Here is a 57,227-nt window from a genome sequence, read left to right as displayed (position 1 = left end):
AAGAGGAGGTCATTGGATCCTTACGTCGATGGGATGCCGTTACGGCGGTGGGCGGCCGTGGGACCGCTCCTGTGTCGTCAACGTACGAGTGGCCCGGGAGATTCCCGCGTCCCGTCGCGCCCCGACCCGAAGATGGTCGCACGAGGCGGCTCGTCCCGTCACCGTGTTATCGCGCGCCCGGGGCACCTGGCACCTCGCGCCGCCGGACACGCCCGGGCCCGGCGTCCGCGGCGCCGGCGCGCCGTCAGCCGCGCGGCACGGAGACCGCACGGCACGCAGCCCGCGCTGCATCCGCTATCAGCCCGGTGTCCCGCGCGCCACGCACAGCCCGTGGCCCCGGAACGCGCGCACCTCGCAGCCCCGGCCTCACGCGCGCAGTCTCACCGTGTGCTCCCCCGCTTGTCCGCACCGCCTGCGTGAGCCGCGGCGTGGCCGCGCGCCGAGCGGCCCCTGGGGCCGGCGGCCCTGGCCGGGGCCAGCGGCTTCCAGTCGGGGTGGCCGGGCATCGGCGGGGTCTTCTCGCCGTACAGCCAGGCCGTGAAGAAGCCGCTCAGGTCGCGGCCGGAGACGGCCGAGGCCAGCCGGACGAAGTCGGCGGTACCGGCGGTGGAGTCGCGGTGCTCGCGCACCCAGACGCGCTCCAGCCGCTCGAAGGCCGGCGTGCCGATCTCCTGCCGCAGCGCGTAGAGGACCAGCGCGGCGCCGTCGTACACGCTGGGCCGGAAGATGCCGATCTTCTGGCCGGGAGCGGGCACCTTGGGCCGGGCCGGCGGGCCGCCCGCCTCACGCCAGCGGTCCGAGGCGCCGTAGGCGGCCTTCATCCGCTCCTCCATGGGCCGGTGCGCGGTCTCCTGGGCGTACAGCTCCTCGTACCAGGTGGCGTGTCCCTCGTTCAGCCAGACGTCGGACCAGGTGCGGGGGGTGACGCTGTCGCCGAACCACTGGTGGGACAGCTCGTGCACCATGACCGACTCGACGTACCACTTGGGGTAGGCGGGCTCGGTGAAGAGGTTCTTCTCGAAGAGCGAGAGGGTCTGTGTCTCCAGTTCGAACCCGGTGGAGGCCTGCGCCATGAGCAGGCCGTACGTCTCGAAGGGGAACGTCCCGACCTTGCTCTCCATCCAGGCGATCTGGGCGGGTGTCTTGGCGAGCCACGGTTCCAGGGCCTTGGCGTCGGAGCTGGGCACGACGTCACGCAGCGGCAGCCCGTGCGGTCCCTCGCGGTGCAGCACGGTGGAACGGCCGATGGACACCTGGGCGAGTTCGGTGGCCATGGGGTGCTGGGTGCGATAGGTCCAGGTGGTCGTACGGCCGACCCGGTCCACCCCCGCGGGCAGACCGTTGGCGACGACGGTGTAGCCGTTCGGGGCGGTGACGTGGAAGGTGAACATCGCCTTGTCGGACGGGTGGTCGTTGCACGGGAAGACCAGATGGGCGGCGTCGGCCTGGTTCGCCATGGCGAGGCCGTCGGAGGTGCGCACCCAGCCGCCGTCCTGACCCTTGGCGGCGACGGGATCACTGGTGTGCCGCACCGTGATCCGAGTCCGGCTGCCCTCCGTGAGGGGGCGTTCCGGGGTGACGACCAGATCCTCGCCGGCGCTGGTGAAGGACGCCGGACGCCCGTCGACCTCGACGGACCGGACGGTGCCGTGGGCGAAGTCGAGGTTGATCCGGTCCAGGTCGGCGGTGGTCCGGGCGTCGATGGTGGTGACGGCCTGGAGGGGCTTGCCGTTGCTGCCGGAATAGGTGAGGGAGACGTCGTACGACGCCACGTCGTAGCCGGGGTTGCCGAGGTACGGGTAGAGCCGGTCACCGACGCCGAGAGGCTCGGCCTGGCCCGCGGCGGCCAGGAGGCAGACGGAGACGGCGGAGGCGAGCAGGGCCGCCTTCTGGTGCCGGGAGATCCGGGGCCGCGTGCGGAGCCGAGTGGTCCTGGAGCGGGCTGTACGGGACTCGGCGGTAGGGGACGGGACGGGGCGGGCGTGGGAGCGGGCCTGGGTGTCGACGCGGAGGTTGAGCGGCATGGACCACCGCTACCAGTGCGCTTCTGCGCCACGACGGCGACGCGCGCCCGGCCCACCCGAACGGGTTCCGCCCGGAGTCCTTCTGATCCAAGCCCTGCGACCCCGGCCAACCGCCCTGCAGTCCCCGGCCGAGCGGCCTGCGGCTCCCGACCGCGCAAGCATCGTGGGAGAGGCGCAGGGCAAGCCCCGGCCTCCGACGCCGCTCAGTCCCCCGGCGCCTGATGCTGTGCGCGGGCCACGTCGTAGACGCCCGGGACGTCCCGCATGGCGCGCATCACGGACGGGAGGTGGGCCGCGTCGGGGAGCTGGAGGGTGTACGTGTGCCGGACCCGCTGCTGGCTGGGCGGTTCCACGGTCGCCGAGACGATGTCGGCGCCCGCGGAGGAGATCGCCTCGGTGAGGTCGGCGAGCAGATGGGGGCGGCCGAACGATTCAGCGACCAGCGTGACCCGGCACTCGGTGGTGTCCCCCCAGCGCACGTCGATCTCCGCGCGCCCTCTGCCCTTCATGTGCGCCACTGCGGCGCACTCCCCCCGGTGCACGGTCACCACTCCCCCGCGTACCGCGAAGCCGGTGATCTCGTCCGGCGGCACGGGCGTACAGCACCCCGCGAGCCGTACGGAGGCTCCCGGCTGGTCCACGAGGACGTCGGGGCGCCGGGGGCGGGCGGGCCCGGCGCCCTGCGCCGGAGCGGCGTCGGTGCGCGTGCCGGTCACGCGGCGCGGCACTGCGGCGCCCTCGCCCGGTTCGGGACGCGGACCGCCCGCGTCCTCCGTCCCGGGGTCGTCACCGGGGTGCGTGGCCAGCCAGCGCTGGATGGCGATGCGGGCGGCCGGGGTGTGGGTGTGCTCCAGCCATTCGCGGGAGGGCTCGGAGGCGGGGTCCTGTCCCATGAGGAGCTGGACGGTGTCGCCGTCCTTCAGAACGGTGCTGAGGGTGGCCAGGCGGCCGTTCACACGGGCGCCGATGCAGGCGTGCGCGTCCTCCCCGTACTGGGCGTAGGCGGCGTCCACACAGGTGGCGCCCTCGGGCAGGCCGAGGGCGCCACCGTCGGGGCGGAAGACGGTGATCTCGCGGTCCTGGGCGAGGTCCTCGCGCAGGGTGGACCAGAAGGTGTCGGGGTCGGGTGCGGCCTGCTGCCAGTCGAGGAGGCGGGAGAGCCAACCCGGGCGGGTGGGGTCGGCGCGCTCGCCGTCGGTGGGGGCGTCGGCGGCGGGGGCGTCGGCGGCCGCGGCGTACGGGTTGCCGAGGGCGACGACACCGGCCTCGGCCACCTTGTGCATCTGATGGGTGCGGATGAGGACTTCGACGACCTGGCCGTCAAGGCGGGCGACGGCGGTGTGCAGCGACTGGTACAGGTTGAACTTCGGTACGGCGATGAAGTCCTTGAACTCCGAGACGACCGGGGTCATACAGGTGTGCAGTTCGCCGAGGACGCCGTAGCAGTCGGCGTCCTCGTTCACCAGCACGAGCAGGCGGCCGAAGTCGGTGCCGCGCAGCTGTCCGCGTTTGCGGGCGACGCGGTGGACGGAGACGAAGTGGCGTGGGCGGATGAGGACTTCGGCCTGGATGCCGGCCTCGCGCAACACGCCGCGCATCTCGTCGGCCACCTCTGCGAGCGGGTCGCCGGAGCGTGCGGCGTTCTCGGCGATCAGCTCGCGGGTGTGCTCGTACTCCTCGGGGTGGAGGATGGCGAAGACGAGGTCCTCCATCTCGGTCTTCAGGGCCTGCACGCCGAGGCGTTCGGCGAGGGGGATGAGGACGTCGCGGGTGACCTTGGCGATCCGCGCCTGTTTCTCGGGGCGCATCACGCCGAGGGTGCGCATGTTGTGCAGACGGTCGGCGAGTTTGATCGACATCACGCGCACGTCGCTGCCGGTGGCGACGAGCATCTTGCGGAAGGTCTCCGGCTCGGCGGCGGCGCCGTAGTCGACCTTCTCCAGTTTCGTGACCCCGTCGACGAGATAACGAACCTCCTCGCCGAACTGTTCCCGCACCTGATCGAGCGTCACGTCGGTGTCCTCGACGGTGTCGTGCAGCAGAGAGGCCGTCAACGTCGTGGTCTCGGCGCCGAGTTCGGCGAGGATCAGGGTCACCGCGAGCGGGTGGGTGATGTACGGCTCACCGCTCTTGCGCATCTGGCCGCGGTGCGAGGACTCCGCGAGGACGTAGGCGCGGCGCAACGGGTCGAGGTCGGCGTCGGGGTGGTGGGCGCGGTGTGCCTCGACGACGTGGCCGATCGCGTCGGGCAGTTTGCCCCGGACGGCTGGGCCGAGCAGCGCGGCCCGGCCCAGCCTGCGCAGATCGATCCGGGGCCGGGACTTCCTGCGGTCCGCCCTGGGCACCGCGGGGGCGGTGGCCGCCGCGGACGCCGTGGGCGCTACCGGGCCAGGACTCGCAGGGTTCGTGGCCTCCGCACTCATGGGCACCTCCGGCTCGTGGACCGGCGGACGGGGCCCCCAGGGCGTACGCGGCTCAGGGATGGCGACGTTCCCCCGTCCGTGCCGGTGCTTGATGCTATCGAGCCCACCACGTGCGACCGACCGCCTCTCGCCGAGCGTGAAACGGATCACCCATTCGAGCGAAGGGATCGAGGTTTAGGGTTTACGCCAACCGCCTTGGGTTCAGCAGCGGTTCCCCACGCTCCCGGTCACCGGAAACCGCTGATCCGGGAGCCGGGGACGTCTTCCGATCCCGTCGCGCCGGATCAGCGAAGAACGCTTTCCAGCCATTCGCCGTCGATCTCGCCCTCGGCGACGATCACGGCCGGTCCGGTCATCTCGATCTCGCCGTCGGGCCGTTCGGTGACGACCAGACGGCCGCCGGGCAGATCGACGGTGTACGTGACCGGGGTGCCGGTCACGGCCGGGTCGGCGCCGTCACGGCGGGCGGTGGCCACGGCGACCGCGCACGCGCCCGTGCCGCACGAGCGGGTCTCACCGGAGCCGCGCTCGTGCACACGCATGGCGACGTGCCGGGGGCCGCGGTCGACCACGAACTCGACGTTGACCCCGTCCGGGTAGGCGGCCGCCGGACTCACCGGCGGCGGGCCGTGGAGGTTGCCGGCCTGGGCCAGGTCGTCCACGAAGGCGACCGCGTGCGGGTTGCCCATGTTCACGTTCCGCGCGGGCCAACTGTGCTCGCCGACGCTCACCGTGACCTCGCCCTCCTGCAGCCGGGCGGGGCCCATGCCGACGGTGATGTCACCGTCCTTGGCGATGTGGACGGTCTTCACGCCCGCGCGCGTGGCGATCGTGAGGTCGCCTTCGCCCACATGTCCTGCGTGCTGGAGGTAGCGCGCGAACACCCGGACGCCGTTGCCGCACATCTCGGCGACCGAGCCGTCGGCGTTGCGGTAGTCCATGAACCACTCGGCCTCGGCCGCCATCGACCGGGCCTGCGGGTGCGCGGCGGAGCGCACCACGTGCAGCACCCCGTCCCCGCCGATGCCGGCGCGGCGGTCGCACAGGGCGGCGACGGCGGCCGGGCTCAGGTCGAGGGCGTTCTCCGGGTCCGGGACGATCACGAAGTCGTTCTCGGTGCCGTGACCCTTGAGGAAGGGGATCGGTGTGCTCATTCCTCGATCGTACGGGAGCGTGTCGCGGGACCGGCCGCAGGAGACGGGGGGTGGTGCGGGCCGGCGGGAGGTTGCCGGCGCAGGTCCCCGCGTCTTTCGGGGTGCGGCGTGTTCAGCGGAGTCTTGCCACGCGCCACACCGCGAGGACGACCACCACGGCCACCAGCAGCATGTATCCGAGAACGACCCGCCAGTCGGCGCGGCGGCCGGAGCCACGGGCCGGCAGGCCGGGCCAGGTGTAACCCACGCGGCGGGCGGCCATCATGCCCCAGCCGGCGGCACAGGAGCAGATCAGCAGGCCGAGCATGGCGATGACGGCACCGCTGTCGCCGAAGTCGAAGGCGAGCGGGAAGGCGAACATCAGGGAGCCGACGGCGGACAGTCCCACGATGGGGGCGAGTTGCCAGAGGCGGAGCCTGCGCTGAGGACGCAGCTCGACCTCGACCTCCGGACCCCCCGGGTACATCTCCTCCGGCTCCGGCCCGTCGTCGGTCACTCCGTCCGGTGTCTCGTCGGGACCGTCGTCGGTCAGCCGGGCTTCGCCCAGCGGGCCCTCGCTCAGCCGGCTCTCGGCGGGCCGCTGCTGGATCACACGGGTCTCCGAGAGGCGGCCCTCCGCCGCACGGCCTTCGGACAGGCGCCGCTCCGTGCCCCGGCGGCCCTCCGGCGGCCGGTTGCCGCCGAGGCGCTCTGCGTTCCGGCGCTCTTCCGCCGGACGGTCCCCCGCCAGGCAGTCGCCGCTCGGACGGCTGCCGCCCGGGTCCGGTTCGTCACCGGTGGTGATGTGCTCGGTACTGTGTGCGGTGTCGCGAGGGCCGGCCTCCATCGCCACGCGCCCTCCCAACTAGGCTCCACTTGGTCGATCGAAGCTCGATGATGGCACGGCGCCGAAGGCCGCGATGACCGGCGGCGCATCCCGATGCCATGACGTGATCAGGCTGTAATCGGTCGTTCGACCAACGACAAGGCCTGGTGCGGAAGTTCCCCGCGGTCCGCCACGGCCCCGCTCAACCAGTGCACCCGGGGATCGCGCCTGAACCACGAATCCTGACGGCGCGCGAAGCGCTTGGTCGCGCGCACGGTCTCGGCCCGTGCCTCCGCTTCCGTGCACTCCCCGGCAAGCGCCGCGAGCACCTGCTGGTAACCCAGCGCACGAGACGCGGTGCGCCCCTCGCGCAACCCCTCCGTCTCCAGTGCGCGCACCTCGTCCACGAGACCGGCCTCCCACATCCGGTCGACGCGGCGGGCGATGCGCTCGTCCAGTTCCGGACGGGCCACGTCGACCCCGATCTGGACGGTGTCGTACACGGAGTCGTGGCCCGGCAGGTTCGCGGTGAAGGGACGGCCGGTGATCTCGATCACTTCCAGCGCCCGGACGATACGGCGGCCGTTGCTCGGCAGGATGGCGCGGGCGGCCTCCGGGTCGGCGGCGGCCAGCCGGGCGTGCAGCGCACCCGAGCCGCGCAGCGCCAGCTCCTCCTCCAGGCGGGACCGGACCGCGGGGTCGGTGCCGGGGAACTCCAGGTTGTCGACGGCCCCACGGACGTACAGGCCGGAGCCGCCGACCAGGATCGGCCAGCGCCTCTCGGCGAGCAGCGCTTCGATCGTGGCGCGGGCCATCTTCTGGTACTCGGCGACGGAGGCGGTGACGGTGACGTCCCAGATGTCCAGCAGATGGTGCGGGACGCCGCCGCGCTCCTCGGGAGTCAGCTTGGCGGTGCCGATGTCCATCCCTCGGTACAGCTGCATGGAGTCCGCGTTGACGACCTCCCCGCCGAGCTGTTGGGCCAGGAAGACGCCGAGATCGGACTTTCCGGCCGCGGTGGGTCCGACAACGGCGATGACGCGGGGGGTGGAGGGTGCACTGCTCACCGCACCAGTCTCGCAAACCTCCAGGCGGTGCCTCGAACGAGTTACGTGACAGGTCGGATCCCTGGTCGTTGCCCGTGCGGACACCGCCGTCCGGATCACCGGAGGCAGTGACCCGGGCGGCGCAACCGTACGCACCGGGTGACGCGGGAATTCGCCCGCACGAGTACCGTATGGAGTGGATATGGGCGTTATTGCACGACTCCTTGGAAGGTCGAAGACGACTACGGAGGCGCCGGCCGCCGCGGAGCCGACCGGCGCGGAGCCGACCGGCGCGGAGCCGGACGGGGCCGAGGTGGAGTCGGCGGAGGCCGAGGCGGCCGGCACGGCGAAGGCGAAGGGTTCGGCCGGGGACGGGAGCAGGGACGCGGCGGCGGGCTCCGGCACCGCCGCGGACGACGCCTCCGACGGCTCCGGCATCCCCAAGCAGCAGTGCGCCGAGGAGGCCGCCGACAACGAGTCCGGCGAGGGCGCCCGCAGGTAACCGCCCGGCGAGGGAAGGTGGACCATGGGTCTGATGGACAACATGAAGGCCAAGCTCGGCCCGGCCAGGGACAAGGTGTCGGACCTCGCGCGACAGCACGGCGAGAAGGTTCAGCACGGCATCGACAAGGCCGCGAAGGCCGTGGACGAGCGGACCAAGGGCAAGTACAGCGACAGGATCCACGCGGGCACCGGGAAGGCCAAGGAGGCGGTCGACCGCCTCGCGCACAAGGAAGGTCCCGGCCCGGTGAAGGCCACCGGCCACGGCCGGCCGACGACCCCCACCCCGCCGGAGGGCCCGCCACCGGCTTCCTGAGTTCTTCGCAACGGCATGTGCACGAAGGGCATGCACAACGGCGGACGGCCGCGGAGCACACCGGCTCCCGGCCGTCCGCCGTTTCGCGGGCGCGGCCGTGTGCCCGGCCCGGCACGGCGCGCGTGCCGGCACCGCACAGGCCCCGTCGTGCCCCGCAGCCGACGGCCGTCAGCCTCCGGCCCCGGCCGGGGCCTGTCTGACAATTTGTGTCGTTGCCCGTAGGGCGGCCGGTGCGGCGTCAGGTGCGTGCTCTCGGCGTGCCGGCCCCAGGCCCTCGTACCGGACGTACTCGGGTTTGGGGCCGGTGAGGCAGCTGGGGGCACCTCCCACGCCCTTGAGGCAGTGGGGAAGCGTGCGGGGCGTCGCGCGACAGACGGGAACCGTCAGACAGGCTAGTGCCGCGGCAGGGAACGTTCGCCCCGTCGAGGAGCGGTGTCCGGTGCGTGCTCTCGGCGTGCCGGGGGCAAGCCCTCGTACTGGATGTACTTGGATTTGTGCCCGGTGCGGCGAGAGTGTAATGCCGGGCGTCGCGACGGGGCGAACGTTGCCTGTTGCGGCACTAGGACCAGGCAGCCACCACGTACCCCACGCCGTACGGCGCGTCCTCGTACAGCAGGGCGCCGGTGAGGTGCGTGCCCTGCGCGGCGCCGGCCAGGATCTGCCAGGGAGCCCGTCCGGAGGCCTTCAGCTCGTGCGCCAGCTCGGCGTCCAGCGCCTGGAGGGCCGGGACGTCCGCCGCGCCCAGTGCCCGCGCGGCCTGCGCGTCGAAGGGTGCCGCCCGCTCGTCCAGGTAGCCCGGCGCCTTGACCGTACGGCACGCGCTTGCGTCTCCCATCGCCAGCAGCGCCACTCGCCCGGCCCGGGCGCCGATCTCCCTCCCGGTTTCGGCACACCGTGCGGGTGCCAAGGATTCCTCGACCCCGAGACCCTCGATGGGGGCATCCGCCCATCCGGTCCGCTCCAGCAGCCATGCGCCGACGGCCAGCGACGGCGGCAGCTCGCGCCCGGGAGCGGCGTCGTGGGCGGTGCCCAGCCGTACCCGCACGTCGACCCCGAACCCGCCAAAGGACCCCGCAGTGCCCTGCGGAAACGTTCCGGGCCCGCTCTCCGCGGCAGGCCCGACGACCACCAGGAGATCCGGGCGGGACGCCGCGAGCACACCGAGCGCGTCCACGCAGGCCGAGCGCGCGGCGTCCATCTCGGGAGCGGCGCCCACGGCCACCGCGGGCACGAGCAGCGGAGGGCAGGGACAGACGGCGGCGGCGACAAGCATGATCGGCAGGGTACGCCGTACGACGGCCGCCGGCCGAGTCGGTCCACGACGAGCACGCCGGTCAGGTCGATGACGTGAGCACGCGAAACCCTCAGTCGCAGCCGCAGCCGCTTCCCGTGGCGACCGGGAGCGGCTCCGGCGCCCCGACCCTCGGCAGGCCGAGCATGACGCCGGCCGGCTTGGCGGCCTCGGCGGCGTTGCGCTTGTCCCAGGCGTCGCCCGCGCGCGTGCGGCGCACGGAGAGGACGGGGCCCTCGGCGAGAAGGTGGTGCGGGGCGGCGTACGTCACCTCGACCGTGACCACGTCACCGGGGCGTACCTCCTGCTCCGGCTTGGTGAAGTGGACCAGACGGTTGTCGGGGGCGCGGCCGGAGAGCCGGTGCGTGGCGCCGTCCTTGCGGCCCTCGCCCTCGGCGACCATCAGCTCCAGCGTGCGGCCGACCTGCTTCTTGTTCTCCCCCCAGGAGATCTCCTCCTGGAGGGCGACGAGCCGCTCGTAGCGTGCCTGGACGACCTCTTTGGGGATCTGGTTATCCATGGTCGCGGCCGGGGTGCCGGGCCGCTTGGAGTACTGGAAGGTGAAGGCCTGCGCGAACCGGGCCTCGCGGACCACGTGCAGGGTCTGCTCGAAGTCCTCCTCGGTCTCGCCGGGGAAGCCCACGATGATGTCGGTGGTGATCGCGGCGTGCGGGATCGCGGCCCGGACCTTCTCGATGATCCCGAGGTAGCGCTCCTGCCGGTAGGAGCGGCGCATCGCCTTCAGCACCGTGTCCGAGCCGGACTGCAGCGGCATGTGCAGCTGCGGCATGACGTTCGGGGTCTCGGCCATGGCGGCGATCACGTCGTCGGTGAAGTCACGGGGATGCGGGGAGGTGAAACGGACCCGCTCCAGGCCCTCGACGGTGCCGCACGCGCGCAGCAGTTTGCTGAAGGCCTCGCGGTCGCCGATGTCGGAGCCGTAGGCGTTGACGTTCTGGCCGAGCAGCGTGATCTCCGAGACGCCCTCGGCGACCAGCGCCTCGACCTCGGCGAGGATGTCGCCGGGCCGACGGTCCTTCTCCTTGCCGCGCAGGGCCGGGACGATACAGAAGGTGCAGGTGTTGTTGCAGCCGACGGAGATCGACACCCAGGCCGCGTACGCGCTCTCGCGCCGCGTCGGCAGGGTGGAGGGGAACGCCTCCAGCGACTCGGCGATCTCGACCTGCGCCTCCTCCTGCACCCGGGCGCGCTCCAGCAGGACCGGCAGCCTGCCGATGTTGTGCGTGCCGAAGACGACATCCACCCAGGGCGCCTTCTTCACGATGGTGTCGCGGTCCTTCTGCGCGAGGCACCCGCCGACCGCGATCTGCATGCCGGGCCGCGAGGCCTTCTTCGGCGCGAGCCGGCCGAGGTTGCCGTACAGCCGGTTGTCGGCGTTCTCCCGCACCGCGCAGGTGTTGAACACGACCACGTCCGCGTCCCCGTCCGACCCCTCGGGGGCCCGCACGTACCCGGCCTCTTCGAGCAGGCCGGACAATCGCTCGGAATCGTGGACGTTCATCTGGCACCCGTAGGTGCGGATCTCATACGTCATGGATGAACGAAGGTCCACTGCCTGGCTCCGGTCGCTGCTGCTGGTCATGGTTCAAGGGTAGGTGGTCCCTGGGAGCTCATTTCCCGCGCTTGCCGGAGTGGGTGCCCCGCAACGGCACTCCCGGGCCGCGCGGACGCGCGACTGATGGTGAGGTGACTCGCCCGTGAACTCCGTGGCAGGAACGCCCGAGGACCTCGTGCGGGCCCTGACAGCCGCCGGGATCGGGGACGAGCGGCTGCTCGAGGCCGTGCGCACGACGCCCCGGGCGGGATTCGTCCCGGCCGGTCAGGTGGCCGCCGCCTACCAGGACGTGCCCGTCGCGATCGGTGAGGGGCAGGTCACCACGCAGCCCTCGCTGTCCGCCCTCATGATCGAGTCCCTCGGGCTGACCGGGTCCGAGCACCTCCTGGAGGTCGGTACGGGCCTCGGCTTCCAGACGGCACTCCTCTCCGGGCTGGCCGCCGACGTGGTCAGCGTCGAGATGCGGCCGGATCTGGCCCGCCAGGCGCGCGAGAACCTCGCCCGTCAGGGCGTGCGGAACGTGGAGCTGAGGGTCGGCGACGGCAGCGGCGGGGTGCCGGACCGGGCGCCGTACGACGCGATCCTCGTGTCGGCCGCGTTCCCGGAGGTGCCCGCGCCGCTGGTCGCACAGGTGCGGCCGGGTGGCCGCCTGGTGCAGCCGATCGGGCCGGGCGGGCACGAGCAGGTGGTGTGCTTCGAGCGCACCGCATCCGGGCTGCAGCGGTTGCGGGTGCTGACGGCGGCCTACTTCGTCCGGTTGCAGGGACGGTACGGCTTTCCCCCGGACGAGGACGAGGCGGGGTGACACGGAGGAGTTCGCGGTCCGACGGCGTCCCCGGTGCAGCTCACGCGTCCGAGACGCGTACGACCGCCAGCGTGATGTTGTCCGGACCGCCCGCCTCGATGGCTGCCTTCCACAGCTCGAAGGCCGCCCGGCCGTCGTCGCGCTCGCGCATCACCTCGTCGAGGACGTCCGCCGGCACCGGGTCGGTCAGCCCGTCGGTGCAGATGAGATAGCGGGCGCCCGGCGACGCGGACGCGGTGGTCACGTGGGGGCGGACGGGACGGTACGAAGGGCTGCCGCCGAGGCACTGGGTGACGATGGACGTGCTGCGCCGGCCGGGTTCGAGCGGAGGGCTGTCGTCGACACTGACCTGGCGCAGACCGTCGTCGGTCGCCGCGAAGACGCGGCTGTCGCCCACGTTGAACGCCAGCAACGAGTCCGGCTGTACGACGATGCCGGCGACCGTCGTCCCCATGGCGGCGAGATCGGTCGCCTCGTCGCCGCCGGCGGCCTCGTACACGGCGCGGTTGCAGGCGCTCAAGGCGTCGCGGAGGGTGTCCTCGCTGTTCAGTGCGGGACCGAGGGACGCGATCCGGCGGGCGACCAGGGCGCTGGCCACGTCGCCGCCGGGATGCCCGCCGAGCCCGTCGGCGACGGCGACGACCAGGGGCGTGCCTAGCGGGAACACCAGGGTCTGCGGGCTCTCCGTCACCGTGGCGCACAGCGTCCACGGCCCGGCCACCAGGCTGTCCTCGTTCCGTTCGCGGATCAGCCCGGGATGGCTCAGCGCACTCACCGCCACGTACCGCATGGAACGCACCGCCCTGTGAGAGCCGGCGGTCGGGCTCCGGTCGCCGCCGGTATGGATCCAGGGTAGGCACGGTCCGCCTCCGGAAACCCGGTGGATGCGGGGGCCCGCTGTGTCTAGGGTCGCGGGATGACCACTCGCACCTTCCGGATCACCGTCCGCGGCACTTTCGACGACCTCACCGACGCACAGCGGACGGCGCTGCTGGCCGACGCGGCGGAGCACGACGTGCTGCGCGCCGCGTTCACGCCCGAGGGCACCCTGACCTACGACGTCGCCGCCCGGCCGGCGTTCGTCTTCCGCTTCTCCGACACAGGGGACGAAGAAGAGGACATCCTGGAGGCGACCGAGCGGGCCGAGGCGGCGGCGAAGGCCTGGCTGACCGAGCGCGGCTACGGCTTCAAGAACCTCCGCTGCACCGCCGAGGACCTCTCCCAGGCACCGATGGGCAAGCGACAGCGGCGCGCGGCTCGTTCGAACGGCGCATGAACTTGAGCACTCAAGGATATGGCAAGGATGCGCGCATGAGGTCGGTGAGCTGCGACGATGAGTGACACTCTGGACGCGGCGCTGCGGCTGGTACGGGCCCAGGCGGCGCTCGTCCGGCGCTTCGACTCCCGGCTGGGCGGGCTGCACGGCGTCAGCCTCGCCGACTTCACCCTGCTGCTACAGCTGTCTCGGGCGCCCGGCGGGCGGATGCGCCGCGTCGATCTCGCCGAGGCCCTGGGCATGACCGCTTCGGGGGTCACCCGCGGGCTGGCGCCGCTGGAGCGGATCGGACTGGTGACCCGCGAGGCGGATGCACGGGACGCGCGCGTGGCCTACGCGTCGCTGACCGCGACGGGCCGCCGGCGACTGCCGGAGATGGTCGCCACGGCCGAGGAGACCGCCGCCGAGATCTTCACCGCCCCCGGGTGGAGCCGCGAGGACATCACCCACCTGTCGTCCCTGCTCGTCCGCTTCGGCGGCACCGGCCTGACCGGCGCCTGATCCCTGGCCCGGGACCGGCACCGGCCGGACCGGGCCGGGGATCAGCGTGGAGTCACGTCACGGCCTAGGCTCCGGCACACCGGGCCGAGGTCACGGCCGAGGACCCCGGCCCCGCCAGGCCGCGGCCTTGGGCTCCAGTACACCGGGACACGCCGGGGCCATGGCACGCTCTCGGGCTCCGGCCGCGCTGAGTCGGGCCACCACTCCGGGTTCCGTTCGGGTTCCGGGCCCGTCAGGCCGCGTCACGGCCGAGGACCCCGGCCCCGCCGGGCCAGGTGAAGCAGGCGCCTTCCGACCAGGCGCTGGCCTGCTTCCGGGTTCTCATCCGCGGGAACCGTCCTGCGCCGCTGGTATCCAGCCCTGGCGGCGCAGGACGGCCGACACGTCCGGTGCGCGGTAGTGCTCGCCCTTGAGGACCTTGCCGTCGGCCCGGCGAGCGACCTGTCCGTCCGGGCCGAGCTTGCTCATGTTGGCGCGGTGGATCTCGGTGATCACCTGGTCGAGGTCGATGCCGTGCACCAGCGCCGTGCCGTACGCCACGTAGACCACGTCCGCCAGTTCGTGCGCGAGTCTGTCCAGTGGGCCGTCGACCGCCACCTCGGCGACCTCGGCCGCCTCCTCGGCGAGCAACTCCCCGCGGTGCGCGGCCAGCTCGGGGTCCACCTCCGTGGGCGTACTGCGGGCGTCCAGGCCGAAGGCGTGGTGGAACTCTCGGACGAGGTCGGCGGGCGAACTGCTCATGCGACGACTGTAACGGCGGCCACCGACAGAGCCCGCTGCCGTCCGCCGGGGCCGTCCGGAGCGGTCTTCGCACGGCCCCGCGTGACCTCGGTCCTGGTCAGGGTCGCACCCGGCCTGGCAGGATCGCCGCATGTCCAAGGTCTTCCCCCGTGTCGGCAGGCGCCGGGCGCTGCCGGCCGCGGCCGCCGGTGCCGTGGTGCTCGGTCTCCTGCTGTGGTGGCTGCTGCCGCTGGGTGAGAGGCCGCCGAGCGGGACGATCGTCTTCAGCACGGGCACGCCCCGCGGGGTCTACCAGGAGTACGGGGAGCGGCTGCGCGCCGAGTTCGCCAAGGACATGCCCGATCTGAAGGTGAAGCTGCTGAACAGCGCCGGTTCGCAGGAGAACGTGCAGCGGGTGGCGACCGGGAGGGCCGACTTCGCCATCGCGGCGGCCGACGCGGTGGAGGCGTACGAGCTGGCGCACGGCAGCGGCGCCGGGAGGCTGCGCGGAGTGGCCCGGCTCTACGACGACTACGTGCACCTGATCGTGCGCAGCGACTCGGACATCAGGAGCGTCGCGGATCTGCGGCACAAGCGGGTGGCGATAGGGCTGCCGGACTCCGGGGTGCGGCTGATCGCCGATCGGGTGCTCAGGGCCTCCGGCATCGACCCGCGCAAGGACATCACGCCGCTCGCGGACGGCATCGACACCGGGCCCGACCGGCTGGAGGGAGGCAGGATCGACGCCTTCTTCTGGTCGGGCGGCCTGCCGACCAAGGGACTCGTCGGGCTGGCCCGGAAGGCCGCCTTCAAGTTCGTCCCGATCGAGGAGGACGTCGTCACCAGGCTGCACGGCCAGGGCCAGGAGTCGCGTTACTACCGGGCCACCAACATCCCCGAGTCCGCCTATCCGGCCGTACAACAGGGCACCGAGGTACCGACGCTCGCGGTGTCCAACCTGCTGATGACCCGCGCGGACGTGGACCCCCGGCTCACCGAATGGGTGACCCGCACGGTGATCAAGAGTCGCGACGGCATCGGCGCCCATGTCCACTCCGCCCAGCTGGTCGACCTGCGCACCGCCATCTACACCGACCCCCTGCCCCTCCAGGAGGGCGCCCGCCGCTACTACCGCGAGGTGAAGCCCTAGTTGTTCTGTCCGGGGAGGTTGGTGACGCAGCCTCTCACCCCCGATCGGCAGACACGCACCCCGACGCGCCCCCCTCCGGCACGGCCTGGCGCTCCGGCCTGCCCACGCGGCCCGGCCCCCGGCTCAGGTCTCCCCGTGCCTGGGTACCGTCACCGTCACCCGCAGCCCTTGCGGCTCGTGGTGGGCGTAGTCGATCGAGCCGCCGCCCGCCGTGAGCAGCGTGCGCACGATGGACAGGCCCAGGCCCGAGCCCTTGATGTTCTGGTGGCGGCCGCTGCGCCAGAACCGGTCGCCCACGCGGGCGAGTTCCTCCTCGGTGAGACCGGGCCCCGTGTCGGTGACGACGACCGTGGACGCGTCGCCGTCAGCGGCCACGGCGACCTCCACCGTTCCGCCCTCGGGGGTGAACTTCACGGCGTTGTCGATCACCGCGTCCAGGGCGCTGGACAGGGTGATGGGGTCCGCCCAGGCGGTCGTGGGCGGGCAGTCCCCGGTCAGCCGGACGCCCTTGGCCGCGGCGGCCGGCGACCAGGCGGCGACCCGCTCCTCGGCGAGCGCGCCGACGTCGGTCACCTTCAGGTCCGCGTCGGCGTGCTCGGCCAGCGCCAGGTCGAGCAGATCGTCCAGGACCTGTGCGAGGCGCTTGCCCTCGGTGCGGACCGAGGCGATCTCCTCGTTGTCCTCGGGGAGTTCGAGTGCCAGCAGTTCGATGCGCAGCAGCAGCGCCGAGAGCGGGTTGCGCAGCTGGTGCGAGGCGTCCGCGACGAAGGCGCGCTGCTGATCCAGCACGTCCTCGACGTTGTCCGCCATCTCGTTGAACGAGCGGGCCAGCCTTCTGAGTTCCGGCGGCCCGCCGGCGGCCGCGACCCGGGACTTCAGCCGTCCGGTGGCGATGTCGTGGGTGGTGGCGTCCAGGACCCGTACCGGTCGCAGCACCCAGCCGGTCAGCCGCAGAGCCGCGCCCACGGCCAGCAGTATCGCCGCGACCTCGCCGGCTCCGATGATCATCCAGCCGCGCAGGGTCCGGGAACGCATCTGCCCGGTCGGCGAGTCGGTGACCACGACCGCCACGACGTCCCCGTCCCGGATCACCGGCGAGGCCACGACCAGCCGTCTGCGCTGCCAGGGCCACACCTGCCGGGGATCGTGGCTGCGCCGGCTGAGCAGCGCCTCCTCGAAGGCGTCGCGTACCTCCCCGGTCCGCGGTACGAACCAGTCGTCGGGGGCGTTGCCCATGGGTGAGCCGTTGCGGTAGAAGACGCCTGCGCGGATGCCGTAGACGCCGTAGTAGCTGGCGAGTTCGCTGCGCAGCGCCTCCAGGCGCTCGTCGGGGCCGGTGCGGCGCGATCCGCTGGGACCGGCGGTCACGAACTGGGCGAGCGCCGCGAAGCGTGCGGTGTCGTCGATGCGGTCGACCACGACCTTCTGCTGCTGGGCCGCGGCCAGGCTGACGGCGAGCGGGACGCCGAGGGCGAGGAGGACCGCCGCCATCAGGACGATGAGCAGCGGCAGCAGACGTGCGCGCACCCGGCCCCGCTAGGCGGCCGGGGCGACGAGGCGGTAGCCGACGCCGCGTACGGTCTCGATCAGCGCGGGCATGCGAAGTTTGGCCCGCAGGGAGGCGACGTGCACCTCCAGGGTGCGGCCGGTGCCCTCCCAACTGGTGCGCCAGACCTCGCTGATGATCTGCTCCCGCCGGAAGACCACGCCGGGACGCTGCGCGAGCAGGGCGAGCAGGTCGAACTCCTTGCGGGTCAGCTGGACGACCGCGCCGTCCACGGTCACCTGCCGTGTGGGCAGTTCGATGCGGACCGGTCCGAGGTGCAGCGAGCCGTCCCTGCCGGACGCCGGGTCCTCGTGCGCGGTGCGCCGGCTGACGGCGTGGATCCGGGCCAGCAGTTCACCGGTGTCGTACGGCTTCACCACGTAGTCGTCGGCGCCCAGGTTGAGTCCGTGGATGCGGGAGCGGACGTCGGAGCGCGCGGTGACCATGATCACCGGGGTGCTGGTGCGTTTGCGGATCTTGCCGCAGACCTCGTAGCCGTCCTGGTCGGGCAGGCCCAGGTCGAGCAGGACCACGCCGAAGCCGTCGCCCTCGGGGACGAGGGCCTGCAGGGCCTCCTCGCCGCTGCGCGCGTGGGTGACCTCGAAACCGTGCCGGGCGAGGACGGCGGACAGGGCCGCTGCGACATGGTTGTCGTCCTCGACGAGCAGCAGTCTCATCCCGGCCCCCTTCGGTTCGGCGGTCGTACGGTCTGGGTTCGCGTGCGCCGTGTAGCTCACGCGCGCGTGCACCATGGCAGTGACGCCGATGGAGAAGGACGGCGTCAAGAGCGCTCCGGTTGCCCGTGGGATCCGTTATCCGGCCGATACTCGCACCGGCGACAACTGCTACGAGACGTGTCCGACTGCTACCGGATCGTGATGCTCAGATCTCCCTCAGATGTGATGACGCAGGTCAGGGCCGCTCATTACTGTCCTCCGAAACCGAGGAGGACGGAGCCCGAGCGATGACCAATGTATCGGTGACCAAGGAAGAAAGTGTGGTCACGTCCGACGAACTGGTCGTCCTGAAGAGCGTCAACAAGCACTTCGGCGCGTTGCACGTGCTCCAGGACATCGACCTGACGATCGCCCGCGGCGAGGTCGTCGTGGTCATCGGGCCCTCCGGGTCCGGAAAGTCGACCCTGTGCCGCACCGTCAACCGCCTGGAGACGATCGACTCGGGCACCATCACCATCGACGGAAAGCCCCTGCCGCAGGAGGGCAGGGAGCTGGCCCGGCTGCGGGCGGACGTCGGGATGGTCTTCCAGTCCTTCAACCTCTTCGCGCACAAGACCGTGCTCGAGAACGTGATGCTCGGCCAGCTCAAGGTCCGCAAGGCGGACAAGAAGCAGGCCGAGCAGAAGGCGCGGTCCCTGCTCGACCGGGTCGGTGTGGGCACGCAGGCCGACAAGTACCCCGCCCAGCTGTCCGGCGGCCAGCAGCAGCGCGTGGCCATCGCGCGAGCGCTGGCGATGGATCCGAAGGTCATGCTCTTCGACGAGCCGACCTCCGCCCTCGACCCCGAGATGATCAACGAGGTCCTCGAGGTCATGCAGCAGCTCGCCCGTGAGGGCATGACGATGGTCGTCGTCACCCACGAGATGGGCTTCGCGCGATCGGCCGCGAACCGCGTGGTCTTCATGGCTGACGGCCGGATCGTCGAAGAGGCCGCGCCCGACCAGTTCTTCAGCAACCCGCGCAGCGACCGGGCCAAGGACTTCCTGTCCAAGATCCTTCACCACTGACGGTGCCTGGCCGTCCCCCGCGCGGGGTCGCCTTTTCCACGGACCTCGTTCCTCACCACTTCTAAGGATGTTCAGCATGAAGCTCCGCAAGGTCACCGCCGCCTCGGCCGCCGTGCTCGCCCTCGCCGTGGGGGCCACCGCCTGCGGCGGCGGCAAGAAGGACGACAACGGCTCCTCCGGCGACGGCAAGAAGATCGCCATCGGCATCAAGTTCGACCAGCCGGGCATCGGCCAGAAGACCCCGCAGGGCTACGCGGGCTTCGACGTCGACGTGGCCACCTATGTCGCCGAGAAGCTCGGTTACTCGTCCGACCAGATCGAGTGGAAGGAGTCGAAGAGCGCCGACCGCGAGACCATGCTGCAGCGCGGTGACGTCGACTTCATCGCCGCCTCCTACTCGATCACCCCCGAGCGTCAGCAGAAGGTCGACTTCGCCGGCCCCTACCTGCTGGCCCACCAGGACGTGCTGGTCCGCGCGGACGACACCTCGATCAAGTCTCCGTCCGACCTCAACAACAAGAAGCTGTGCTCAGTGGCCGGCTCGACCTCGGCGCAGAACGTGCACGACAAGCTGGCTCCCAAGGCGCAGCTCCAGGAGTACCCGACGTACTCGGCCTGCCTGAGCGGCCTGCAGAACAAGGCGATCGACGCCCTCACCACGGACGACGCCATTCTCGCCGGTTACGCCGCCCAGTCCCAGTTCAAGGGCAGGTTCAAGCTCGGCGGCTTCAAGATGACCAACGAGAACTACGGCATCGGCGTCAAGAAGGGCAGCGCCCTCAAGGACAAGATCGACAAGGCGCTGCAGGAGATGGTCGCCGACGGTTCCTGGCAGAAGGCCGTGGACAAGAACCTCGCCCCGGCCGGCTACAAGAACGAGCCCGCCCCGAAGATCGGCGAGATCAAGAGCTGAGGAAACGCCCGGCGGGTGCGCCGCCCCCGAGGGCGGCGCACCCGGGCATCCCTACACGCGGAAGCACGGGAGATCGTGTTCGACTTTCTTGACAAGTACGACGTGCTGGGCGCCTTCTGGACGACGGTGCAGCTCACGCTGCTGTCGGCCGTCGGCTCCCTGGTCTGGGGCACCCTGCTGGCCGCCATGCGGGTGGGGCCGGTGCCCCTGATGCGCGGGTTCGGCACCACTTACGTGAACATCGTGCGCAACATCCCGCTCACGGTGATCATTCTGTTCACCTCCCTCGGGCTGAACCAGACGCTGGGCATCACCCTGGGCGCGGACAAGTTCGAGACGATCAACTTCCGACTGGCCGTGCTGGGACTGATCGTCTACACGTCGGCCTTCGTGTGCGAGGCGATCCGCTCCGGCATCAACACGGTGCCGGTCGGCCAGGCGGAGGCGGCCCGGGCCATCGGCCTGAGCTTCACCCAGGTGCTGTTCCTGGTCGTACTGCCGCAGGCCTTCCGCGCCGCGGTCGGCCCGCTGACCAACGTGCTGATCGCGTTGACGAAAAACACCACCGTCGCGGCCGCGATCGGCGTGGCTGAAGCGGCGTACCTGATGAAGAAGATGGTGGAGAACGAGGCCCAGCTGCTGGCGATCTCCGCGGTCATCGCCTTCGGGTTCGCCTGCCTGACCCTGCCGACCGGTCTGATCCTCGGCTGGGTGGGCAAGAAGGTGGCGGTGAAGCGATGAGTTCGGTCCTGTACGACGCGCAGGGCCCGCGCGCCAAGCGGCGCAACGTCCTGTACACGACGGTCTTCCTGGTCGGCCTCGCGACCCTCGTGTGGTGGGTGTACACGTCCCTCGACGAAAAGGGTCAGCTGGCCTGGGCGCTGTGGAAACCGTTCTTCAGCGGCTCAGAGGCCTACACGACGTACATCTGGCCGGGCCTGCAGAACACCTTGAAGGCGGCGGCCTTGGCGATGGTCATCGCGCTCCCGCTGGGCGCCTTCTTCGGCATCGCGCGGCTCTCGGACCACGTGTGGGTACGGGTTCCGGCTACGGTCGTGGTCGAGTTCTTCCGGGCGATTCCGGTGCTCGTCCTGATGATCTTCGGCAACGAGCTGTACAGCCAGTACACCGACGTCGGTTCGGACGACCGTCCGCTGTACGCGGTCGTCACCGGCCTGGTGCTGTACAACGCGTCGGTGCTCGCCGAGATCGTCCGTGCGGGCATCCTCGCCCTGCCGAAGGGCCAGTCCGAGTCGGCGATGGCGATCGGACTGCGCAAGGGTCAGGTGATGCGGCTCATCCTGCTGCCTCAGGCGGTCACCGCGATGCTGCCGGCGATCGTCAGTCAGTTGGTCGTCGTCGTGAAGGACACCGCGCTCGGCGGCGCCGTCCTCACCTTCGCCGAACTGCTGGCGTCGGCGAACACGATGAGCGGCTACTACGGCGCCAACACCATCGCCTCGTTCACGGTGGTGGCCGTGATCTTCTTGATCATCAACTTCTCCCTGACCTCGTTCGCAAGCTGGCTCGAGGGCAGGCTGCGGCGGCGCAAGAAGTCGACCGGCGCGGTGCTCGGTGTCGAGGACACCGTGGACATCGCGGGCCACGCGGGAGCGGGAACCGCCGCCTGACGTCGGTTCAGACCGAAAGCATCACCCGGAGGCAGTGGTGTGATCGCCACTGCCTCCGGTCGCTTGACGCAAACTCTGCCAATGGGTTGCATACGTTCTGTGATCGTGCACCCCGCTCCGCCTTCCTGTTCACTTGTCTCCGTCAGGACGTCGTCACGGGCAGGGGGCACCGCGTCATGGACCCGGTGATCGTCGTCGGAGCGGGACCCGTCGGGCTCGCGCTCGCCCTGGCGCTGGCCCGCCAGGGCGTGCCGTGCGTCCTCCTGGACGAGGGCCCCGGCAAGGACGAGCCCCGCCCGGCGCGCACCGTCGTGCTGCGCGAGGACACCGCCGCCCTGCTGGAGCGGCTGACCGGAGTGGCGCTCGACGAGCACGGCGTGCGCTGGGCCGGATGGCGGTCGGTCAGGCGCAAGCAGGTGATGAACGAGATCGCCTTCGGCGCGGACGATCCCGCGGCCCCGCTGCACATCGCCCAGCACACCCTCACCGCCGCCCTGCGCGCGGCCGTCGCCGACGAGCCCTTGGTGAAAGTGACCGTGGACAGCCGCCTCGACGCGATCGAGCAGGAGCGTTCCGGCGTCACCGCGCACACCCGCGGCACGAACGGCACCTGGTGGAGGGGCAGTTACCTCGTCGGCTGCGACGGTCCGCGCTCGACGGTGCGCAAACTCCTGGACGTCCGCTTCCCGGGCCGTACGGCGGTGGAGCGGCACGCGGTCGCCGCGCTGCGCGCGGAACTTCCGTGGGAGGGTCACGCGTTGCTCCATCGGATGCCGCCGTGGCGGCAGTCCGGGCCCTCGGCCGGGGAGGTGACCGCCCGCCCCCTCCCGGACGGCGTGTGGCGCCTGGACTGGCTGCTGCCACCGGGCAAGGACCTGGTCACGCCCGAGATTCTGGTGGCCCGGATCCGCGAGACCCTCGCGGGCTGGGCCGACGGCTCCACACCGGCCTACGACCTGCTCGACACCGGTGTCCACACGGTGCACCACCGGCTGGCCCGCCGGTGGCGCGTCGGCCGGGTCTTCCTCGCCGGGGACGCGGCTCATCTGCTCGGCGCGCTCGGCACCCAGGGGCTGGACGAGGGCCTTCGGGACGCCGACAACCTCGCCTGGAAGCTGGCCCTGACCTGGCACCACGGCCGGGGCGAGGCGCTGCTGGACAGTTACCAGACCGAGCGGCGCGCGGTCGTCGCCGCCCGGCTGCGCGCCGCCGACCAGGTGCTGCCGGTGCTGCGCGGCGGGGGCGGGCTGCGCCAAATGGTGCCGGGTACGGCTCGGGGCCATGACGCGCTGCTGACAGACGGTCACTTGGGGCGCGGGCCGCTGGGTGCGCCGGGAGCGTACGCCTCCTCACCGCTCTCGCCCGGGCAACTGGAGGGCACGATCCCGGTGGACACCCTGCCCGGTGCACCGGTCACCGACGTGCGGGTCACCGCGGAGGATGGTTCCTTCGTCCAACTGCGCGACAGGCTCGGCCGCGGCGCCCTGCTCGTGGTCCTGATCGCGCCGGGCACGGGTGTGTGGGACCGCAAGCACTGGGTCTCCGCCGGAGTCATGCCCCGCCTCGCGGCGGCCGTGACCGCGCTGCCCTGCCCGGCCGAACTGCTGGTCGCCGAGGGCTACCCGGGTGCGCCGGCGCACAGCGTGCTGCTGGTGCGCCCCGACGGCCATCTGGTGACCGTGCTGAGCGGGGTCCGGCCGGCCGATCTCTACTCGGCGGCGGAGGCGGCGGTGGGCGGCGCGGCCAAGGAGGAGGCGCGGGCCGCTTCCGGCGCCCGCTGACCGGAGGGACCGTCACCCTCTGTCCACAGGTTGACGGTGAGTTGACCCGAGTACACCGGCATGCTGTACTCCGGACCATGACCGACACCTGCGTGCGCCTGTGGCGGAGGGTCCACATGGACCTCGTCCGCTATGCGGGCTGCGTGTGTCGCCCGTCCTGCTGAATTCGCATCCCTCTTCACTCTCCGAGCGCCTCTCGGCGCCCGTTGTGCGAACCCTCCCCAGCCTTCAGGACGGTGACACGTGTCTGTCTCCCCTGCTCCTCTGTCCTCTGCCGTCGGCTCGGCGCCCACCCAGGCGAACCTCCTCGCCTTTGTACGGCGTACGGCCGCCGATGCCGAACTGATCACCTCACTCCCGCTCGATCCGCAAGGCCGCACGTGGGTGCGGCTGGAGGGCCCGGGCGGCAGTGAGGCGTGGCTGATCGGCTGGCCGCCCGGTACCGGCACCGGCTGGCACGACCACGCAGACTCGGTCGGCGCGTTCTTCACCGCCGCCGACATGCTCCAGGAGAACTCGCTCGTCGCTCGGCTGCCGAGCGACGGCTGGAAGGCCCTGGAACTCACCGAGGGCGTGGACCGCCAACGCCGACCGGCCGCCGGCGAGGGCCGCGCCTTCGGCCGCCACCATGTCCACGAGGTCCTCAACGATTCCCGCGACGAGCACGCGATCTCCGTGCACGCCTACTATCCACCCCTGCCGCGCATCCGTCGCTACAGCCGCACGGGTCAGATGCTCCACCTCGAGCAGGTCGAACGCCCGGAGGACTGGCAGTGAGCGGCACCGATCAGGCACCGGTCGGCATCGACGAGTTGTTGGAGCGGGTGCGCGCGGGCTACCGGCGCATCGGGGCACGGGAGGCGTACGAGGCGGCGTGCAGGGGTGAGGCGCTGCTCGTCGACATCCGGTACGCGGCCCTGCGTGACCGGGACGGGCTGATTCCCGGTGCGCTCGTCGTCGAGCGGAACGAACTGGAGTGGCGCCTGGATCCCCAGGGCAGCCACCGTCTCCCCGAGGCCACCGGACATGACCTGCGCGTCGTGGTGGTCTGCAACGAGGGGTACGCCTCCAGCCTCGCCGCCGCCTCCCTGCACCAACTCGGCCTGCGCCGGGCGACCGACCTGGTGGGCGGCTTCCAGGCATGGCGGGCGCGGGGCCTGCCGGTGGAGCCGGCTGCGCCCTGACCGACAGCGGCGCCCCCGTGCTGCGCACGGGGTGCCGCCTTCTCCCGTCCTCCTGCCTCTGCTACTCCTTCGCCGTCGCCACGGTCACCGCCCGCACCCGGAGCGCCGCACGTCCGGGAACGTCGGCGGCCACGAGTGCGAGCAGACCGGCGACCCCGACGACGGCGACGTAGAGCAGAGGCGTGACCGACGGCGCCGCCCGGCCTGTCATCCCGACGCTGAACGCGGTGAGCACGGCGAGAGCGATACCGCTGCCGAGCGAGGCGGCGAGGAGGAGCACGGACAGCGCCTCCGCGCGCGGCATGCGCAGCACCTGGCGCCGGGTGGCACCGGCCAGGCGGAGCAGCGCGAATTCCCGGACACGCTCCGCGACCGACATGGCGAGCGTGTTGACGACGGCGATGGCGGTGAAGGCCAGCACGAGTCCCATGGCCAGGCAGTCGACCTCGGTGTTCGTCTTTCGTTGGCCGGCCTGCAGGGCGTCGGCCGCGGCCGGCGAGAGAACGCGTACACCCGGGAACTCACGGAGGGTGGTCACGAGTTGTCTCTGTGTACGAGTCGTGCCGACGAGGACGGAGGAGGCGAGCGGGTTGTCGACGTGGTGGGCGACGAGGTCGTGGGAGAAGGTGAAGTCGCCGAAGCCGAGACCCCGGGTATACGGCGACGGTGATGCCTACAGACTCGCCGCTGCGCGACTTGGCGAGCATTGCGGTGGCCCGGCGTCTTCGGCAGGGGGTTATCCCCACCTCCAAGGATCTCCGCCGGCCCGGAGTTCTGTCCCGCCCCGCCCAAGGGTCAGAAGTCCCCCTCTGCGAGAAAACCGGTGTCCTCCCCCTCTTCCTCCAGGGCCTGGCGGACGACGCGGAGCGCCATGCCCTCGGGGTAGCCCTTGCGGGCGAGCATGCCGGCGAGGCGGCGGAGCCGCTTGTCACGGTCGAGGCCGCGGGTGGCACGCAGTTTGCGGGCCACGAGTTCGCGGGCCGTCGCCTCCTCCTGCTCGGAGTCGAGCTGGGAGACGGCCTCGTCGATCAGCTCCGATTCAACCCCCTTGGTGCGCAACTCCTGGGCGAGCGCCCGGCGTGCGAGCCCCCGGCCATGGTGCCGGGACTCCACCCAGGCGTCCGCGAACGCACCGTCGTCGATCAGCCCGACCTCCTCGAACCGCGACAGCACCTCCTCGGCCACGTCCTCGGGGATCTCCCGCTTGCGCAGGGCGTCCGCGAGTTGCTTGCGGGTCCGCGGGGTCCCGGTGAGCAGGCGCAAGCAGATCGCCCGTGCTCGCTCAGCCGGGTCCCCTGAAGACTCCCCCCGCTCGGCTCTCGACGAGGAAGGGGTGCCTTCGTCCTCACCGGGCGCGTCCCCGAAACCGCGCCGTCGCCAACCACGGCCCCGGCCGTCTCGTGAACCTGCGCCGTCGTGAGAGCCACGGCCGGGCGAGCCACTCCCATGCGGCTCGGCGCCGTCGTCGTCCCTGTACCCCCGCATACCGCGATCGTGGCCGTGCCCGCCGTGCGCGTCGTCCCGGTACCCGTCGTCACCGACCGGTGCGAAGTCCGGGTGGCCCCCGGTGCCGCTCCCCCGTGGGGCACCGGGGGTGGCGTACTCGTACTCGGCCCAGTCGGTTCGTCGTGTCACGGGTCAGCTCTTGGCCGCGGCGGCCTTGGGCTTGGTGGCCTTGGCGGCTGCCGGGGCGGGCACCGTCTTGGCGTCGTCGGCGGCCGCGGTGGTGACCGCCGCGTCCGTGCCCGGCTCGGCGGCGGGCTCCTCCGGCCGGACACCGACGCCCAGCTTCTCCTTGATCTTCTTCTCGATCTCGTTGGCCAGGTCGGGGTTGTCCTTGAGGAAGTTGCGCGCGTTCTCCTTGCCCTGACCGAGCTGGTCGCCCTCGTACGTGTACCAGGCGCCGGCCTTGCGGACGAAGCCGTGCTCCACGCCCATGTCGATCAGGCCGCCCTCGCGGCTGATGCCCTGGCCGTAGAGGATGTCGAACTCGGCCTGTTTGAAGGGCGGGGCCACCTTGTTCTTGACGACCTTGACGCGGGTGCGGTTGCCGACGGCCTCCGTGCCGTCCTTCAGGGTCTCGATACGGCGGATGTCCAGGCGCACCGAGGCGTAGAACTTCAGCGCGCGGCCACCAGTGGTGGTCTCCGGCGAGCCGAACATCACGCCGACCTTCTCGCGCAGCTGGTTGATGAAGATCGCGGTGGTCTTGGACTGGTTGAGCGCACCGGTGATCTTCCGGAGGGCCTGGCTCATCAGACGGGCCTGGAGACCGACGTGGCTGTCGCCCATCTCGCCCTCGATCTCCGCACGCGGGACGAGCGCGGCGACGGAGTCGATGACGATCAGGTCGAGGGCGCCGGAGCGGACCAGCATGTCCACGATCTCCAGGGCCTGCTCGCCGTTGTCCGGCTGGGAGAGGATCAGCTGGTCGATGTCGACGCCCAGCTTCTGGGCGTACTCGGGGTCGAGGGCGTGCTCGGCGTCCACGAAGGCGACGGTGCCGCCCGCCTTCTGGGCGTTGGCCACGGCGTGCAGGGTCAGTGTGGTCTTACCGGAGGACTCCGGGCCGTACACCTCGACGACACGGCCGCGCGGCAGGCCACCGACGCCGAGGGCGACGTCGAGTGCGGTCGACCCGGTCGGGATGACCTCGATGGGCTCCTTCGACCGCTCGCCCATGCGCATGACCGCGCCCTTGCCGAATTGCCGTTCAATCTGCGCGAGCGCAGCGTCGAGCGCTTTCTCGCGGTCGGTTCCTGCCATGGGTTCCACCCGGTTTGCTTGAGTCGATCGCTTCACGTCAAAGACGCTAACGCCTGCCACTGACAATGCGCCCCGACGCAGGCCAGGCCTGTGGATAACTGTGGGACTTATCCCCGCAGACCGGGATGAGATACACCCCGAAAGCCTCGCCCGAATCTCCATGAGAATGGATGTTCGATTTTGGTGTCAAGCGCACCAGGGCCGCGCGGAACCGGTTCTTCACCACCGGGCGCCGCTGCTCCCGGCGGCGTACGGCGGGTGTCTTCGGCCGGACGACGACGGCCCGGGCCTGTCCCGGGGGCCTTGGCCCATGACCGATCCACGTGCCGCCGACCGCCTCTGTCGTGCGACGGGGCCGTTCCGCCTACGACTCCTCCGGTTCGGACTCACCGCCTCGCGGCCGGCGTACGCGCGCCAGCACCCCGGGACGGCCAGGACCCCGGCCACTGCCCGTGCACGCCCGCGTCCCGGGTCAGCGGCTCGTTGTCCTCGTCGATGGATGCCACGGGCCGAGTCTCGCCCACGCCCCCGACCACCCGCGCCCACCTGCGATTTCGGGGCCGTTCAACGCCGAACAGTTCTACACATAACAAACAAAGGGGTGGTTCCGGCAGCGAAGTGGGCGACTCAGCGCCGCTCGCCCGGCACGTTCATGACCGCGCAGACGACGCGCCACACGTCCTTGGCGTCCCAGCCGGCCTCCAGCGCCTCGTGCACTGTGCGCCCGCCCAGCTCCGACATGACGTGATCGCGCGCGAAGGTGTCGGCATACCCGGAACCGAAGTGTTCCGCCATCCGCTGCCAGAAGACCGTCAACCGCATGACTCCAGTATCCCGCCCCTGGGGGTGGGCCCTGGCCGGGAGCACGTGCCGAGACCGCTTTCCGCCCTACGGTCTGACGCATGGCCGAAACAGGAGCTTCCCCACTCCCCTCCACGTCTCCGGCGCGTTCCCCGCTCTTTCGCGCCGAACAGTTCGTGTGGCTCACCGCGCGCGTGCTGGAGCAGCGCCTCTTCGCACACCACTTCCTGCACGGCAGCCCGGACGCGGTGGAAGCGGCGCTGGACGCCTATCGCAACGAGGACGGCGGATACGGGCACGCGCTGGAGCCCGATCTGCGGGGCCCCGTGAGTCAGCCCCTGCACACCGCGCACGCGCTGCGGGTGCTGGACGCCGTCGGGCGCTGCGCCGGGCAGCGGGTCGAGCGTGTGTGCCGCTATCTGACCTCGATCTCCACCGCCGACGGCGCCCTGCCGGCGATCCATCCCAGCCGGCGCGGATATCCCGCGGCACCGTTCGCACCGGTCGTCGACGACGACCCTCGCGGCGACCTGCTCGCCACCGGACCGGTGGTCGGGCTGCTGCACCGAAACGAGGTGTGGCACGCCTGGCTGTTCCGGGCCACCGACTTCTGCTGGCAGGCCGTGGAGTCCCTGCACACGTCCCACCCCTTCGAGGTGGAGGCCGCCGTGGCCTTCCTCGACTCCGCTCCCGACCCCTCGCGCGCGGAGGCCGCCGCGGACCGGCTCGGCCGCCTGGTGCGCGAGCAGCGGCTCGCGGCCCTGGACCCGGACCGGCTCGACGCGTTTCCCGTGGCATCCGGGTACGCCCCGGGCGAGCACCACTTCCCGCACGACTTCGCCAGGACTCCGGAGTCGCTCGCGCGCGCGTGGTTCACGGACGACGAGATGGCGCGCTCCCTGGACCACCTCGCCGCCGCGCAGCTGGAGGACGGCGGCTGGCCGATCCGCCGGCGCCAGTGGGCACCGGCCCCCGCGCTGGAGGCACGTTCCCTGGCGACGATCGAGGCACTGGGCACCCTGCGGGCGTACGGCCGGTACGTGGGCTGAACCGGTGCCCGCAGAGGTCGAGTGCGCCCGGAGCGTGGCCGGGACGGATCACCTCACCCGTTCATCCACGGGCCGGCCGCATGTGACGGGTACGTGCATCGGGTCGGCCCGCGCCGGGATCTCCTCACCCTCCGAGAGCGCGCACGCCCGCCGTCACCACCACGGCCGCCGCGACGACCAGCAGGAACGGCGCGCGCAGCACAAGCGCCACGGCGGCCGCGCCGAGCCCCGCGACCCGTGCGTCCAGCACGAGCGCGTGCCCGTCGGCGAATGTCTGCTGCGCCGTGAGCGCGGCCAGGAGGGCGACGGGCAGCAGGGCGGCGAGCCGCCGCACGAAGGGCCGCTCCATGGCGCCCGCGGGCACCAGCAGCCCGGCGAGCTTGACGGCGTAGCAGCCGACAGCGGTCAGGCCGATCGCGATCCAGGTGTTCACCGTTCCTCCTCCACCTCTGCGTCCGCTTCCGCGTCCGGTCCATCTGGTACGTCCGTTGCCTTGACCTGGTCAACATGGTCAACCTGGTCCGCTTCGTGGAATCCAGTGCGTGCAGCCGATCCGTCCTGTCCACCTGGCCGGCCCGACCTCCGTGGGCCACCCCGCCGGACACGCGCCTGGCGGCGGTCCTCGGCGACGAGGGCGACCGGTGCCGCCAGGGCCGCCACCAGAACCGGGACGCCGGCCGGCAGGACGGGCAGCAGGCCGAGGCCCAGCAGGACCGCCAGCCCCGCGACCGCCCGCTCGGTGGTGGTCCGCAGCATGGGCGCGAGCAGCGCCAGGAACACGGCGGGCCCCGCCGCGTCCAGGCCCCACGCTCGCGTGTCGCCGATGGCCTTGGCACCGAGCGCGCCGAGAAGCGTGGTGAGGTTCCAGAGGGTGTACAGGGTGAGCCCGGTGACGGTGAAACCGATGCGCCGGGCGCGCCGCGCCGGCTGTGCCAGGGTGACCGCCGTGGTCTCGTCGATCACCCACTGGGCGGCGAACGGCCGTACCGCGCGCGGAAGAGCGAGCAGTTGCGACAGCCGGAGCCCGTAGAAGGCGTTGCGCACGCCGAGGAAGAAGGCGCCGGCGGCCGCCGTGAACGGGCTGCCACCGGCGGCGAGCGCCCCGACCAGGGCGAACTGGGAGGCGCCGGTGAAGACCAGGAGGCTGAGCGCGCAGGTCTGGAGAAGGCCGAGCCCGCTGCCGGCCGAGGTCACTCCGAAGGCGAATCCGGACAGCCCCACGGCGACGCCGACCCCGAGGGCGTCCCGTACGACGGCCCGGTCGGGCTTGTCCGCGTCGTCGACGGTCATGTCCGCGAGCAATATCTGTTGTGCCACACTCCGGACGGTACGGACGTCCCTCAGTCCGGGTCTTGTACGTTCTTGCGCCCGGTCTCGCCGGATGCCACGCGCTCCCGCTGGTAGGCCCCCGGGGGCACACCGACGATCCGGGTGAAGTGCCGGTTGAGGTGGGGCTGGTCGGTGAAGCCGACGGCCACGGCCGCCTCGGCCGGGGGCGCACCCGCGTCCAGCAGCAGTCGCGCGCGGCGCACCCGGGCATCGGTCAGCCAGGCGTGCGGCGGCATGCCGTAGGTGTCGCGGAACGCGCGCAGCAGCGCAAAGGGGCTGGTCCCGAGGTCGGTCGCCAGCCGTTCCAGGGTCGGGGGCTCGGCCAAGCGCTCGTCGAGCACAGCACGCGCGCGTGCCGCGACACGGGCACCCGCCGTGCGCACCGGCCGCTGCGGCAGCGGGCCTCCGTTCAGCCGCAGCAGGCGGGTCACGGCGACCCGAAGCAGGGTGTCCGCGGCCAGCGCGTTGCCCTCGTCGGCGGCGCGGAGGATCCGGTGGACCAGGCGGACGGCGTAGGGGTCGTCGAGGACAGGGCCGACGAAACCCGGCGTGCCCCGGATCGCGGTGGTCTCGGCCGCGATCGCGGCGACCACCTCGGGCGAGGGGTAGACCGCGCCGTACCGCCAGCCCTCGGGGACACCGGCACGGCCGGTGTGCGCGGTGTCCGGGTTGACGAGGGCGAGGGCTCCTGCGGGGACGTACACGTCGGAACCGCGGTGATGGAACACCTCTACGCCGTCGGCTATGGCCGCGATCACGAAGTGCTCGTGGGTGTGCCGGACGAAGGTCTTGTGCACGTACCGGGCCCGCAGCAGGTCGACGCCCGGCAAGTCGTCGTACCGCCAGTGCCGCGCCCGCTCCACCGGCCGACGCCCAGCCACGCCCTCACCCGTGCGCTCTCCACCCGGCTGACCGTCGTACCGCCTGTTCCGTCCACGCGTCAGGGGACTCGCCTCAGCCGCTCCCGCACCGAACCGCTGATCGTCCCGGCCTGCTGCACCCGCCATGCGTCCATTCTCCGCCCGGCCCGGGGCGAGCCGCCCCGGGCCGCCCCCCGCCGGACGACGTCTGCCCAGGTCAGCGCGATTGTCAGCGGGCGGGTGCAGGATGGACGCATGGTCAGCTCCGCACACCGGGCCCTCGACGGCTTCTCCCCCGCGACCCGCGGCTGGTTCACGGGGGCGTTCTCCGCGCCCACCGCGGCCCAGGCCGGCGCGTGGCAGTCCATCGGCGCGGGCTCGGACGTGCTGGTGGTGGCCCCCACCGGTTCGGGCAAGACACTGGCCGCGTTCCTCGCCGCCCTGGACCAGCTGGCCTCGACCCCTCCCCCGGCCGACCCGAAGAAGCGCTGCCGGATTCTGTACGTGTCCCCGCTGAAGGCCCTCGCAGTCGACGTCGAGCGCAATCTGCGCAGCCCGCTGACCGGCATTCGCCAGGAGTCCGTGCGCCTGGGTCTGCCCGAGCCCGAGGTCAGGGTCGGCATCCGCTCCGGGGACACCCCGGCGGCCGAGCGGCGCGCCCTGGCCACCCGCCCGCCGGACATCCTGATCACCACCCCCGAGTCGCTGTTCCTGATGCTGACCTCGGCCACGCGTGACGCGCTGACGGGCGTCGAGACGGTGATCCTCGACGAGGTGCACGCGGTCGCGGGCACCAAGCGCGGCGCGCATCTCGCGCTCTCCCTGGAGCGGCTCGACGAACTGCTGCCGCGGCCGGCCCGCCGGATCGGCCTGTCGGCGACCGTCCGCCCGGTGGACGAGGTGGCCCGGTATCTCTCGCCGCGCCGCAAGGTGGAGATCGTCCAGCCGGAGTCCGGCAAGGAGTTCGACCTGTCCGTGGTGGTCCCGGTCGAGGACATGGGCGAGCTGGGCGGCTCCCCGGCGGCCGACGCCGGCGAGGGCGGCGAGAAGCCGTCGATCTGGCCCCAAGTGGAGGAGCGGATCGCCGATCTGGTGCAGGCCCACCGGTCCACGATCGTGTTCGCCAACTCCCGGCGCCTCGCCGAGCGGCTGTGCAACCGGCTCAACGAGATCGCCTACGAGCGGGCGACCGGCGAGACCCTGGACGAGCATCACTCCCCGGCCCAGCTGATGGGCGGCTCGGGCGCCGCCCAGGGCGCGCCCCCGGTGATCGCCCGCGCACACCACGGCTCGGTCTCCAAGGAGCAGCGCGCCCTGGTCGAGGAGGACCTGAAAGCGGGCAGGCTGCCCGCGGTGGTTGCCACGTCCAGCCTGGAACTGGGCATCGACATGGGCGCCGTGGACCTGGTCGTGCAGGTCGAGTCCCCGCCGTCGGTGGCCTCCGGGCTGCAGCGCGTGGGCCGCGCCGGACACCAGGTGGGGGCGGTCTCCACCGGTGTGGTCTTCCCCAAGTACCGTGGTGACCTGGTCCAGGCGGCGGTGGTCACCGAACGGATGCGCTCGGGCTCGATCGAGTCCCTGAGGGTGCCCGCGAACCCGCTGGACGTGCTCGCCCAGCAGCTGGTGGCCATGACGGCGCTGGACACCTGGCAGTTCGACGACCTGCTCGCCGTGGTCCGCCGCGCGGCCCCCTTCGCGTCGCTGCCCGAGTCGGCGTTCACCGCAGTCCTCGACATGCTCGCGGGCCGCTATCCGTCCGACGCGTTCGCGGAGCTGCGCCCGCGCGTGGTGTGGGACCGCGTGGCCGGCACGATCACCGGCCGTCCGGGCGCCCAGCGGCTCGCTGTCACCTCCGGCGGCACGATCCCCGACCGGGGCCTGTTCGGGGTCTTCCTCGCCGGTTCCGCCGTCGAGGGTGGTGGGCGGCGGGCGGGAGGCCGGGTCGGCGAGCTGGACGAGGAGATGGTCTACGAGTCCCGGGTGGGTGACGTCTTCACGCTGGGCACGAGTTCCTGGCGTATCGAGGACATCACGCGCGACCAGGTCCTGGTCTCCCCCGCGCCGGGCGTGCCGGGCCGGCTGCCCTTCTGGAAGGGCGACCAGCTGGGCCGCCCACTCGAACTGGGCCGCGCGGTGGGCGCGTTCCTGCGCGAGGTGGGCTCGCTGCCCAAGGACGACGCCCGGCTGCGGCTGCTGGCGGCGGGCCTGGACGCCTGGGCGGCGGACAACGTGCTGTCGTACCTGGACGAGCAGCGCGAGGCGTGCGGCCATGTCCCGGACGACCGCACGATCGTCGTGGAGCGCTTCCGTGACGAGCTGGGCGACTGGCGGGTCGTCGTCCACTCCCCCTTCGGCGCCCAGGTGCACGCCCCGTGGGCGCTCGCGCTGGGCGCCCGCCTGTCCGAGCGGTACGGCATGGACGCACAGGTCATGCACGCCGACGACGGCATCGTGCTGCGCCTGCCCGATGCGGACCTGATGGGCCTCGACCTGCTCGACCAGGAGCCCGTGAAGGCCGGCACCGAGTACGACAGCGAGCAGGCACCCGTCGGCGCGGCGGACGTCGCCTTCGACAAGGGCGAGGTCGACCAGATCGTCACCGACCAGGTCGGCGGCTCCGCCCTGTTCGCCTCCCGGTTCCGCGAGTGCGCGGCCCGGGCGCTGCTGCTGCCGCGCCGCAGCCCCGGCAGGCGCACCCCGCTGTGGCAGCAGCGCCAGCGCGCGGCTCAATTGCTCCAGGTGGCAAGCGAATTCGGCTCGTTCCCGATCGTCCTGGAGGCGGTCCGCGAGTGCCTCCAGGACGTCTTCGACGTCCCCGGACTCGTGGAGCTGATGGGGGACATCGAAGCCCGCAAGGTGCGCCTGGTCGAGGTCACCACCCCGGAGCCGTCCCCCTTCGCCCGCTCCCTGCTGTTCGGGTACGTCGCCCAGTTCCTGTACGAGGGCGACTCCCCGCTCGCCGAGCGCCGCGCCGCCGCGCTGTCCCTGGACTCCCGTCTGCTGGCCGAGCTGCTTGGCCAGGCGGAGCTGCGTGAACTGCTGGACGCCGAGGTGCTGACCGAGCTGGAGCGCGAGCTGCAGTGGCTCACCGAGGACCGCCGGGTCAAGGACGTGGAGGGCGTCGCCGACGTGCTCCGGCTGCTCGGCCCGCTGACCGATGTCGAGTTGGTCGCGCGGGGCGCGGATCCGCACTGGGCGCGCGAGCTGGCCGGCGCGCGCCGGGCCATCAAGGTCCGGATCGCCGGCGCCGACCACTGGGCGGCGGTCGAGGACGCGGGCCGACTGCGCGACGCGCTCGGCACGGCCCTTCCTGTCGGCGTGCCCGAGGCCTTCACCGAGCCCGTCAAGGACCCGCTGGGCGATCTCCTCGCCCGGTATGCCCGCACGCGCGGCCCGTTCACGTCGGTCACGGCGGCGGCCCGCTTCGGCCTGGGCGTGGCGGTCACCGAGGGCGCGCTGCAGCGGCTGGCCGCGAACGGCCGGGTGGTCCAGGGCGAGTTCCACCCGGCGGGCATCGGCCAGGAGTGGTGCGACGCTGCCGTGCTGCGCCGGCTGCGCCGCCGCTCCCTGGCGGCCCTGCGCCATGAGCTGGAGCCCGTGCCACCGGCCGCGCTCGCCCAGTTCCTGCCGCAGTGGCAGCACATCGGCAAGGGCCACGGTCTGCGCGGGATCGACGGACTGGTGCGCGCCATCGAGCAGTTGCAGGGCGCCTCCGTGCCCGCGTCCGCGCTGGAGAAGCTGGTCCTGCCCTCCCGCGTGATGAACTACACATCCTCCATGCTCGACGAGCTGACCGCCGCCGGCGAGGTGGTGTGGGCGGGCGCGGGCGCTCTGCCCGGCAAGGACGGCTGGGTCTCCCTCTATCTGGCGGACGCGGCCCCCCTGCTGCTCCCGCCGCCCCACCCCCTGGAGCTCACCGCGCTCCACCAGTCCGTGCTGGACGCGCTGTCCGGCGGCTACGGCCTGTTCTTCCGCCAGATCGCCGACCAGGTTCGGGCCACCACCCACCCCGACGCCTCCGAGCCCCAACTCGCCGACACGCTGTGGGACCTGGCCTGGTCGGGCCGGCTCACCAACGACACACTCGCCCCGATGCGCTCCCTGCTGGGCTCGGGCCGTACGGCGGGTTCGACCGCTCACCGCGCCAAGCGTGCCGTCCCGCGCGGACGCTACGGCTCCCTGACGGCCGCCGCCCGCACCGCCTCCCGTAGCGGCCCGCCCACCGTCGCCGGCCGCTGGTCGCTGCTCCCCTCGGCCGAGCCGGACGCCACCGTGCGCGCCCACGCGCTGGCCCGCACGCTGCTGGACCGGCACGGCGTCGTCACCCGTGGGGCGGTCGCCGCGGAGGGGATCGAGGGCGGCTTCTCGGCGGTGTACCGCGTGCTGTCCGCCTTCGAGGAGAGCGGCCAGGCGCGGCGCGGCTATGTGGTCGAGGGCCTGGGCGCCGCCCAGTTCGCGATGGACGGCGCGGTGGACCGGCTCCGCGCGGTGTCCAACGCCCGCGACCGCGGGGAGAGCAGCACCGCCGGAACCGGCTTCCCGGGTCCCGCGAACGGCTCTGCCGCACCGGCGTTCCCGAACGGTTTCGGGAGCGGCGAGGACACGCCCCATGGCCACCCCCTTCCCGGGGCCTTCGCGGTGTCGGACGGTGGTTTCGCCCACCCCGGCCTCGACGGCGACTTCACCTGGCCACCGGCGGACTCCCCGCCCGCGCCCGGTGACTACGTCTCGCCCCGCGACCTCGCCGACCCCTTCGCCTCCCCCGGCTACGGCGGCCCCCGCGGAGGCGGCTCCGGCTCACCGGCGCAGCGCGGGTACGGCAACGGTCGTACGCGCACGCCCGCACCGGATTCCCGTGCCGTCGTCCTCGCCGCGGCGGACCCGGCCAACGCCTACGGAGCGGCGCTGTCCTGGCCCGAGCCACCGACCGGTGCCGGTCACAGACCGGGCCGCAAGGCGGGCGCGCTGGTCGTCGTGGTGGAGGGTGAGCTGACGCTCTACATGGAGCGCGGCGGCAAGACCCTGCTGGCCTGGCCGGTCACCTCGGACACCGAGGCTTCGCACGACCCCCGTCTGCGTACGGCCGCGGAGGCTCTGGCCGCGGCGGCCCGCGCGGGCTCCCTCGGCACGGTCACGGTCGAGCGGATCAATAGCGCCCAGGCCCTGACCTCGCCCATAGGCACTCTGCTCGAAGCCGCGGGCTTCGTGGCCACACCGCGCGGCCTGCGCCTGAGACCATGACCGGCGGCAATCCATGGCCGTCAGACCAGGACCGCCAGCGAGCATCCCGCCACTGTGCGCCCCTCTCATCCGATCGTGGCCACATGCTCCCACCCGACCGTGACAACCCGGCCGTGGCACCCTTGACGCATGCCCGAAGGTGACACGGTCTGGCAGGCCGCGCGGCGGCTGCACGAGGCCCTCGCGGGCAAGGCCCTGACCCGCAGCGACTTCCGGGTGCCGAAGTACGCGACGGTCGACCTCACGGGCCGTACCGTGCTCAGCACGATCCCGCGCGGCAAGCACCTGCTCACCCGGTTCGAGGGCGGCGTGACGCTCCACACGCATCTGCGCATGGAGGGCACCTGGAAGGTGTACGGCACCGGCGAGCGCTGGCGGGGAGGCCCGGCCCACCAGATCCGGGCGATCCTCGGCACCGTCGACCGCACCGCCGTGGGCTACCGGCTCCAGGTCCTGGAGTTGCTGCGGACCAGCGAGGAGGAGCGGATCGTCGGGCACCTGGGCCCCGACCTGCTCGGCCCGGACTGGGACCCCGAGCGTGCCCTCGCCAACGTCCTCGCCGATCCCGCCCGTCAGCTCGGCGAAGCCCTGCTCGACCAGCGGAACCTCGCCGGCATCGGCAACGTCTACAAGAGCGAGCTGTGCTTCCTGCTCGGCGTCACCCCGTGGCTCCCGGTCGGCGCGCTGCCCGCGGACCGCGCCGAGACACTGCCCGCGCTCGCCAAGAGGCTCCTGGAGGCGAACCGCGACCGCCCGGTCCGCCAGACCACCGGCCTGCACCGACACGACCTGTTCGTGTACGGCCGCGCAGCCCGCCCATGCCTGCGCTGCCACACCCAGGTCCGCGTGGCCGACCAGGGCGACGGCTCCCAGGAACGCCCCACCTACTGGTGCCCCACCTGCCAGAGGGGCCCCGCCCCGACCCCCGGTTCACCGCAGCGCTGGCGGGACCGTTATCCCCGCCGCACCGGCTGACCGGGCCGAGCCGCCCACAGGCCCGCGCCCACGTCATGGCCGCCCCGGTGACCCGTTTCCCGCATTCGCACCCCTGCACGTACCATCAATTGACGACCCGTCAGAAGATCTCGTACCTTCACAGCATGCCTCTCACGGCGTACGACCTCACCGGACGCACCGCTTTCGTCACGGGAGCCGCCGGCGGTATCGGCCGCGCCTCCGCCGTTCTGCTCGCCGAGGCGGGTGCCGCGGTGCACTGCGCCGACCGGGACGCGGACGGGCTGCGCGGCACGGCGGAGCTGATCGACGAGCGCGGCGGCACGGCCCGTACCCATGTGCTGGACGTCACCGACCGGGCAGCGGTCGCCGAGGCCGTGCGGGCCTGCGAGCGTCTGGACGTGATGGCGGCGATCGCCGGGATCATGCACAGCAGCCCCGTACTGGAGACCCGCGACGAGGACCTCGACCGGGTGCTGAACGTGGACTTCAAGGGTGTGCTGTACGCCTGCCAGGAGGCGACGCGGCGGATGCTGGCCCGGGACACGCGGGGCAGCATCGTCACGATGGCGTCCGGCGCGGTCGACACCGGCGCGCCCGGGCTGCTCTGCTACGGCGCAGCAAAGGCGGCCGTGGTCCAGCTGACCAAAACGCTGGCGGCCGAGGTCGGCCGCCAGGGCATCCGCGTGAACGCGGTCGCGCCGGGCTGGATCCGCAGCCCGATGACCGAACGCCACGACCGTGCGGCGCAGGCGCACACCGAGGGCGTCATGGCCCGGATGGCGCCGCTGGGCCGGGTCGGCGAGCCGGACGACGTCGCTCACGCAGTGCTGTATCTGGCGTCGGACGCGTCGGCGTTCATGACGGGTCAGATACTTCGCCCGAACGGGGGTGTGGCGATGCCCTGGTAGCGTCCCGCACCCGCCAGGCGGCCACCCAGCCTCCCGTGGGCAGCGCCCCGGCCGCCCGGGCCTTGGGCGTGCAGTGCACCGGCAGCACGCTCAGCCCCCACCCGCCGACCACGACAGCCCCTTCCAGCACACCCGAGCCCTGTCCCAGCACGAGCCGTAGCCCGGCCCACCACCACACGGCCATGAGCCCCAGCCCGAGCGTCCAGCGCGCTATGCGCCCCACCATGCGCGTCACCACCTCCTGCCGGACGCTAGACCGCCGCCCGCCCGGCGCGGGAGGCGCACTGCGGGCTCACCGGTGCACCGGAGCCCGCAAGTGCGGAGGGACTATGCGTTCTCCGCCTGGAACATCCAGTGGTGCTTCTCCAGATCCGCCGTGATCCCGATGAAGATGTCCTGGGACACCGGGTCCGGCTCCCCCGTCGCGGCCACCCGCTCCCGCATCCGGGTGATCACCGCGCCGAGCGCGTCCACCATCACCCGGACCGCGTCGCCGTCCTTGATCCAGCCCGCCGGTGTGGTGCCGACACCGCTGCTGGAGGCCACCGTGGCGGCGCGCCCGTCGGGCGGCACCCCCAGGGCCGAGGCCCGCTCGGCCACCGTGTCGGAGTGGGTGCGGGCGGAGTCGACGACCTCGTCGAGCTGGAGGTGGACGGAGCGGAAACGGGGCCCGACGATGTTCCAGTGGATCTGCTTGGCGACCAGGGACAGGTCCACCAGGTCGACGAGGGCACCCTGCAGCGCCTCGGCCACGGTCTTCAGGTCCGCCTCGGCCAACGGGCTCTTCACGACGTACATCCGCTTCCTCCGGTGTTCGGGCGCCGTCACGTCCCTCCACCATGACCGCCCCAACCAAGCCCGGCAAACGGACGCAAAAGCGACACACATCACACGGGCGGCAGGCAGACGAAGGCCCCGGTCGGCCTGTTCCAGGGGTCCCTGGAACAGGCCGACCGGGGCCTGACATGTCTCGGTTCGCTAGGCCGCGCAGGCGTGCGTCACGCGGCGACCACGTCCACAGCCTCCGCGGGCGCCTTGATGGTCACCCGTTCCGGTGGCACACCGGTCACCGACACGGACCCCAGCATCGGGCGGACCGGCGTCGCCACGGACTCGGTGGCCGCGGCGGACTGGGCCAGTTCGGCGAGCGCCAGCTCGTCGCTCACTTCTCGCATGAGTTCCGACATCCGTACGTCCAGCGCGTCGCAGATGGCGGCGAGCAGCTCGGAGGAAGCCTCCTTCTGCCCCCGCTCCACCTCGGAGAGATAGCCGAGTGAGACTCGGGCGGACGAGGAGACTTCGCGCAGAGTACGGCCCTGGCGTTGGCGCTGCCGACGCAGCACGTCACCCAGCAGGCGACGGAGCAGAATCATCGGTGGCTCCCTCCTCGGACCGCGTAGCCGCATCCTTCTCGCCCCACCGTACCGCCTCGCGCCGCGGCCGTGCGGGGAGCGATGTCGTGTTCACTCAGGGCTGCAAACATCAAAACCCCCCGTTCCGTTCCGTATCCTGTGCCCGCTCATTCCCAGTCTGTTCGCCCGCAAGCTGCTCCAGGAGCACTGCGAGTACGCTCCGTACACTCTCCATACGAATTTCCGCACGGCTGCCGTTCAACCGCAGGGCCTCCACTTTTCCGCCACCGGCAGAACCGGGGTGGTGGGTGAGCAGCCCGTCGACGGCCACGAAGACCGTCCCCACGGGCCGGCCGTCCTGCGGTTCGGGGCCGGCGACTCCGGTGGTCGCAATGCCCCAGTCGGCGCCCAGAGCCTTCCGCACACCGGCGGCCATCTGGCTCGCGACCTGCGGATCCACCGCTCCTCGCTGCGCCAGCAGGGTGGCATCGACGCCCAGCAGTTCATGCTTCAGATCGGTGGCGTAGGCGGTGACCGAACCCCGGAACACCTTGGACGCTCCGGGAACCGATGTGATCTCCGCGGCCACCAGGCCACCGGTGAGCGACTCGGCGACGGCGAGGGTCTCGCCCCTCACTGTCAGTAGTCGCACCACCTCGGTGGCCTTCGAACTCACGCTTCCTTCTCCTCCAACGCCGCGGCACGCTCGGCGATTCCCCGCCTGCGCAGCACAATGGCCTGTCTCACGTAGTCAAGACCGGTGACGACGGTGAGGACGACCGCCACAGCCATCACCCAGAACCTCAGAGTGGCCAGCCATCCCGTCAGCGCCAGCACGTACATCCCGACCGCCACCCCCTGGGTGAGGGTCTTGAGCTTGCCCCCACGACTGGCCGGGATCACGCCGTAGCGGATGACCAGAAAACGCAGCAGGGTGATGCCGAGCTCCCGGCCGAGGATCACGGCCGTCACCCACCACGGCAGATCACCCAGAGCCGAAAGACAGATCAGCGCCGCCCCCATGATCGCCTTGTCGGCGATGGGGTCGGCGATCTTCCCGAAGTCTGTGACCAGGTTGTACGTGCGCGCCAGGTGCCCGTCGAACAGGTCGGTGATCATGGCGACGGCGAAGGCGGCCCAGGCCAGCGAGCGCCAGGCCGGGTCGTAGCCCCCGTTCGCCAGCATCAGGGCCACGAACCCGGGCACCAGGACCAGCCGGAGCATGGTCAGCAGATTGGCGACGTTCCAGATGCTCGCCTGGTTGACGGCCGCGGCTGTGATCTTCCCGCCGCGCGCGGGCTTGCCGCCGCTGTCGGGACCTGGAGCAGAACCGGAGACCTCGGACCGTACGCCGTCGGCAGGGGCGGCGGGCCCCCGGGCGCCGTGCGCGCCGGAGGAGCCGCCTGCGGCGGATGCCGGGACTCCGGTCATCTGCCCGCCTCCTCACCACACGCGAGCGACCCGATCAGCGGCTCGGCCACCAGGTCGACACCTTCCGTACCGACCACCTTCGCCTCGACCATACGTCCGACGCTCAGGCCCTCGCCGCTCGTGAGCAGAACCTGGCCGTCGGTCTCGGGCGCCTGGTGCGCGGCACGGCCGTACACGCCCTCCTCCTGGTCGACGGACTCGACCAGGACGCGCACCGTCTCCCCGACGCGCTCCTCGGCACGCTGCGAGACGAGTTCCTCGGCCAGCCGGGAGATGTGGGCCAGGCGCTCGGCGACGACGTCCTCGTCCAGCTTGTTGTCGTAGGTGGCCGCCTCCGTGCCCTCCTCGTCGGAGTAGCCGAAGACACCGATGGCATCCAGGCCGGCGCCGTTCAGGAAACGTTCGAGCTCGGCCAGGTCCGCCTCGCTCTCGCCGGGGAAGCCGACGATGAAGTTGGAGCGCACGCCGGCCTCGGGGGCCTTGGAGCGGATGGTGTCGAGCAGCTCAAGGAAGCGGTCGGTGTCGCCGAAGCGGCGCATGGCGCGCAGCACGTCGGGCGCGGAGTGCTGAAAGGACAGGTCGAAGTACGGGGCGATCCCGGGAGTGGAGGTCAGGACGTCGATGAGCCCCGGGCGCATCTCGGCGGGCTGCAGATAGCTGACCCGCACCCGCTCGATGCCGTCGACCTCGGCCAGCTCCGGCAACAGGGACTCCAGCAGGCGGATGTCGCCCAGGTCCTTGCCGTAGGAGGTGTTGTTCTCGGAGACCAGCATGATCTCCTTCACGCCCTGCTCGGCCAGCCAGCGCGTCTCGTTCAGGACGTCGCTGGGACGGCGGGAGATGAAGGAGCCGCGGAACGACGGGATGGCGCAGAAGGAGCAGCGCCGGTCGCATCCGGAGGCCAGCTTGACCGAGGCGACCGGGGAGCCGTCCAGGCGCCGGCGCAGCGGCGCACGGGGACCCGAGGCGGGCGCGACGCCCTCCGGGAGATCGGCCGGGCCGTGTCCCGGCAGGGCCACCGCCGCGGCCGACTGCTGGCGCTCGGCCGGGCTGATCGGGAGCAGCTTGCGGCGGTCGCGGGGGGTGTGGGAGGCGTGGATCCCGCCGGACAGGATGGTCTGCAGGCGGTCGGAGATGTCCGCGTAGTCGTCGAAGCCGAGCACTCCGTCCGCCTCGGGCAGCGCCTCGGCCAGCTCCTTGCCGTACCGCTCGGCCATGCAGCCCACCGCCACGACGGCCTGGGTTCTCCCGTGGTTCTTGAGGTCGTTGGCCTCGAGGAGGGCGTCGACGGAGTCCTTCTTCGCGGCCTCGACGAAGCCACACGTGTTGACCACGGCGACGTCGGCGTGCGCGGCGTCCTCGACGAGCTGCCAGCCGTCCGCCTCCAAACGGCCTGCGAGCTCCTCCGAGTCCACCTCGTTACGGGCGCAGCCGAGTGTGACGAGTGCGACGGTACGGCGTTCAGGCATGGGCTCAAGACTACTTCGTCCCACTGACACCCCACGTCGACGGGGTTGGACGACCCCGTCACATCCGCTCTCCCCCGAGGGCCGCTCAGCCCGCCACCGGGTCGCCCTTGGTATAGGTGAGGCGCTCGACCTGGCCCGGCTGGAAGTTGTCGTCGATCTTCTTGCCGTTGACATACAGCTCGATCGCGCCGGCGTCGCCCAGGATCAGGTTGATCTTGGAGCTGTCCTGGAAGGTCTTGGAGTCGCCCTTGTTCAGCAGCCCGTCGAAGAGCATCCGGCCGTTGTGGTCCTTGGCCGAGATCCAGCTGCGCCCGTTGGCCGCGCTGACCTGGACGGTCACCTTGTCCTGGGGCGCGGCGGCGATGGCACTGTCGGAGGGTGCGGGGCTCGGCGTGGCGGGCTTGGCCTTCGTCGGCCGCGGCGAGGGGGACTTGCTCGCGGCGGACGTGCCGCCACCCTGGGCGACCTGCGACTTCGCATCGCTCCCGGAACCCCCGCCTTTGACGGCGGTGAAGCCGACGAAGCCGATCACCACGACGATCGCGGCGACCATCGCGGCGGTCCAGTTCGGTCCGCGCCGCTCCGGCCGGATCCGCTCTGCCTCGAACAGGGGTGCCGCCGGGGTGGGTGCCGGACGCCCGCCGTGCTCGGCGTCGTACTGGGCGATCAGCGGCGCGGGGTCGAGGTGGACGGCCTTGGCCAGCGTGCGGATGTGCCCACGGGCGTACACATCACCGCCGCACGGGGCGAAGTCGTCCGCCTCGATGGCGTGGATGACGGCGATACGGACACGAGTGGCACTGCTGACGTCGTCCACGGTGAGCCCGGCCGCGATCCGCGCCTGCTGCAGGGCACGGCCCACGGATACACGGGCTTCCTGGGACTCGTCGTGGAACGGACGCTCGTCTTCAGGGGAGTTGCCGATGGACACGGGGGCGCCTTTCGAGCGTGTAGCCACCTGTGCTGGAAGCTCAGTCTAGGGGGGGTACGAAAGGGTGGGGCAACCGGGCGGGTGGGACTTTGTACACCATAGGAACGGCCGGACATTCCTATGATTGGACAGGTAGGTACCCCATGGTGGGACCCCCAACTGTCCTTTCGCTCAACTGGACGTACGACGAAGGGAAACGGTTGCCCGCCGATCCCTAACGGGTGCATCACGACGGAGCCGCCACCCGGCGCCACCGGCATCCGCCGGACAGCCCTTCGCCCTACTCCTCAGACTCCCCGCGAATCATGGCGAGCACGCCGTCCAGGTCATCAGGCTTCACAAGAACGTCACGAGCCTTGGATCCCTCGCTCGGCCCCACGATGTTGCGGGACTCCATCAGGTCCATGAGCCGCCCGGCCTTGGCGAAACCGACGCGCAGCTTGCGCTGGAGCATCGAGGTCGACCCGAACTGGGTGGAGACGACCAGCTCGGCCGCCTGGCACAGCAGGTCGAGGTCGTCGCCGATGTCCTCGTCGATCTCCTTCTTCTGCTTGGTGCCGACCGTGACGTCGTCCCGGAACACCGGCGCCATCTGCTCCTTGCAGTGCTGGACGACGGCCGCGATCTCGGCCTCGGTGACGAACGCGCCCTGCATACGGGTCGGCTTGTTCGCGCCCATCGGCAGGAACAGGCCGTCGCCCTTGCCGATCAGCTTCTCGGCGCCCGGCTGGTCGAGGATGACCCGGGAGTCGGCGAGCGAGGAGGTGGCGAAGGCCAGCCGGGAGGGCACGTTGGCCTTGATCAGTCCGGTGACCACGTCGACCGACGGACGCTGCGTGGCGAGGACCAGGTGGATGCCGGCGGCGCGCGCCAGCTGTGTGATGCGCACGATCGCGTCCTCGACGTCGCGCGGGGCGACCATCATCAGGTCGGCCAGCTCGTCCACGATCACCAGCAGATACGGGTACGGCTGCAGTTCCCGCTCGCTGCCCTCGGGCGCCTTGACCTTGCCGTCGCGGACGGCCTGGTTGAAGTCGTCGATGTGCCGGTAGCCGTAGGCGGCGAGGTCGTCGTAACGCAGGTCCATCTCGCGTACGACCCACTGCAGCGCCTCGGCGGCCCGCTTGGGGTTGGTGATGATCGGCGTGATCAGGTGCGGGATGCCCTCGTAGGCGGTCAGCTCGACGCGCTTGGGGTCGACCAGGATCATCCGGACGTCCTCGGGGGTCGCCCGCATCATGACCGAGGTGATCAGGCAGTTGATGCAGGACGACTTGCCGGAGCCGGTGGCGCCGGCGACCAGCATGTGCGGCATCTTCGCCAGCGAGTGCATCACGTACCCGCCCTCGACGTCCTTGCCGAACGCGACCAGCATCGGGTCGTCGTCCTCGGCCGACTCCGCGAGGCGCAGCACGTCGCCGAGGTTGACCATCTCGCGGTCGGTGTTCGGGATCTCGATGCCGACCGCGGACTTTCCGGGGATCGGGCTGATGATCCGTACGTCCGGGCTGGCGACGGCGTACGCGATGTTCTTGGTCAGCGCGGTGATCCGCTCGACCTTCACGGCGGGGCCGAGTTCGACCTCGTAGCGGGTGACCGTCGGGCCGCGGGTGAAGCCGGTGACGCGCGCGTCGACCTTGAACTCGGTGAAGACCTGGGTGAGCGAGGCGACGACGGCGTCGTTCGCGGCGCTGCGCGCCTTGCCGGGGCCGCCGCGGGTGAGGAGGTCCAGCGACGGGAGCGCGTAGGTGATGTCCCCGGAGAGCTGGAGCTGCTCCGCGCGCGCGGGCAGGTCGCGTGGCTCGTCGGGGGCCTTCTTGGTGAGGTCGGGGACCGTCCCGGCCGGAAGCTTCTCCTGCTTGGGACGCGCGGCCGGGACCGACGAGGGTTCGCGAACCGGCTCGGGCGAGGGGGTCGGTACCGGAGTCGTCTCCTCGCGGTCACCGACACTGACGCCCTGGGTGAGGTCGGCGACCAGCGGCGAGGGCGGCATGCCGTGCAGCACCGCCCCGTCGAGCGCGGCGGCCGCGGCCGCCGCGACGTCCACGGCGTCCATCCGGCGCTGCGGATCCGGCTGGGGCACCGCGGAGCGCCTGGGGCGGCCGCGGCGCTGCGAGAGCGCCTCCTCCTCCGCGTTTTCGGGGTCGTACGCCCGGGGGGCGGACGAGCTCTTGCGGGGGCGCGCGGGCAGTGCGTCGCGCCACTGGTCGTCGTAGTGCTCGTCGTCCTCGGTGTACTCCTCCGCCTCGTGGTCGTGCAGCACACCGAGGCGTACGGCGAGGGTGCGCAGCCGCTGCGGGACGGCGTTGACCGGGGTGGCGGTCACCACGAGCAGCCCGAAGACCGTCAGCAGCACCAGCAGGGGCACGGCGAGGACGTCGGTCATCGTGTACGCCAGTGGAGTGGCCGCCGCCCAGCCGATGAGGCCGCCGGCGTCCCTTATGGCCTGCATGCCGTCGCTGCGGGCGGGCGAGCCACAGGCGATGTGGACCTGCCCGAGCACGCCGATGACGAGCGCGGACAGGCCGATCACGATCCGCCCGTTGGCCTCCGGCCGCTCCGGGTGCCGGACGAGGCGTACGGCGATCACCGCGAGCAGGATCGGCACCAGCAGGTCGAGCCTGCCGAAGGCACCAGTGACCAGGATCTCCACGAGGTCGCCGACGGGGCCCTTCAGGTTCGCCCAGGTGCCGGCGGCGACGATCAGCGCGATGCCGAACAGCAGCAGCGCGATGCCGTCCTTGCGGTGGGCGGGGTCGAGGTTCTTCGCGCCCTGCCCTATGCCGCGGAAGACGGCGCCGACGGCGTGCGCGAGGCCCAGCCAGATGGCGCGCACGAGCCGGTACACGCCCCCGGTGGGGCTGGGCGCCGGCTTCGGCGGAGCAGCCTTCTTGGCCGGGGCCTTCCTGGCGGGTGCCTTCTTGGCCGGGGCCTTCTTCGCTGCGGCCTTCCTCGCCGGAGCCTTCGAGGGAGCGGCCGCCTTCCTGGCGGGCTGCTTCTTGGCTGCGGAGGGACGTGAGGCCATGGGTGTGAGATTACCGGGGGAGACGACAGCGGACACGTGTGCCCACAGCTTCACCCGTTCGTGTCGCCCCTGGGGGAGACCGGAACTGACGCACGCTCATGGGCACCGCCGACCGGACGTACGTCAGTTCTGCGCCGGCATCGACGAGCCGCCGGCGCCGGCGCCGGCGCCCGGCTCCAGGGCGTCCAGCGCGCGCCGCAGCCCCGTGAGCTTGCGCTCCAGGTGGGCCGCCGTGGCCACCGCGGCCGCGTCCGCCGAGTCGTCGTCCAGCTGCTTGGACAGCGCCTCGGCCTGCTCCTCGACAGCCGCGAGCCGCGCGGACAGCTCGGCCAGCAGCCCCGCGGACTCCTTGCCGCCGACCGCGCCCTTGCCGCCGCCCTCCAACTGCAGCCGCAGCAGCGCGGCCTGTTCACGCAGCTGACAGTTCTTCATGTACAGCTCGACGAACACCGAGACCTTCGCACGAAGCACCCACGGGTCGAAGGGCTTGGAGATGTAGTCGACCGCGCCCGCCGCATAGCCCCGGAAGGTGTGGTGCGGGCCGTGGTTGATCGCCGTGAGGAAGATGATCGGGATGTCCCGGGTGCGCTCACGCCGCTTGATGTGCGCGGCGGTCTCGAATCCGTCCATGCCCGGCATCTGGACGTCCAGCAGAATGACCGCGAAATCGTCCGTGAGCAGTGCCTTGAGCGCTTCCTCCCCGGACGATGCCCGCACCAGCGTCTGATCGAGCGCAGAGAGGATCGCCTCCAGCGCCAGCAGATTCTCCGGCCGGTCATCGACCAGGAGGATCTTGGCCTTCTGCACCATGGCCCGCCCTCCTCGCCCCGGCGGTACACCGGGCGCCGCCCCAGGGGACGACTCCCTTTCGCCGCCCGTCCTTGTGCCGGTCATCGTAGCCGCACCCCGCCTGTCGCCACACCCTGTCACCGCGATGTCACTGTGCACATAGGAAAAACGCGACGGGGTCCGGGACGGTTCCCGGAATCCCGCGTTCCTGTACGTTCGCAGGCCACCTTAAGTCGTACCGGCGCCCTCACCTCAAGTGGGCAACTCCCGATCCACGCCAAGGGTTCCCCGCGCGTTCACATCCCGGTACGCCGATCTCGTCACTTCTGCCCCATCCACTGCTGCATCACCGCCAGCAGATGATCCGGGTCGACCGGCTTGGTGACGTAGTCGGAGGCGCCGGACTCGATCGCCTTCTCCCGGTCGCCCTTCATCGCCTTCGCGGTCAGCGCGATGATCGGCAGCCCGGCGAACTGCGGCATCCTGCGGATGGCCGTGGTCGTCGCGTACCCGTCCATCTCCGGCATCATGATGTCCATCAGCACGACCGCCACGTCGTCGTGCTGCTCCAGCACCTCGATGCCCTCACGGCCGTTCTCGGCGTACAGCACCGACAGTCCGTGCTGCTCCAGGACGCTGGTCAGCGCGAACACGTTACGGATGTCGTCGTCGACGATCAGCACCTTCTCACCGGCGAACCGCACCCCGTGCGCGGACTGCGGAGTGCTCTCCTGCTCGACCGACAACCAGTGCTCGGGCCGCTGCTCGCCGTGCGGCAGGCCACGGCGCCGGCGCCGGAAGAGCGCCGCGGCACCGTTCTGCGTCTCCCGGTACGACTTCACCTCGGCCGGGGTCTCGATCTCCACCGCGGACAGCTCCGAGGACTGCCGCGTGGTCGAGGCGACCAGCTCGCCGGCCTCCAGCGGGGGCACGGACTGCTGGTAGCCCTGCGGCGGCAGCTCGCTCGGGTGCAGCGGCAGGTACAGCGTGAACGTCGAGCCGCGGCCCGGCTCGCTCTGCGCGTGGATCTCGCCGCCGAGCAGCTGCGCGATCTCCCGGGAGATGGACAGGCCGAGGCCGGTGCCGCCGTACTTGCGGCTGGTCGTGCCGTCCGCCTGCTTGAACGCCTCGAAGATCACCCGCATCTTGCTGGCCGCGATGCCGATGCCGGTGTCGGTCACCGAGAACGCGATCAGCGGCGCGTCCGGATCGGTCAGCGAGCCGGTCTCCAGCAACTGCTCCCGGATGCCCACCGGCACGTCGGCGCCGGCCGGCCTGATCACCAGTTCCACCGACCCCGAGTCGGTGAACTTCACCGCGTTCGACAGCAGGTTGCGCAGCACCTGCAGCAGCCGCTGCTCGTCGGTGTGCAGGGTCGCGGGCAGCTCCGGGGAGACCCGTACGGACAGGTCCAGGCCCTTCTCCGCGGTCAGCGGCCGGAAGGTGGCCTCCACGTAGTCCACGAGCTGCACGAGCGCGATACGCGTCGGAGAGACGTCCATCTTGCCCGCCTCGACCTTCGACAGGTCGAGGATGTCGTTGATCAGCTGAAGGAGGTCGGAGCCGGCGCCGTGGATGGTCTCGGCGAACTCCACCTGCTTCGGCGAGAGGTTGCCCTCGGCGTTGTCGGCGAGCAACTTCGCCAGGATCAGCAGCGAGTTGAGGGGCGTACGCAGCTCGTGCGACATGTTGGCGAGGAACTCGCTCTTGTAGCGCATCGACACCGCGAGCTGCTCGGCGCGCTCCTCCAGGACCTGCCGGGCCTCCTCGATCTCGGTGTTCTTCACCTCGATGTCGCGGTTCTGCCGGGCCAGCAGCTCGGCCTTCTCCTCCAGTTCGGCGTTGGAGGCCTGCAGCGCCTTCTGCCGGTTCTCCAACTCGGCCGACCGCTCCCTCAGTTGCTCGGTCAGCTCCTGCGACTGCTTCAGCAACTGCTCGGTCTTGGTGTTGACCGAGATGGTGTTGACGCTGGTCGCGATCATCTCGGCGATCTGGTTGAGGAAGTCCTTCTGGATCTGCGTGAACGGTGTGAAGGAGGCAAGCTCGATCACGCCGAGCACGTTGCCCTCGAACAGCACCGGCAGCACGATCACCTGGGCCGGCGGGGCCTCGCCGAGACCGGAGGAGATCTTCAGATAGCCGCTGGGCGCCTTGTCCACCAGGATCGTGCGCTTCTCCTGGGCCGCGGTGCCGATCAGTCCCTCACCGGGCCGGAACGACGTCGGCATGGAGCCCATCGAATAGCCGTACGAGCCGAGCATCCGCAGCTCGTAGTTGTCCTCGCCGTCGCCGACGTCCTTGCCCTCCATGAGCGGCATCGTCAGGAAGAACGCGCCGTGCTGCGCGGACACCACCGGCGTCAGCTCGCTCATGATCAGCGAGGCCACGTCCTCCAGGTCCCGGCGGCCCTGCATGAGGCCGGAGATACGGGCCAGGTTGCCCTTGAGCCAGTCCTGCTCCTTGTTGGCGATCGTCGTGTCGCGCAGGTTGGCGATCATCTTGTTGATGTAGTCCTGCAGTTCCTGGATCTCGCCGGACGCGTCGACGTCGATCTTCAGGTTCAAATCGCCGCGGGTCACCGCGGTCGCCACGCGCGCGATGGCGCGCACCTGCCGGGTCAGGTTCCCCGCCATCTCGTTCACGGACTCGGTCAGATCCCGCCAGGTGCCGTCGACGTCACGCACGCGTGCCTGCCCGCCGAGCTGCCCCTCGGTGCCCACCTCGCGGGCCACGCGCGTGACCTCCTCGGCGAAGCTGGACAGCTGATCGACCATCGTGTTGATCGTCGTCTTCAGCTCGAGGATCTCGCCGCGCGCGTCGATGTCGATCTTCTTCGTCAGGTCACCCTTGGCGATGGCCGTGGTGACCATGGCGATGTTGCGCACCTGACCGGTCAGGTTGGACGCCATCTGGTTCACCGACTCGGTGAGGTCCTTCCAGGTGCCGGCCACACCGGGTACGTGCGCCTGACCGCCCAGGATGCCGTCCGTGCCCACCTCACGGGCCACCTTGGTGACCTGGTCGGCGAACGAACTCAGCGTCTTCACCATGATGTTGATGGTGTCGGCGAGCTGCGCGACCTCACCGCGCGCCTCGATCGTCACCTGACGCGTCAGGTCGCCGTTGGCGACGGCCGAGGCGACCTGCGAGATGTTCCGCACCTGCATGGTCAGGTTGTTCGCCATCAGATTGACGTTGTTGCTGAGGTCCTTCCAGATGCCGGTGACGCCCGGCACGTGCGCCTGACCGCCCAGGATGCCCTCGGTGCCCACCTCACGGGCCACCCGCGTCACCTGCTCGGCGAAGCTGGACAACTGATCGACCATGGTGTTGACCGTCGTGACGAGCTCGAGGATCTCGCCCTTGGCGTCGACAGTGATCTTCTTCGACAGGTCGCCCTTGGCGACCGCGGTCGTGACCTCGGCGATGTTGCGCACCTGAATGGTCAGGTTGTTCGCCATGAAGTTGACGGACTGCGTGAGGTCCTTCCACGTGCCGGAGACGCCCTGCACCTCCGCCTGACCGCCGAGGATGCCCTCCGTACCCACCTCACGGGCCACACGGGTGACCTCCTGGGCGAACGACGACAGCTGGTCCACCATCGTGTTCAGGGTGTTCTTCAGCTCCAGGATCTCCCCGCGCGCGTCCACGGTGATCTTCTGGGAGAGGTCACCGCGGGCCACGGCGGTGGCGACCTGCGCGATGTTGCGCACCTGGGCCGTCAGGTTGCCGGCCATGCCGTTCACGGAGTCGGTCAGGTCCCGCCACACACCGGCGACACCGGGCACCTGCGCCTGCCCGCCGAGCCGGCCCTCGGTACCCACGTCACGGGCGACCCGGGTCACCTGGTCGGCGAAGGCGGACAGCTGATCGACCATCGTGTTGATCGTGTTCTTCAGCTCGAGGATCTCGCCGCGCGCGTCCACGTCGATCTTCTGGGACAGGTCACCGCGCGCCACGGCCGTCGTCACCTGGGCGATCTGCCGCACCTGCGACGTCAGGTTGCCGGCCATGAAGTTGACGGAGTCCGTCAACTCCTTCCAGGTTCCCGACACGCCGTCCACCCGGGCCTGACCGCCCAGCCGGCCCTCCGTACCCACGTCCCGGGCCATCCGCGTGACCTGGTCGGCGAAGCTCGAGAGCTGGTCCACCATCGTGTTCACGGTGTTCTTCAGCTTGAGCATCTCGCCGGAGACGTCGACCGTGACCTTCTGCGACAGATCACCGTTGGCCACCGCCGTCGTCACCTGGGCGATGTTGCGCACCTGCCCGGTGAGGTTGCGGAACGCGGTGTTGACGGAGTCGGTCAGGTCCTTCCACGCGCCGGCCGCGCCCGGCACCTGGGCCTGACCGCCCAGCTCACCCTCGACACCGATCTCCCGCGCGACCCGCGTCACCTCGGCACCGAACGCCGACAGCTGGTCCACCATCCCGTTGACGGTGTTCTTCAGCTCCAGCATCTCGCCGGCCACGTCGACCGTGACCTTCTGCGACAGATCACCGTTGGCCACCGCCGTCGTCACGGTGGCGATGTCCCGCACCTGCGTGGTCAGGTTCCGGAAGACCGTGTTGACGGAGTCCGTCAGGTCCTTCCAGGTACCGGCGGCGCCGGGCACGTTAGCCTGACCGCCCAGCCGGCCCTCCGCGCCGACCTCGTTCGCCACGCGCGTGACCTCGTCCGCGAAGATCCGCAGTGTCTCGGTCATCTGGTTGATCGTCTCGGCGAGCTGCGCCACCTCGCCGCGCGCCGGAACCGTCACCTTCTGCGACAGATCACCGTTGGCCACCGCCGTCGTGACCTGCGAGATGCCGCGCACCTGAGCGGTCAGGTTGCCGGCCATCGTGTTGACGGAGTCGGTCAGCTCCTTCCACACACCGGCCACACCGGGCACCTGCGCCTGGCCGCCCAGGATGCCCTCGGTGCCCACCTCACGGGCCACCCGGGTCACCTCGACGGAGAACGACGACAGCTGCTCCACCATCGTGTTGACGGTGTTCTTCAGCTCCAGCATCTCGCCGGCGACCTGCACGGTGACCTTGCGCGACAGATCACCCCGGGCGACCGCCGTCGTCACCAGCGCAATGTCGCGCACCTGGGCCGTGAGCTGCCGCGCCATGGTGTTGACGGACTCGGTCAGGTCCTTCCACGAACCGGACATACCGCGCACCCGGGCCTGGCCGCCGAGCTTGCCCTCGGTGCCGACCTCGCTGGCCACGCGCGTGACCTCGTCCGTGAACGTCGACAACTGATCGACCAGGTTGTTGACGGTACGGCCGACCTTCAGGAACTCGCCCCGCAGGGGATGCCCCGTGCCGCCGTCCGGGGCCTGCGTCCGCAGCTCCATCCGCGGCGACAGATCGCCCTCGGCGACCGCCGTGAGCACCCGGCCGACCTCGGACACCGGCCACACCAGATCGTCGACGAGGGCGTTGGAGGCGTCGATCGCCGCCGCCCAGGAGCCCTCGCAGGCACCCGTCTCCAGCCGCTCCGTGAGCTTGCCCTCACGGCCCACCATGCGCCGTACCCGGGACAGCTCACCGGTGAGATGCAGATTCCGGTCGGCCACCTCGTTGAAGACGGCCGCGATCTCCGACATCACACCGTCCCCGGAGACGGTGAGCCGCTTGCGGAAGTTCCCGTCACGCATCGAGACGAGTGCCGCCAGCAGCCGGTTCAAGGCAGCCGTGTCCACGGTGATGGTGTCGCCGCGCTTGCCCAGGGACGGTCCGCCTTTCGCGCGCGTCTTCGTGCCACGCGTCGCCGCGCCAGACTCCACTGTGTCCCTCCCGGAGGGGTAGACCGTTACTGCTGTGCTCGGCCGCTTCGGCCCGGCGTGCCGCTCCTCGGCATACCGGTTACTTCCGCGTACCGGTTACTGCTGCGTATTTCTGCCAGACGAGATCCGGCCACACCAGTGGCTGCTGCCCGCCGTACACGGAACACACGCAGGCTGACCCGACCTTCATCAGAAGCTTGCCCAGTGTTTCACCCTCGCCGAACCAGGCCATAACAGTTCGGCAGCTTCGCACACCGTCCGCACACCGTGGGGGGTGAACACCGGCGACCGGCATCGGATCGGACGGCGAAGGTAAGTAACCTTGCATGCGGCTGTCCAGCCGCACCGGTCCGACCGGCCTGGGCGGTGGCACCAGTACGAGCGGGCATCGGAGGGGCGGCCGCAGACCATGACCACCGGAGTGATCCCTGGGGAACAGCCCCCGGAGCCACAGGGGACGGGTGAGCTGATGCCGCTGCAGCGGCGCGAGCCGCCCGGCCGAGCCCTGCCCGTCGACAACCGGCCGAGGAGTTCTGTGATCACCGCGCGTGCGGCCGCCACCTTCGAGCCCGTCGGGCGGTCGGTGGCGACCGCCAGGTCCTTCGTCCGCGACACCCTCCAGGGGTGGGGCTTCGCCGACATCGTCGACGACGCCGTGGTCCTCACCAGCGAACTGGTGACCAACGCGGTCGTCCACGCGGGCACGCACGCGGAGGTGCTGTGCCTGCGCACCGAGGAGGGTGTGCGCATCGAGGTCTCCGACCGCTATCCCGAGCGCGAGGTCCCCCTCCAGACCACCGCCGTCCCGATGGGCAGCCTCGACCGCGAGGGCGGCCGCGGGCTGCAGCTGTGCGCGGCCCTCGCCACCCGCTGGGGCGTCGACTACACGCCCACCCACAAGAACGTCTGGTTCCAGCTCAACCTCCCCGAACGCCCGGTCGGCACCCGGACCGCCGGCCCCTCCCTCCCCGCCGACCTGCTCCCGCTGGCCGACGGCCGCGTCCGCGTCGCCGTCCTCCAGGTCGACCGCAAGGGCGCGCTCACCTCCTGGAACGAGGACGCCGAGGAACTGTTCGGCTATCCGGCCGCCGAGGTCGTCGGCAGGCCCCTCACCGAGCTGGCGGCCTGGCCGCACACCCCCGGGACCGGCACCGGCGTGGCCGAGGCCCTCCAGCTCTCCCGCTGGGAGGGCAGCTACGGCTTCCGCGGCGCCGACGGCCGGGTCGTCCCGGTCTACGCCTCCCACCTCCGGGTCCGCGACACCGGCGGCGAGCCCTCCACCGTCTGCCTCCTGGTTCGCGAACCCGAGCGCGCCGTCCTGCAGACACCCTCGCGCGTGCCGGCCGGCGACCAGGCCCAGTCCTCCGACGGCCAGAGCACCGACCCCTTCGAGGTCTTCATCGGCTCCCCCGCCCCGGACGATCTCGACGGCCTCCTGCAGCGCACGGTGGAGCGCGCCCGCGACATGCTCGACGGCGACTCCGCATTCCTGCTGCTCGCGACCGACGACGAGACCGAGCTCGAGGTCCGCGCCTCCACCGGCCTGCCCTCCGCACGCCAGCGCTTCGCGCGCGTACCCGTCGAGGCCGGCCCCGGCCGCTACGGCTCCGCGCGCATGCCGGCCGTCCACGACGACCTCACGTCCGTCCCCGGGGCGGTACCGCTGCTCTCCGGCACCGGCATGCGCTCGGTCGTCACCGTCCCGCTGAAGGTCGAAGGCCGCCTCACCGGCTCCCTCGGCGTCGCGGCCGAGGCACCGGGCCGCTACTCGAACGAGGAGGCGCTGCGCCTGCAGTTCGCCGCCGACCGCATCGCCCTGGCCGTCGAGTCGGCCCGCCTGGGCGAGCTGGAGCGGCTGCGCCGCGGCTCCCTGAGCTTCCTGGTCGAGGCCTCCGACCTGCTGGCCGGCACCCTGGACCGGGACCAGACGCTGGCCCTGATGGCCCAGATGACCGTCCCCACGCTGGCCACCTGGTGCGCCGTCTACACGATCGCCGACCAGGCCTCCGAGCCGTACCTGTCGTACGTCCTGCACGAGGACGAGGACCTCATCGACGGCATCAAGTCGTTGCTCTCGAAGGTGCCTCCGCCGGACCCGGTACCGACGCCCGGCGCCCGGGTCTGGACGGCACCCGGCGAGGTCGCGCACCAGGCGGCCCTGCGCAGCTCCATGCGCAGCCTCGGCCTGTCCGGCGGGCCGACGCGGCAGATCTCCTCGGGCATCGGCCCGACCCTCGCCACGGCCTCCGCGGTCGGCGGGGAGACGGTCGTCCTGCCGCTGGTCGCCCGCAACCGCGTCATCGGGATGCTGACCCTCGGCAAGCCCACGGACGAACACTTCCGCCAGGAAATCCTGGAACTGGCCGAGGACCTCTCCCGCCGGGCGGCACTCGCCCTGGACAACGCCCGCCTGTACTCGGAGCGCACGGCCATCAGCCAGTCCCTCCAGCGCAGCCTGCTTCCGCCGGGCCTGCCGCAGATCGACGGCGTCGAGGTGGAGGTCATCTACCGCGCGGCCGGCGAGGGCAACGAGGTCGGCGGCGACTTCTACGACCTCTTCCCGATCGGCAACGGCGCCTACGGCTTCGCCATCGGAGACGTCTGCGGTACGGGCCCGAACGCGGCAGCGGTCACCGGTCTCGCCCGGCACGCCCTGCGGCTGCTGGCCCGAGAGGGCCTGAGCGGCCCGGCGGTACTGGAGCGCCTGAACTCCGCAATCCTCGACGAGGGCGACCGCAGCCGCTTCCTGACGCTCCTCTACGGCGAGTTGCGCCCGCAGGAGGACGGCAGCGCCGAGCTGAAGGTGGTGTGCGCCGGCCATCCGCTCCCGCTGCGCCTGCGCCAGGACGGCACGGTGACGGCGGCCGCCGAACCGCAGCCACTGTTGGGCGTGATCGAGGACCTGGAGTTGCACGAGGAGACCGTCACCCTCGACCCCGGTGACGTCCTGCTGTGCGTCACGGACGGCGTCACCGAGCGCCGCGAGGGCACGCGCATGCTGGGCGACGACGGTCTCGCCGATGTCCTCACGACCTGCACGGGCCTGACGGCGGGCGCGGTCGCGGCGCGCATCATGCGTGCGGTGGAACGCTTCGCGTCGGACGCTCCGTCGGACGACATGGCGATCCTGGCGATGCGGGTCCCGGGAATCCACCCGGAGGCGTGAGGCCGGAGCGGGCATGAAAAAAGCCCCACCCTTTCGGGTGGGGCTTGATTTCCGAGCCCCCAAACGGAATCGAACCGTTGACCTTCTCCTTACCATGGAGACGCTCTGCCGACTGAGCTATAGGGGCTTGTCGATTTCGGGGTTTCCCCCGCGGCGACGAGGAAACTGTACCCCGAGCAGGCCCGACTTCCCAAATTCGTTCGGACCCGTTCAGAAGGCGGGCTGCAGCAGGCCGCCGAGCGCGTTGCACGCGGACACGATCCGCTGCATCTCCCGCTTGGTGAGCGTGGCGTCCACGGGGAGCGTCAGGGCCTCGTCGGCGGCCAGCTCGGTCTCCGGCAGGGACACACACCGGCGGAACTCCGGCAGCCGGTGCACGGGCGTCTTGACCGGCACCCGGCACTCGACTCCCTTGGACCGCAAGGCCAGTGCGAAGGCGTCGCGGTCCGGGCGGCCGTTACCCGGCACCCGCACGACGTACTGCTGGTAGGTGTGCCCGTCGCCGCCGTCCGGCGTGCGTACACCCTTGAGCTTGGCGTCGAGGTAGGCGGCGCGCTCCCTGCGCTGGGCTATCTCGTCGTACGGCGCCTCGGACTCGCCCTGCTCCAGAACCAGCAGGCCGTGCCGCTGCCCGAGCGCGTGCAACCGCGGTACGTCGGCCTGCCGTCCGAAGCGGTGCACGACAACGACCGCGGCGGTCCGCGGAGTTACGGCCGTCTCTACGGCCCCGGGGTCGATGCAGTAGGTCACGGGATCTATGTCGGCGAAGACCGGGAGCGCGCCGGCCAGGGCCACGGCCTCGGCGACTTCGACGTTTCCGAAGGCAGGTACGACGACCTCGTCACCGACTCCGACGCCGGCGGCCCTGAGCATTGCGGCAGTTCCCATGTGCTGGATGCTGAGGGCGCAACATGAACGACACGTTAAGCAAACGGTAAAAAGGTCGGGCCCCGAACCGAAGTTCAGGATCCGACCTTTTTGGAAGTATT

Annotated in this window: 48 protein-coding genes, 1 tRNA gene and 1 pseudogene (1 of these 50 running past the window's edge); 19 read left to right on the top strand and 31 right to left on the bottom strand. The window is 71.3% G+C overall.

The window, feature by feature from the left end; genetic code table 11:
* The 6 genes from hflX to miaA all read right to left on the bottom strand — a co-directional run.
* Positions 1–13: the 5' end (the start) of a GTPase HflX gene (gene hflX, locus AC5WRT_RS21215; protein ID WP_496095065.1), read on the bottom strand. It extends 1,478 nt beyond the left edge of the window; the window shows 13 of its 1,491 coding nt (coding positions 1–13); the start codon lies at positions 11–13; the stop codon falls past the left edge of the window.
* Between the two features lie 367 nt (positions 14–380).
* Positions 381–2,024 carry a M1 family metallopeptidase gene (locus AC5WRT_RS21210; protein ID WP_496100502.1) on the bottom strand — a complete coding sequence of 548 codons (1,644 nt, stop codon included), beginning with the start codon at positions 2,022–2,024 and terminating at the stop codon, positions 381–383.
* A gap of 203 nt (positions 2,025–2,227) precedes the next feature.
* Positions 2,228–4,447 carry a RelA/SpoT family protein gene (locus AC5WRT_RS21205; protein ID WP_496100501.1) on the bottom strand — a complete coding sequence of 740 codons (2,220 nt, stop codon included), beginning with the start codon at positions 4,445–4,447 and terminating at the stop codon, positions 2,228–2,230.
* Positions 4,448–4,731: 284 nt separating this feature from the next.
* A complete protein-coding gene (gene dapF / locus AC5WRT_RS21200) occupies positions 4,732–5,601 on the bottom strand; it encodes a diaminopimelate epimerase (RefSeq protein WP_496095068.1) in 870 nt (289 codons plus the stop codon).
* 112 nt (positions 5,602–5,713) lie between these two features.
* Positions 5,714–6,193: a hypothetical protein gene (locus AC5WRT_RS21195; protein ID WP_496095110.1), complete on the bottom strand. Its 480-nt coding sequence runs from the start codon at positions 6,191–6,193 to the stop codon at positions 5,714–5,716.
* 341 nt (positions 6,194–6,534) lie between these two features.
* The gene (miaA, locus tag AC5WRT_RS21190; RefSeq protein ID WP_496100500.1) at positions 6,535–7,473 is read right to left on the bottom strand and encodes a tRNA (adenosine(37)-N6)-dimethylallyltransferase MiaA; all 939 of its coding nucleotides are present in this window, start codon (positions 7,471–7,473) and stop codon (positions 6,535–6,537) included.
* Positions 7,474–7,654: 181 nt separating this feature from the next.
* Here miaA and AC5WRT_RS21185 point away from each other — a divergent pair, with 181 nt between their 5' ends.
* Together AC5WRT_RS21185 and AC5WRT_RS21180 are read left to right on the top strand one after the other, a co-directional pair.
* Positions 7,655–7,954: a hypothetical protein gene (locus tag AC5WRT_RS21185; protein WP_496100499.1), complete on the top strand. Its 300-nt coding sequence runs from the start codon at positions 7,655–7,657 to the stop codon at positions 7,952–7,954.
* 24 nt (positions 7,955–7,978) lie between these two features.
* Complete coding sequence (locus AC5WRT_RS21180; protein WP_496095071.1) at positions 7,979–8,269, top strand: antitoxin; 291 nt, start codon at positions 7,979–7,981, stop codon at positions 8,267–8,269.
* 559 nt (positions 8,270–8,828) lie between these two features.
* On the opposite strand, the gene AC5WRT_RS21175 is transcribed toward AC5WRT_RS21180, so the two are convergent.
* Both AC5WRT_RS21175 and miaB read right to left on the bottom strand, forming a co-directional pair.
* Entirely contained in the window at positions 8,829–9,542 is a 714-nt protein-coding gene (locus AC5WRT_RS21175) for a class III extradiol dioxygenase subunit B-like domain-containing protein (protein WP_496095072.1), read from the bottom strand.
* 91 nt (positions 9,543–9,633) lie between these two features.
* Positions 9,634–11,163, bottom strand: a complete 1,530-nt coding sequence (gene miaB / locus AC5WRT_RS21170) for a tRNA (N6-isopentenyl adenosine(37)-C2)-methylthiotransferase MiaB (RefSeq protein ID WP_496095073.1) — start codon at positions 11,161–11,163, stop codon at positions 9,634–9,636.
* A 115-nt stretch (positions 11,164–11,278) separates the two neighbouring features.
* On the opposite strand from miaB, the gene AC5WRT_RS21165 reads away from it, so the two are divergent.
* Positions 11,279–11,941, top strand: coding sequence for a protein-L-isoaspartate O-methyltransferase family protein (locus AC5WRT_RS21165; protein ID WP_496095074.1), 663 nt, complete (start codon positions 11,279–11,281; stop codon positions 11,939–11,941).
* Positions 11,942–11,981: 40 nt separating this feature from the next.
* Here AC5WRT_RS21165 and AC5WRT_RS21160 read toward each other — a convergent pair whose 3' ends face one another.
* Entirely contained in the window at positions 11,982–12,731 is a 750-nt protein-coding gene (locus tag AC5WRT_RS21160; RefSeq protein WP_496095075.1) for a PP2C family protein-serine/threonine phosphatase, read from the bottom strand.
* A gap of 126 nt (positions 12,732–12,857) precedes the next feature.
* On the opposite strand from AC5WRT_RS21160, the gene AC5WRT_RS21155 reads away from it, so the two are divergent.
* Entirely contained in the window at positions 12,858–13,217 is a 360-nt protein-coding gene (locus tag AC5WRT_RS21155; protein WP_496100498.1) for a DUF6204 family protein, read from the top strand.
* Between the two features lie 57 nt (positions 13,218–13,274).
* A complete protein-coding gene (locus AC5WRT_RS21150; protein ID WP_496095077.1) occupies positions 13,275–13,718 on the top strand; it encodes a MarR family winged helix-turn-helix transcriptional regulator in 444 nt (147 codons plus the stop codon).
* A gap of 321 nt (positions 13,719–14,039) precedes the next feature.
* Here AC5WRT_RS21150 and AC5WRT_RS21145 read toward each other — a convergent pair whose 3' ends face one another.
* Positions 14,040–14,459, bottom strand: coding sequence for a pyrophosphohydrolase domain-containing protein (locus AC5WRT_RS21145; protein WP_496095078.1), 420 nt, complete (start codon positions 14,457–14,459; stop codon positions 14,040–14,042).
* Positions 14,460–14,589: 130 nt separating this feature from the next.
* On the opposite strand from AC5WRT_RS21145, the gene AC5WRT_RS21140 reads away from it, so the two are divergent.
* On the top strand, positions 14,590–15,588 hold the full coding sequence (locus AC5WRT_RS21140; protein ID WP_496100497.1) for a TAXI family TRAP transporter solute-binding subunit: 999 nt from the start codon (positions 14,590–14,592) through the stop codon (positions 15,586–15,588).
* 123 nt (positions 15,589–15,711) lie between these two features.
* Here AC5WRT_RS21140 and AC5WRT_RS21135 read toward each other — a convergent pair whose 3' ends face one another.
* Together AC5WRT_RS21135 and AC5WRT_RS21130 are read right to left on the bottom strand one after the other, a co-directional pair.
* Positions 15,712–17,115, bottom strand: coding sequence for a sensor histidine kinase (locus AC5WRT_RS21135; protein ID WP_496100496.1), 1,404 nt, complete (start codon positions 17,113–17,115; stop codon positions 15,712–15,714).
* Between the two features lie 9 nt (positions 17,116–17,124).
* A complete protein-coding gene (locus AC5WRT_RS21130) occupies positions 17,125–17,811 on the bottom strand; it encodes a response regulator transcription factor (RefSeq protein WP_496095081.1) in 687 nt (228 codons plus the stop codon).
* A 287-nt stretch (positions 17,812–18,098) separates the two neighbouring features.
* On the opposite strand from AC5WRT_RS21130, the gene AC5WRT_RS21125 reads away from it, so the two are divergent.
* From AC5WRT_RS21125 to AC5WRT_RS21090, 8 genes are all read left to right on the top strand, one after another.
* On the top strand, positions 18,099–18,878 hold the full coding sequence (locus tag AC5WRT_RS21125; protein WP_496095082.1) for an amino acid ABC transporter ATP-binding protein: 780 nt from the start codon (positions 18,099–18,101) through the stop codon (positions 18,876–18,878).
* Between the two features lie 76 nt (positions 18,879–18,954).
* On the top strand, positions 18,955–19,791 hold the full coding sequence (locus AC5WRT_RS21120) for a glutamate ABC transporter substrate-binding protein (RefSeq protein ID WP_496100495.1): 837 nt from the start codon (positions 18,955–18,957) through the stop codon (positions 19,789–19,791).
* A gap of 75 nt (positions 19,792–19,866) precedes the next feature.
* A complete protein-coding gene (locus AC5WRT_RS21115; protein WP_496095084.1) occupies positions 19,867–20,532 on the top strand; it encodes an amino acid ABC transporter permease in 666 nt (221 codons plus the stop codon).
* On the top strand, positions 20,529–21,422 hold the full coding sequence (locus tag AC5WRT_RS21110) for an amino acid ABC transporter permease (protein ID WP_496100494.1): 894 nt from the start codon (positions 20,529–20,531) through the stop codon (positions 21,420–21,422). The genes AC5WRT_RS21115 and AC5WRT_RS21110 overlap by 4 nt, the downstream gene beginning before the upstream one ends.
* 176 nt (positions 21,423–21,598) lie before the next feature.
* Positions 21,599–23,203: an FAD-dependent monooxygenase gene (locus AC5WRT_RS21105; RefSeq protein WP_496095086.1), complete on the top strand. Its 1,605-nt coding sequence runs from the start codon at positions 21,599–21,601 to the stop codon at positions 23,201–23,203.
* A 77-nt stretch (positions 23,204–23,280) separates the two neighbouring features.
* A complete protein-coding gene (locus AC5WRT_RS21100; protein ID WP_313960178.1) occupies positions 23,281–23,367 on the top strand; it encodes a putative leader peptide in 87 nt (28 codons plus the stop codon).
* 79 nt (positions 23,368–23,446) lie between these two features.
* A complete protein-coding gene (locus tag AC5WRT_RS21095) occupies positions 23,447–23,980 on the top strand; it encodes a cupin domain-containing protein (RefSeq protein WP_496095087.1) in 534 nt (177 codons plus the stop codon).
* Complete coding sequence (locus tag AC5WRT_RS21090; protein WP_496095088.1) at positions 23,977–24,387, top strand: rhodanese-like domain-containing protein; 411 nt, start codon at positions 23,977–23,979, stop codon at positions 24,385–24,387. Before AC5WRT_RS21095 ends, AC5WRT_RS21090 begins: the two co-directional genes overlap by 4 nt.
* Before the next feature lie 61 nt (positions 24,388–24,448).
* Here the strand turns inward: AC5WRT_RS21090 and AC5WRT_RS21085 are convergent.
* The 4 genes and pseudogenes from AC5WRT_RS21085 to AC5WRT_RS21070 all read right to left on the bottom strand — a co-directional run.
* Positions 24,449–25,045 (bottom strand): annotated as a pseudogene (locus tag AC5WRT_RS21085) (FtsX-like permease family protein); the annotation flags it as partial.
* Between the two features lie 137 nt (positions 25,046–25,182).
* Entirely contained in the window at positions 25,183–26,022 is an 840-nt protein-coding gene (recX, locus tag AC5WRT_RS21080) for a recombination regulator RecX (protein ID WP_496095089.1), read from the bottom strand.
* A gap of 3 nt (positions 26,023–26,025) precedes the next feature.
* The gene (gene recA, locus AC5WRT_RS21075; RefSeq protein WP_496095090.1) at positions 26,026–27,153 is read right to left on the bottom strand and encodes a recombinase RecA; all 1,128 of its coding nucleotides are present in this window, start codon (positions 27,151–27,153) and stop codon (positions 26,026–26,028) included.
* A 627-nt stretch (positions 27,154–27,780) separates the two neighbouring features.
* Positions 27,781–27,975 carry a DUF3046 domain-containing protein gene (locus tag AC5WRT_RS21070; RefSeq protein ID WP_496095091.1) on the bottom strand — a complete coding sequence of 65 codons (195 nt, stop codon included), beginning with the start codon at positions 27,973–27,975 and terminating at the stop codon, positions 27,781–27,783.
* Positions 27,976–28,055: 80 nt separating this feature from the next.
* Here AC5WRT_RS21070 and AC5WRT_RS21065 point away from each other — a divergent pair, with 80 nt between their 5' ends.
* Positions 28,056–29,003, top strand: coding sequence for a hypothetical protein (locus AC5WRT_RS21065; RefSeq protein WP_496095092.1), 948 nt, complete (start codon positions 28,056–28,058; stop codon positions 29,001–29,003).
* A gap of 124 nt (positions 29,004–29,127) precedes the next feature.
* Here the strand turns inward: AC5WRT_RS21065 and AC5WRT_RS21060 are convergent, their stop codons facing one another.
* From AC5WRT_RS21060 to AC5WRT_RS21050, 3 genes are read right to left on the bottom strand one after another with little or no spacing between them, the layout of a single operon-like run.
* Positions 29,128–29,436: an AzlD domain-containing protein gene (locus AC5WRT_RS21060; RefSeq protein ID WP_496095093.1), complete on the bottom strand. Its 309-nt coding sequence runs from the start codon at positions 29,434–29,436 to the stop codon at positions 29,128–29,130.
* Positions 29,433–30,293 (bottom strand): AzlC family ABC transporter permease, encoded by an 861-nt coding sequence (locus tag AC5WRT_RS21055; protein ID WP_496095111.1) that lies wholly within the window; start codon positions 30,291–30,293, stop codon positions 29,433–29,435. Before AC5WRT_RS21055 ends, AC5WRT_RS21060 begins: the two co-directional genes overlap by 4 nt.
* A 50-nt stretch (positions 30,294–30,343) precedes the next feature.
* Positions 30,344–31,213 (bottom strand): AraC family transcriptional regulator, encoded by an 870-nt coding sequence (locus AC5WRT_RS21050; RefSeq protein WP_496095094.1) that lies wholly within the window; start codon positions 31,211–31,213, stop codon positions 30,344–30,346.
* 234 nt (positions 31,214–31,447) lie between these two features.
* On the opposite strand from AC5WRT_RS21050, the gene AC5WRT_RS21045 reads away from it, so the two are divergent.
* The 3 genes from AC5WRT_RS21045 (at position 31,448) to AC5WRT_RS21035 (ending at position 38,298) form a co-directional block, all read left to right on the top strand.
* Positions 31,448–36,433, top strand: a complete 4,986-nt coding sequence (locus AC5WRT_RS21045; RefSeq protein WP_496095095.1) for an ATP-dependent helicase — start codon at positions 31,448–31,450, stop codon at positions 36,431–36,433.
* Between the two features lie 129 nt (positions 36,434–36,562).
* Positions 36,563–37,408, top strand: coding sequence for a DNA-formamidopyrimidine glycosylase family protein (locus AC5WRT_RS21040; RefSeq protein WP_496095096.1), 846 nt, complete (start codon positions 36,563–36,565; stop codon positions 37,406–37,408).
* A gap of 125 nt (positions 37,409–37,533) precedes the next feature.
* The gene (locus tag AC5WRT_RS21035; protein ID WP_496095097.1) at positions 37,534–38,298 is read left to right on the top strand and encodes an SDR family NAD(P)-dependent oxidoreductase; all 765 of its coding nucleotides are present in this window, start codon (positions 37,534–37,536) and stop codon (positions 38,296–38,298) included.
* Here the strand turns inward: AC5WRT_RS21035 and AC5WRT_RS21030 are convergent.
* From AC5WRT_RS21030 to AC5WRT_RS20985, 10 genes are all read right to left on the bottom strand, one after another.
* The gene (locus AC5WRT_RS21030) at positions 38,246–38,524 is read right to left on the bottom strand and encodes a hypothetical protein (protein ID WP_496095098.1); all 279 of its coding nucleotides are present in this window, start codon (positions 38,522–38,524) and stop codon (positions 38,246–38,248) included. The genes AC5WRT_RS21035 and AC5WRT_RS21030 overlap by 53 nt on opposite strands.
* Before the next feature lie 101 nt (positions 38,525–38,625).
* Positions 38,626–39,096 (bottom strand): Dps family protein, encoded by a 471-nt coding sequence (locus tag AC5WRT_RS21025; protein WP_496095112.1) that lies wholly within the window; start codon positions 39,094–39,096, stop codon positions 38,626–38,628.
* A 200-nt stretch (positions 39,097–39,296) separates the two neighbouring features.
* Positions 39,297–39,671: a helix-turn-helix domain-containing protein gene (locus tag AC5WRT_RS21020; protein ID WP_496095099.1), complete on the bottom strand. Its 375-nt coding sequence runs from the start codon at positions 39,669–39,671 to the stop codon at positions 39,297–39,299.
* Between the two features lie 109 nt (positions 39,672–39,780).
* A complete protein-coding gene (locus tag AC5WRT_RS21015) occupies positions 39,781–40,326 on the bottom strand; it encodes a CinA family protein (protein WP_496095100.1) in 546 nt (181 codons plus the stop codon).
* Positions 40,323–41,081: a CDP-diacylglycerol--glycerol-3-phosphate 3-phosphatidyltransferase gene (gene pgsA / locus AC5WRT_RS21010; RefSeq protein WP_496095101.1), complete on the bottom strand. Its 759-nt coding sequence runs from the start codon at positions 41,079–41,081 to the stop codon at positions 40,323–40,325. The genes AC5WRT_RS21015 and pgsA overlap by 4 nt, the downstream gene beginning before the upstream one ends.
* Positions 41,078–42,550 (bottom strand): 30S ribosomal protein S12 methylthiotransferase RimO, encoded by a 1,473-nt coding sequence (gene rimO / locus AC5WRT_RS21005; protein WP_496095102.1) that lies wholly within the window; start codon positions 42,548–42,550, stop codon positions 41,078–41,080. The genes pgsA and rimO overlap by 4 nt, the downstream gene beginning before the upstream one ends.
* 85 nt (positions 42,551–42,635) lie before the next feature.
* A complete protein-coding gene (locus tag AC5WRT_RS21000; RefSeq protein WP_496095103.1) occupies positions 42,636–43,481 on the bottom strand; it encodes a helix-turn-helix domain-containing protein in 846 nt (281 codons plus the stop codon).
* A 280-nt stretch (positions 43,482–43,761) separates the two neighbouring features.
* Positions 43,762–46,506 (bottom strand): DNA translocase FtsK, encoded by a 2,745-nt coding sequence (locus tag AC5WRT_RS20995; protein ID WP_496095104.1) that lies wholly within the window; start codon positions 46,504–46,506, stop codon positions 43,762–43,764.
* 123 nt (positions 46,507–46,629) lie between these two features.
* Positions 46,630–47,316 carry a response regulator gene (locus AC5WRT_RS20990; RefSeq protein ID WP_496095105.1) on the bottom strand — a complete coding sequence of 229 codons (687 nt, stop codon included), beginning with the start codon at positions 47,314–47,316 and terminating at the stop codon, positions 46,630–46,632.
* A gap of 299 nt (positions 47,317–47,615) precedes the next feature.
* Complete coding sequence (locus AC5WRT_RS20985) at positions 47,616–53,072, bottom strand: HAMP domain-containing protein (protein WP_496095106.1); 5,457 nt, start codon at positions 53,070–53,072, stop codon at positions 47,616–47,618.
* Positions 53,073–53,481: 409 nt separating this feature from the next.
* On the opposite strand from AC5WRT_RS20985, the gene AC5WRT_RS20980 reads away from it, so the two are divergent.
* A complete protein-coding gene (locus tag AC5WRT_RS20980; protein WP_496095107.1) occupies positions 53,482–56,238 on the top strand; it encodes a SpoIIE family protein phosphatase in 2,757 nt (918 codons plus the stop codon).
* Positions 56,239–56,292: 54 nt separating this feature from the next.
* Here the strand turns inward: AC5WRT_RS20980 and AC5WRT_RS20975 are convergent.
* Positions 56,293–56,365: transfer RNA gene (locus AC5WRT_RS20975), tRNA-Thr, on the bottom strand.
* Between the two features lie 83 nt (positions 56,366–56,448).
* Complete coding sequence (locus tag AC5WRT_RS20970; protein WP_496095113.1) at positions 56,449–57,111, bottom strand: DegT/DnrJ/EryC1/StrS family aminotransferase; 663 nt, start codon at positions 57,109–57,111, stop codon at positions 56,449–56,451.
* Positions 57,112–57,227 lie beyond the last annotated feature (116 nt).

It is taken from the genome of Streptomyces sp. NTD91 (assembly GCF_059510455.1).
Note: the sequence above shows the minus strand (reverse complement) of the source record. Positions and strands in the feature narration are given on the sequence as shown.

Excerpts from the sequence above, each read along its gene's own strand:
- AC5WRT_RS21160 (WP_496095075.1), bottom strand. The coding sequence starts at position 12,731 with ATGCGGTACGTGGCGGTGAGTGCGCTGAGCCATCCCGGGCTGATCCGC.
- AC5WRT_RS21055 (WP_496095111.1), bottom strand. The coding sequence starts at position 30,293 with ATGACCGTCGACGACGCGGACAAGCCCGACCGGGCCGTCGTACGGGAC.
- AC5WRT_RS21110 (WP_496100494.1), top strand. The coding sequence starts at position 20,529 with ATGAGTTCGGTCCTGTACGACGCGCAGGGCCCGCGCGCCAAGCGGCGC.
- miaB (WP_496095073.1), bottom strand. The coding sequence starts at position 11,163 with ATGACCAGCAGCAGCGACCGGAGCCAGGCAGTGGACCTTCGTTCATCC.
- AC5WRT_RS21125 (WP_496095082.1), top strand. The coding sequence starts at position 18,099 with ATGACCAATGTATCGGTGACCAAGGAAGAAAGTGTGGTCACGTCCGAC.
- AC5WRT_RS21040 (WP_496095096.1), top strand. The coding sequence starts at position 36,563 with ATGCCCGAAGGTGACACGGTCTGGCAGGCCGCGCGGCGGCTGCACGAG.
- recA (WP_496095090.1), bottom strand. The coding sequence starts at position 27,153 with ATGGCAGGAACCGACCGCGAGAAAGCGCTCGACGCTGCGCTCGCGCAG.
- AC5WRT_RS21105 (WP_496095086.1), top strand. The coding sequence starts at position 21,599 with ATGGACCCGGTGATCGTCGTCGGAGCGGGACCCGTCGGGCTCGCGCTC.
- AC5WRT_RS21120 (WP_496100495.1), top strand. The coding sequence starts at position 18,955 with ATGAAGCTCCGCAAGGTCACCGCCGCCTCGGCCGCCGTGCTCGCCCTC.
- rimO (WP_496095102.1), bottom strand. The coding sequence starts at position 42,550 with ATGCCTGAACGCCGTACCGTCGCACTCGTCACACTCGGCTGCGCCCGT.
- AC5WRT_RS21070 (WP_496095091.1), bottom strand. The coding sequence starts at position 27,975 with ATGCGGTTGACGGTCTTCTGGCAGCGGATGGCGGAACACTTCGGTTCC.
- AC5WRT_RS21035 (WP_496095097.1), top strand. The coding sequence starts at position 37,534 with ATGCCTCTCACGGCGTACGACCTCACCGGACGCACCGCTTTCGTCACG.
- AC5WRT_RS21065 (WP_496095092.1), top strand. The coding sequence starts at position 28,056 with ATGGCCGAAACAGGAGCTTCCCCACTCCCCTCCACGTCTCCGGCGCGT.
- AC5WRT_RS21130 (WP_496095081.1), bottom strand. The coding sequence starts at position 17,811 with ATGAGACTGCTGCTCGTCGAGGACGACAACCATGTCGCAGCGGCCCTG.
- AC5WRT_RS20970 (WP_496095113.1), bottom strand. The coding sequence starts at position 57,111 with ATGCTCAGGGCCGCCGGCGTCGGAGTCGGTGACGAGGTCGTCGTACCT.
- AC5WRT_RS21030 (WP_496095098.1), bottom strand. The coding sequence starts at position 38,524 with ATGGTGGGGCGCATAGCGCGCTGGACGCTCGGGCTGGGGCTCATGGCC.
- AC5WRT_RS21020 (WP_496095099.1), bottom strand. The coding sequence starts at position 39,671 with ATGATTCTGCTCCGTCGCCTGCTGGGTGACGTGCTGCGTCGGCAGCGC.
- AC5WRT_RS21155 (WP_496100498.1), top strand. The coding sequence starts at position 12,858 with ATGACCACTCGCACCTTCCGGATCACCGTCCGCGGCACTTTCGACGAC.
- AC5WRT_RS20990 (WP_496095105.1), bottom strand. The coding sequence starts at position 47,316 with ATGGTGCAGAAGGCCAAGATCCTCCTGGTCGATGACCGGCCGGAGAAT.
- AC5WRT_RS21205 (WP_496100501.1), bottom strand. The coding sequence starts at position 4,447 with ATGAGTGCGGAGGCCACGAACCCTGCGAGTCCTGGCCCGGTAGCGCCC.
- AC5WRT_RS20980 (WP_496095107.1), top strand. The coding sequence starts at position 53,482 with ATGACCACCGGAGTGATCCCTGGGGAACAGCCCCCGGAGCCACAGGGG.
- AC5WRT_RS21145 (WP_496095078.1), bottom strand. The coding sequence starts at position 14,459 with ATGAGCAGTTCGCCCGCCGACCTCGTCCGAGAGTTCCACCACGCCTTC.
- AC5WRT_RS21210 (WP_496100502.1), bottom strand. The coding sequence starts at position 2,024 with ATGCCGCTCAACCTCCGCGTCGACACCCAGGCCCGCTCCCACGCCCGC.
- AC5WRT_RS21045 (WP_496095095.1), top strand. The coding sequence starts at position 31,448 with ATGGTCAGCTCCGCACACCGGGCCCTCGACGGCTTCTCCCCCGCGACC.
- AC5WRT_RS21150 (WP_496095077.1), top strand. The coding sequence starts at position 13,275 with ATGAGTGACACTCTGGACGCGGCGCTGCGGCTGGTACGGGCCCAGGCG.
- AC5WRT_RS21175 (WP_496095072.1), bottom strand. The coding sequence starts at position 9,542 with ATGCTTGTCGCCGCCGCCGTCTGTCCCTGCCCTCCGCTGCTCGTGCCC.
- dapF (WP_496095068.1), bottom strand. The coding sequence starts at position 5,601 with ATGAGCACACCGATCCCCTTCCTCAAGGGTCACGGCACCGAGAACGAC.
- AC5WRT_RS21025 (WP_496095112.1), bottom strand. The coding sequence starts at position 39,096 with ATGTACGTCGTGAAGAGCCCGTTGGCCGAGGCGGACCTGAAGACCGTG.
- AC5WRT_RS21185 (WP_496100499.1), top strand. The coding sequence starts at position 7,655 with ATGGGCGTTATTGCACGACTCCTTGGAAGGTCGAAGACGACTACGGAG.
- AC5WRT_RS21100 (WP_313960178.1), top strand. The coding sequence starts at position 23,281 with ATGACCGACACCTGCGTGCGCCTGTGGCGGAGGGTCCACATGGACCTC.
- pgsA (WP_496095101.1), bottom strand. The coding sequence starts at position 41,081 with ATGACCGGAGTCCCGGCATCCGCCGCAGGCGGCTCCTCCGGCGCGCAC.
- AC5WRT_RS21180 (WP_496095071.1), top strand. The coding sequence starts at position 7,979 with ATGGGTCTGATGGACAACATGAAGGCCAAGCTCGGCCCGGCCAGGGAC.
- AC5WRT_RS21140 (WP_496100497.1), top strand. The coding sequence starts at position 14,590 with ATGTCCAAGGTCTTCCCCCGTGTCGGCAGGCGCCGGGCGCTGCCGGCC.
- AC5WRT_RS20995 (WP_496095104.1), bottom strand. The coding sequence starts at position 46,506 with ATGGCCTCACGTCCCTCCGCAGCCAAGAAGCAGCCCGCCAGGAAGGCG.